This is a genomic window from [Clostridium] cellulosi, assembly GCF_036762875.1.
Taxonomy (GTDB): domain Bacteria; phylum Bacillota; class Clostridia; order Oscillospirales; family Ethanoligenentaceae; genus Ruminiclostridium_D; species Ruminiclostridium_D cellulosi.
Genome location: NZ_JBAIZF010000006.1, coordinates 1 through 57,671, shown reverse-complemented (window position 1 = coordinate 57,671; position 57,671 = coordinate 1). Strand labels below are relative to the sequence as shown.

Below are 57,671 nucleotides of genomic sequence, written 5' to 3'. Positions count from 1 at the left end.
CCGCAGAAAACCAGTTCCTTGCACCCAGACACGTTTTTTAATATATCCTGAACCGTTTCGTCGACAGTCGGCTCGCGGTCAAGCCACAAATCTCCGGACCCGCCTATGCCGTCGCCGTAGTTCCGTATGCAGAAATCGCAGCGGTTGCTGCATCTATTCGTCATATTTACATAAAGGCTGTCGCCAAGCCTATAGGTTATAGTCATACAGTCAGCTCCCTCATATCACTTAATTCAAATTAAAGAGCCGTCTTGCGTTTTCCGCCGTTATATGCGCCATTTCCTCCGTGGTAACCCCTTTTATGCGTGCAATGAATGCCAAAGTGTGTTCTATCATTGTAGAATCGCTCCTGCGCCCGCGCAAAGGCTCAGGGGCCATATAGGGGCAGTCTGTCTCAACAAGTATGCGGTCAATCGGTACTACCTCTATCACTTTAGGCGCTTTCTTGTTGTTTTTGAACGTCACCGCTCCGGTAAAACCGATATAAAGCCCTAATCTTACAAATTCCATAGCAGTCTCGGCGCTGCCGGAAAAGCAGTGGAGCGTCCCGCGGGGCTTATACTTCTTGACGAGTTCGAGCGTATCTGCATGCGCTTCCCTGTCGTGGATTATAACGGGTTTGTTGAGTTCATTCGCAAGAATAAGCTGTTCCTCGAAGAAACGCTTCTGAGTCGGCTTATCAATCTTCCAGTGGTAATCGAGCCCAATCTCGCCAACCGCGACCGCCTTATCGCTGCTTTTAATTATTTCTGCAATCTCTTCAAGGTAACCGTCACCGGTTTTTTCCGTTTCCTCTGGCTGTATGCCCGCCGCAAAATAGACATAATCGTATTTCTGGGCAAGAGACGCATTAAAGCGGGACGACTCTACCGTCGTACCCGCTGAAATAACGCCGACTACGCCCGCTTCCGGCAGGGTTTTACCCAGCAGTATGCTGCGGTCATCGTCAAATGAGGAATCATCGTAATGTGCGTGTGTATCAAAAATCTCCATTGGCGCGTATCCCTTTTTGCCTGACAGTTGATTTAAAGCAAAGATTTCTCAACATCCGGAATACATCAATTCCGCGGTAAAACGGGCCATTTTGCCGCCTTTATTCAGCGCAGCTTGGAACCGTCTTCTACACTGTCATCTACAAATATGACCTTTGCAGCTCCGTCGCTTGTGTCCGCCGCCAGAATCATGCCCTGGCTCTCGACACCGCGAAGCTTTGCGGGTTTTAAGTTGTAGACGAGAATAATCTTTTTGCCGATTAGGTCTTCGGGCTTATACCATTTAGCGATGCCAGAAACGACCTGGCGGTTCTCGCTGCCGACTTTTAACTGCAATTTCAGCAGCTTATCGGATTTCTCTACCTTTTCGCAAGCCGTAACTTTTGCGACCCTCAAATCCACCTTTGCGAAATCATCAATGGTAATCTGAGCGACGCCTTCAGGCTCTTCTTTCTTTTTCTCCTCTGCATTTGACTTTTCCTTAAGCGCCTCAAGAGCGTCAAGCTCTTTTTCAAGGTCAAGGCGCGGGAAAAGCGGCTTGCCGTTTGTCACTTTGAAGCCCTTGGGCAGAGCATGGAAATTCTTTGATTCGCTCCATGACATGACAGGATTGGCGCCGATACGCTTCCTGATTTCCACAGCGGTATCAGGCATGAACGGCTCTATATAAATTGATATGATACGGATAGATTCACTGAGGTTGCGCAGCACTGTAGCGAGTCTTGCCTGTTTACTCGGGTCTTTGGCGAGCACCCAGGGCATATTTTCGTCGATATATTTGTTGGTACGGGAAACAAATTTCCAAATCTCTGCAAGCGCCTGAGAAATCTGGAGGTTATCCATATTGGTTTCTACAAGGGAACCGGTTTGGACAGCCATTTCAGCGAGTTCATCGTCAATGTCATGGTGCTCAAAGATATCCGGCAGAGTACCGCCGAAATATTTCTCTATCATCGCAACGGTGCGGGATACCAGATTGCCGAGGTCGTTCGCAAGGTCAGAATTTGTGCGGTTGATGAGCGCTTCTGTTGAGAAGTTGCCGTCCGAGCCAAAAGGTATCTCACGAAGCAGGAAGTATCTGACCGCGTCCACGCCGTAGCGGTTGCGCAATATAACCGGGTCGATTATATTGCCCTTGGATTTTGACATCTTGTCGCCGCCGAGCAGCAGCCATCCATGCCCGAAAACCTTCTTAGGCAGCGGTATATCAAGGGCCATCAGCAGCGCCGGCCAGATGATTGTGTGGAAACGGACAATCTCCTTGCCGACCAAGTGAATATCGGCAGGCCAATATTTCTTGAAATCTGACTCGTCGTCAGAGCCGTAGCCGAGTGCGGTAATATAGTTTGACAGCGCGTCTATCCAGACATAAACGACATGCTTCGGGTCAAAATCAACCGGAACGCCCCATGTGAATGAGGTTCTGGAAACGCAGGTATCCTCAAGGCCCGGTTTAATGAAATTGTTTATCATTTCATTCATGCGGGACTGGGGTTGAATGAAATCCGGGTGCTTTTCATAATAGTCCAGCAAGCGGTCAGCGTATTTTGAAATACGGAAGAAATACGCTTCCTCCTGTGCCCATTCGACTTTTCTGCCGCAGTCGGGGCATACGCCGTCCTTTACCTGCGTGTCAGTCCAGAATGCTTCACATGGCTTGCAATACCAACCTTCGTATTTGCCCTTGTAGATATCGCCCTTGTCATACAGCTTTTTAAAAATCTTCTGAACGGCACGCTCGTGATAATCGTCAGTCGTGCGGATAAAGCGGTCGTTTGAAATATTATATAGCGACCACAATTTCTTTATGTCAGCGACCATACGGTCGACATATTCCTTTGGAGTCAAACCGGCCTCTTTCGCTTTGCCCTCTATCTTCTGACCGTGCTCGTCAGTACCGGTTAAAAACATTACATCATATCCCTGCATTCGCTTGAATCTCGCAAGTGCATCTGCCACAACGGTAGTATATGTGTTTCCAATGTGCAACTTGCCTGAAGCGTAATAAATAGGGGTTGTGATATAATATTTTTTGCTCTCCATACTCTTGCCTTCCATCCAGTTAATTTTCCGCGGAAATATCCGCTAATTTCAAAGCCAATATTTATATTATACCAATAAACGCGATTAATAGCAATCAAGACTGAAAATCTCAATGCTGAAAATTACATCCTAAACATAATTTTTAGCATTAAACCTGTAAAATGTCAAAGCCCAGTGCGTAAGGAAGTATAATAGGCGCAAAAAGAGCGTGCAAATAAATTGCACGCTCTTTGCTTGTCAATCTTTTAGTTTAAAACGTAAATCAAAACTGTCCTCGCGCCAAACTTTCTGCACGCCTCACGAGAGGGCATGAAAAGGTCCGCTATTATTCCGCTCCCGTTGTGGACAAAAGCCCCTGTATCGGCAGCGATCGCGTATCCGTAAACATAAGAGCCGTCCGGAGTCATAATATACAATTTTGATCCGTACGGAATCTTACTCGGGTCAACCGCTACATAGCCGACTTTTACTGTGCGGCCGGTGCTCGTTTTGGTTCCGGGCTTGGCGTAATAGGCCGTTGCCTTGCCCTTATAGCAATGGGAATAGTGAAGCGGAACACCTTTTTTATCAAGCTTCAGGCTTGACGGTGAAACTACATTTGAAACCGGAGTAGAAGACGCGGTGCCTATGAGGATCTTTTTATTTACAGGCTGCGTTACTACACTTTCACCGATTATCTCCTCTTGGACAGCTTTTCCGTTAACCAACTTAATCCTTTTTGTTATGGCGTTCTGCCCTTCCTTGCCTTCCTGAATTACTTTCTGGACACCTTTTTTTAAGTTTATGGTAGTCTGGGTCTCCGTCTTAAACGGGACGGAAACATAAGACACTTTTGTCTCATAAGTCACCCGGCTGACAACAATATTGTCGTTGGGCTTCACTTTAGCATCCTTCGGCATATTCAGAATATCCTCAGGGCCAAGTTTAATATTCGCTTGTTTTAAAATGTCTGCAACCGTTCCGTCCGCCGTCATCAGCGTTTTGATTTGATTGTCAGCGGTAACGGTAACTTTAAACGCTGGCAGTACTTTTATCGTCACGTTGTTGTCATCATTTACGCTGAGCAAAATCTTATCGTTTTCCGATGGGATTATTCCCGCGCTGTTTAGTATATCCGATACACTGGCTTTAAACGTAATTAGGTTCGCCGTTTTATCAGGTGTTACGATCTTGACATGCTTCATATTGAGCATTACAGCACCGGCGGCTAACGCCGCGCCGAACGGGCAGAGCATAACAGCTGTTTTTTTGATATCAATCTTCGGCATTGCTTCGCATATGGCTGAGAAAACGGCTGGCAAACTTCGTCGGACTTTTATATTCCCGGCGACATTATCCATCGTATCTCTCCTTTTGCTCTGATTTCGTTGGTATAATAAATTGCCAAATATTCGAATTATCGCTGTTGTTACCATAAAATGAAATTGTCTTAGTGCTGTAGCTTGCATTTATTCTATTACCGTTTTGTAACCGTTTTGTTTATTATATTAAAGAGCATTTCAAATGTCAACCAGCATAGTGCACAAATTTTCCTCTTTTGTTAGTCATTGTGCATAAATTATAATATTGGATTTGTGGATTTTTGTCATATATTTAGAATTTTTCAAGAATATACGTAACAATTTGTAACTTATAGTGAAATTAATTTGTAACATCAAATTCGCTCTTTTCCCCTCGAAAAAGGTCAAAAAAGCAAATTTAAATGGCTTTCCGGAAAAAATGGAAAGCCATTTAGTTTTTTTAATTATTAAAATTATTTTTTGTTACAAAATTTTTTCGCTGATACGCCTTGTCACACAACATTGATGATTGCAGCATCCCAGAATTCTGCCGTCGGATGTCATCTATAAACCTCAATAAATCTTTATGTTGTTTCGTCAGGATGTATGGCAACATTCAATCTTCCGAATTCGATGTGCATACATGGTTTTGCCCTATAAATTCTGACTTTCGGCAGTAGAGTCGATTAAAATGGCAAAAAACAAGGCTCCGAAACAAGTGTTTCGGAGCCTTGTGATAATATTTGAAATAATTATCTCTTTGAGAACTGGGGAGCGCGGCGTGCGGCTTTGAGACCGTACTTTTTCCTCTCCTTCATTCTCGGGTCACGGGTCAAGAATCCGGCTTTCTTCAGGATAGGACGGAATGAATCGTCTGCCTGAAGCAGCGCACGTGAAAGGCCGTGGCGGATTGCTCCAGCCTGACCGGAAACGCCGCCGCCTTTTACATTGGCAACTATATCAAAGCGGCCGAGTGTGTTGGTTATTACGAGGGGCTGACGAACGATGAGCTTGAGTGTTTCAAGGCCAAAATAATCGTCAATATCCCTTCCATTTATGGTTATTGAACCAGTGCCCGGATAAAGTCTTACGCGGGCAACCGAGTTTTTCCTGCGTCCGGTGCCGTAAAGATAAGGTCTATCGTTATACATAAAGCGTTAATCTCCTTTCTTATATTTTCCACTCTTCGGGCTTCTGTGCAGCGTGAACATGCTCAGCACCGCGATATACACGAAGACGTTTCAATGCGGAACGACCGATAACTGTTGAGGGAATCATGCCCTTAACCGCAAGCTCGATTACCTTTTCAGGCTTTTCGTTCATCAGTGTGCGGTATTTAATCTCTTTAAGGCCCCCGACGTAGCCGGTGTGATAGCGATAGAATTTCTTATCGAGTTTGCTGCCAGTAAGAACAGCTTTCTCAGCGTTAATAACAATAACATGATCACCGCAATCAAGATGTGGGACAAAAGTTGTTTTATGCTTACCGCGCAGGATAGCTGCGGCAGTTGCTGCAACACGGCCGACTGGCTTGCCGGCAGCGTCAATAATGTACCATTTGCGGTTAATGCTTTCCGCTGTTGGCATATAAGTTGACATTTTGGTCTCCTCCCGATTTTTCATTACTCAATAATAAAGGCGATAAACCTTGATTTTCGCGCTGTTTATTCCGCGTAATGCGGCAATTAATAAACCGTCTCTATACGCGCACCATAAATTATATATTACACACGTGTGAAATGTCAAGGGTAAATTTGCGATATTTTAATCTGTTTCTTAAAAGCTTCGTTATTCTTGCGTTTTCGCCCGTTTTATAGCTGTAGCTCCGCTGCTGTCCCATTTTTTATGTATGAAACTGAGCACAAAAAAGGGCTGCCCCCAATTGAGGGCAGCCCTTTTTGCGCACGCATCACGTGCAGACTGGATTAATATTTATCGGGATATCCGTAGTCATCCTTTTTATCAAATTTATCCTTGAAGAAATCCTTCTTATCAAACTCGTCTTTGCAGAAATCTTTCCTATCATACTCGTCCTTGTAATAATCTTTTTCATCATAGCCGAATTTATCGAACTTATCTTTCTTATCGTAATCGTCGTAAAAATCCTTTTTGTCATACTCGTCAAATTTATCAAAGTCATCTTTCTTGTCATAGTCATCCTTGAAGAAATCTTTCTTTTCAAACTCGTCTTTGAAGAAGTCTTTCTTTATAGGATAGGCGTCAACAAGCAATTCTTTTTCGCGGACAACCTTGAATTTAAGCTTGATAACGGTCTTCTCAACAAGCTTGGTGAAGACTTTAACACCCTGCTTGAAGCATTCGCCTTTCCAATCGTCTCTTTCGCCTTCAATCTTGGCTTCGAGCAGTTCTGCCTTATCGCCGGGTTTGGCGTCGCCGCAAACCTCAATAAAGCCGCCGAAGCCAATCTTTGTAGTGTAGTGGAATACCGGTCCGCAGACTGAAGACTCACACGCGCAGACCTTATCGGCAGTCTTGTAGTTGATGTCTTTCCACAGGAAAGCATTAAAGAGTATCTTTCCGTGGATAACTTTGACATCATAGACGTCGATCCACTTCTTTATCTCTTTAACCATATAGACAGGTGGGCAAGGCGGGCTAATGCGAATCTCTTTTTCGACAAAGAACTGGTCTTCGCCTACCCCAACTACTACAGGAACCTGAATCAATTTCTTTTCGAACTTCTTCTCAGGCTTCTTATCGGGTTTCTTCTCACACATTGTGATTCTCCTCGTATAGAAAATTGCCGCCATAAGCGGGTTCAATACATTATACGCGTGATGTTGGACAAGTGACATAACTTTGTGTGGAAATTAATTTGTCGACAATGTCATCAAAAAAATTACTTCATAATATAATTAAGGGACAGATTTTTGCAGCGGAGGGTATAATCAATGGAAATAGTCAGCAGAGGCGGAAAACCTGTAATATACAAGAACAATATTCAGCTTCGATTTTTTTCTTCGGCCATAGAGGACAGCGAAATCAAGGTAAACAGCATATTTGCAAAAATCATTGACATCGGTACGGTCATTGTTTACGGCGAATATACTGTCTACCTCCTTTACAGTTATGTCAACGCCGAAAAACAGAAAGTATATGTCACCCAGACTCAGAGCATAAATTTCAGTGAAATGGTTTCGTGCAATATCCCGCCGGACAGCGACCCTGAAAGCTACAGAGCAGAGGCGACATTTAACCCGATAATCACTTTTTCACAGGCAGCAAACACTATATGGAACTTTGAAATACAAGGTCAAATAGATGTTGTTATCTATGCCAGCAATAACAAGGAGCATGAGATGTCCAAAAGCGGCATAATGCACGTCGAAAACGCAACAGCAGTGCGTATCGGCGATGCAAATCTGCCCATTAAAGATCTGCTTGAAATGGATACAGCAGCGGTAGAAAAGATGTTATCGGCCAGCACTGACGCGCGGGACGCTAAAAAGGTATCGGATGATAACAAAAAAGAAGATGGGGACACTGAAGAGATAAAGTAAACGTATAAACACCGCCATTAAAAGCAAAATAAGTTAAGTAGAACTGAATTTCTCATATGGCGGTGATTTAAATTGACTCAGACGGTTGTTAATGCTCCATACTGGACTGAAACTGCTAAGATACCGAGCCAATATCCTTATTTGTCTGAAGATATAACCTGTGAAATCGCAGTTGTCGGCGGAGGAGTCACTGGCGCATTATGCGCCTATCAGCTCCAGAAGGCCGGAATAGACACCGTACTTGTGGACGCCGAACTTTTCGGTTACGGCAGTACCGGCTCGTCCTCGTCAATCCTGCAATATGACTTCGATTATGAACTCAAGGGGCTCAAGGAACTAATCGGAATTGAAAAAGCGGTAAGAACCTACCAAGCATGTATCCGCGGCCTTGACGAGATTGAACAGATTACAAAAGAACTCGGAGCCAATGTAGGTTTTTCGCGGCGGGACAGTTTTTATTACACCCCATGCGAATACGGTGCCGAGCGTATGCGGCAGGAATATCTCCTGCGGCGCCATCACGATTTCCCGGTTGAATTCCTCGACAGTGAAAAAGCCGCGGAACGCTTTTCGTTCCGCGTCGAGGCGGGTATTTACACCTCCGGCATGGCAGGCGAAATAAACCCATACCGGTTCACGCAGGCGCTTATTGGGGAAGCGGTAGAGCTCGGCATGCGCGCATATGAAAATACGCCGGTTGAAGTTGTCACCCCTGACTTTGACGGCATTACCCTTGAAACCAAACGCCATCATAAAATCAGAGCGAAAAAAATGGTCAATGCAACAGGTATCGCCGCCGCCAGAGAGGCCGCCCGGCATCTTGTTCAGCTCAAAACTACGTTTTGTGTTGTAACAGCTCCGGTTGAGGACTTTTCGGGATGGTACAACCGCTGTATTATCCGCGATGACGGTGACCCGTATATTTACCTGCGCACCCTGCCCGACAACCGCATTTTAATCGGCGGCCTTGACAGTTGCCATATAGATGAGAACGGCAAATTGGCACGGTTAATAAAAGCGCCGCTGTCAGTACAGTGCAAATATACCGAGCTTGAACATCGGTTGTTCTCGATGATGACTGGAATCAGCAATATAAGAGCGGAATATCATTTCTCTGGCACATCGGTAGATACCGGCGACGGGCTGCCGTATGTCGGCACGCTGCCGGGTTACCCGAATGTCTATTATGATATCTGCACAGGTTCAAACGGCATAGTCTTCGGACAGCTTGCCGCAGATTTAATCCGCGACCTTTACCTCGGCGGCGACGCCACCGACATGGACCTGATGGTCTTCGACAGGCTTAAATTTTAACCGCAGATTTCCTGCACAAAAAGGGCTGTATCACGCTGATAGTTTCAGCACGATACAGCCCTTTATTTATTAAGTGCCCGGCTTATTGCGCGGCGCGGAATCCGATACCCGCGCGGTCATTTTTCTTCATGGTATTCCTTTTCGGTGTTGACATTCCACACCCTTGACTTATCCTTTGAGCCTGTGCGGATACACTCAACCGCTTCCATAGCAGTAAGCATTGAATGGTCCATATTGTTGTACCTATGCTGGCCGTTCCGGCCTATGCAGTATAGGTTATCGATGGTGTCAAGATATTCTCTAACCCGCCCTATGTCCTTGTAAGAATCAAAGTAAGCCGGATATGCCTTTTTCACCTTTATCCTCGTCGCATCCAGCACATCATCTTTATCTATTATATCCATCTTGCACAGTTCGCCAACGGCAAAATCAATAAATTCGCTGTCGGACATATTCCACATGCTGTCGCCCTCGTTGCAGAAATACTCAAGGCCAATCCAAACGGTATTCTCAAGGTCTTTCACCATATAAGGCGACCAGTTGTTGAATATCTGGATACGTCCAATTTTGACGTCGCGTTCCTGAACATAGATCCAGCAATCGGGCACGATATTTGAAACGGTTTTCAGATTGGTTTCATTCTTCAGTTTAAGTTTCTTTAAAAGCAGCCCGACCGTTATAAAATCACGATAAGGCAAGTTCTCGGCAATTTGCTGGACATCCTGCGGGACTCCGCTGCCAAGAGCCCGAACAAGATCCTTTATCGGCATTGAGGATAAGAATATATCACCCTCAATGGTCTCCTTGACGCCGTCCTTTTCAGCAGTAACGGATTCTATAACCCCGTTTTTGACGTTAAAGCCGACGGCCTTTGTGTTCAAATGGATTTCCCCGCCGAGCTTCTCTATCTCTTTCGCCAGCGTTTCCCAAAGCTGGCCGGGGCCTTTCTTGGGATAATAAAATGTCTTGATAAGCGAAGTTTCCACATTTTTAGTGTTGTTTTTGTTTACAAAAGGTTTTTTGAGGACTGACAGCACAGCTTTTGACAGCGACAGCCCTTTAATGCGCTGCTCGCCCCATGAGGCGTCAATCACACCCGGATTCCTGCCCCATACTTTTTCAGTATAATCCTCAAAAAACATCTCATAAAGAGGCTCCCCGAAACGGTTGATCATAAAGTCCTTGAGTGAGTGTTCATCGCGCTTTGAAATGGCTGAACGGATGTAGCCAAGCCCCGCTTTGACTGTTCTTTTAAACCCCATATTTATAAAAGTTGCGGGCTTTATTGAAAGCGGATAGTCAAAGAATTTTCTGAGGTATAAAATCCGCGAAACCCTGTTTCTTATGAGCATTACCCTGTCGGTTTTTTCTGGGTCAGGGCCGCCCTTTTTCAGCGGGACACTGCGCCCGAGCATTCTATCGTCTTTTGCCGGTTCGCCCTGCAAGGGCATAAGCTCGGTCCACATATCGACTACCTGCTGGTTCTTGGAAAAGAACCGGTGCCCGCCGATGTCCATGCGGTTGCCTTTATAGTCTATTGTTTTTGAAATGCCGCCGATACTGTCTGTTTCTTCAATTATTACAGGATGGATGTCAGTTGTCTTGAGGAGCTTGTATGCTGCGGTAAGCCCCGCAGGCCCCGCTCCTATTATTATGGCTTTTGTTTTTCTGCTCATTTAGTTCTCCTGAATTTAAAATATCGGTTAATTGGTATTATATGCTAATAAAATTATTTTAAACTAACTATATACCCATTTCAAGTTGATTATTGGAATTCCACTGGATTTAAAACATAGTTTTCAAAAAAGTTACATAATTAATCGCCGGCCAATAAACAGAAAGGATGGATACCGTTTGGTATCCATCCTTTTATCATTCGGCAGCTCACGCTCTCCATGCCTCACGGCCTTCTTTAAAAATATTCCCGCCCTTTGAGTCTATTGCAACAAACAGCGGAAAATCGCGGAAAGTTAATTTTTTTACCGATTCGCAGCCGAGGTCCTCAAAGGCGATTACCTCACATGAGGTGATACAGCGGCACGCCAAAGCCCCGGCTCCGCCGAGAGCACAGAAATAAACAGCGCCGTTGCGCTTTATCGCTTCGCAGACTTCCTCGCTTCTTTCGCCTTTCCCAATCATTGCGGAAAGGCCGGCATCCAGCATTGCAGGTGTATAAACATCCATGCGCGATGAAGTGGTCGGTCCGCATGAACCAATCGCCAGACCCTCCGGTGTTCCTGTCGGCCCGGCATAATATATTACTGCACCGTCAAGGGGAAAGGGCAGCTTTTCCCGTTTTTTCATCAGTTCCGCAATACGTTTATGTGCTGCGTCGCGGGCTGTATAAACTGTACCGGAAAGCAAAACACGTGTTCCGGCCCGGAGCGAACCGGCACAGTCTTTTAACTGTGACGTATCTATTTTCAAAGGTTCAGCTGACATCAATTTTCCCCCTGTATCTGATATGTAGATTCAATCATCTGTACTGAAATCAAACTTTACAGTCTGGGCTTCATCCGCCGATTCATCTTCATCCTTTGTATTCTCCGGCATATCAAAATCGCTTTGGAAATTGCTTTGGAAATTATTAATTATATCCTCCGAATCGTTTTGCATAGATTCAAAAACCGAATCTATAGTGCTGAAAAAGTTTGCTGCATTAGTACGGGCCTCCATTATGCGCTCGTTACATTCCTTTACGCTGTTAAGGAGAAAATTGAGCTTTCCCCTGACCTGATTTTCTATTTCCTCAGCTTTGATTTGAGCCTCGTCAATCAGTTTTTGGGCCTCGTTCTTTGCGTTTTCCTTAATAGACTCGGCCTCTTCATTTGCTGAATTTATGATATTGTCGGCGGTCTGCTGCGCCTCAAGCAGGGCACGGCCGATCTGGTCCTTCGTTTTATCTATTAAAGCAAGTTTGTCCTTAAGTTCCTCAGCATATGCAACTGCTTTTTCCGCTTTTTCTTCTGCTTCCCTTTTGGCATTGTATAGCTCTGCAGCTTCCTCTTTTAACTTTTGTATTTCGGCGTCACGGCTTTCCATGTCAGCTTTATAAGCTTCGTTTGCCTTTTGGGCCTCAATGCCCATCGTATTCAGCTTTTCCAAAACTTCAGCGTTTTTTTCTCTTTCAGCGTTCAGCTCTTCTGTAAGCTTTTCTACTTGTTTTGCAAGCTCCTCACTGCGCAGGGTTTCGCTTTTTAATTCGGCATTAAGGCTATCAATTTTCGCTAAAAGTTCTTTTTCTCTTTCTCTGAACTGCTCGTCCTGTTTGTCGATAAAAGCCAATACTTCGCTTTTATTAAATCCGCCCATAACGGTGGTCTTAAAGACCGCTTCCTCCATACCGTCCACCCTCCTGAATAATTGCCGCCGGCCGGCACTCCGATCTTAATACTATTACATCATATTATACCAATACACGACATCAAATACAATACCAGCAGATGCCATTACCTCCACAATCTTATAATGCCGCTGTCATATAAATGTTTTAAAATCAGTATGCCTATCGGGAAAAAGATCATGCCGGCAAAACCTAAAGCTTTCAGTCCAATTACCATCGCGAGCAGCGTCACAAGCGGATGCAGCCCGATATGGTTTCCCACAAGGCGCGGCTCAATAATATTTCTCACTACAGATATTATCGCATAAACTATCGCAAGCCCCGCTCCCAAATAGAATTTCCCCGCAAGAAATTCTATAATGGCCCACGGTATCATGACCGTCCCTGTCCCGAGGACAGGCATTATATCGACGAGGGCTATGACGGCGGATATAACAATGGCGTTCGGTATTCCAAGCAGCATAAGCCCGATTGACAGTTCAACAAATGTTATGACCATAAGCTTTAAGTAGGCTTTGACAAGCTTCGTTACAGTATTAAGGAAAAAGTTTTTTAATTCACGGGCTGTTTCACGATACCTCTCCGGCAAAGAGCGGAACAGCGTCTGCTTAACCCTCTGGTAGTCAGCAGCGATAAAGCACCCCGCCACAATGGTTATAATAAGGTCGAAAATGAATATCGGCAGTGAGGAGACAAAATCATGCAGAACGCCCGCCGCCCAGTCGGGCAACTGGGACAGCCGCAGCAGCTGCTGTGATATTCCGCTCAGCGAGGTGTCAAATTTCATGCCTGTGCTTTTCTGCAGGCGGGTCATTAGGGGGGAAATGTTTTCTGAAATGCTTTTGAGCAAACTTGTAAGGCTGTCGATAATCGCAGGAAGGCTCTGGGCCCCGTCGCTTGTCCAGCGGAAAAGCTTGAAAAGGCAGAACCCCATTATCACAATCAGCAGCGCAGTCAGCAGCAAAACGCCAACTACCGAACAGGCCTTCATATTGGCGTGTTTTTTCTCATGCAGGTATCTTGCCGGCCGCTGAACAACCGCGGCGAGAATAAATCCGATTATAAACGGCATTACCCAACCCAATACGTACTTTACTGCAAAATATATGATAACTACAAGAATAGCAAAGAATGCGCAGTTTATCAGAAAGTTTACTTTTCTTTTGCTGTTGTCAGACAAGGATTGACCTCCCTTCCCCCTGCCTATGCAGTTTCCCGCTTGCCTTATTGTGCGTTTCTGCGTGGGAAAAATCTTAAATCAACCCTTTCTATTTTTCCTATTTTTGCCTGTTTATATGTAAAATTTATCGATATTATTCTCCGCATTTGGCCATTTTGTTAGAAAACAGCGATGAGTGAACACTAAAGCCATTATAGATATGACAAATTGCTATATATCGAGATAAAGGTGTAAATCGAAGAAAAATGGAGCACCCTGAAGAAAAATCGAGCTTTACTCGCATATTTTGAATCTAACAGAGGTTGAAACGGCAATTTATAAAATGTTATAGTGTACACACGAGCAATACATGCGTTCTTGTAGGGTGGACTGGCTGCTTAAAATCGCATTGAAAACATCCGGTACAAGTTCCGCTTTACACATAATTAACATTGCGTTTTGAATCGTACTTAAAAATCACTTTAAGTAATGCTTATTCGGACACAACATTCATAATGACAAAAAACCAAGCACATTCCCACGCGGCCATTACTGGAGGGATTTTAAATGAATTCAATGCCACATTATCTGTTGGTTGAAAGTCAGGTGCTTCCTGAGGTGTTTCTGAAGGTTGTCGAGGCAAAGCGACTGCTTTTGTCCGGTCAGGTCCATTCAGTCAACGAGGCGGCGCGTGCAGCAGGCATATCAAGAAGTGCCTTTTATAAGTATAAGGACAGCGTCCATCCATTTAACGAGGAAGCAGGAGGATATATTGTTACATTGCACGCAATGCTGCGGGATGAAGCCGGCATGCTTTCAAAACTCACCAGCCTTTTGTATCACGAAGGTGCAAATATAATGACAATAAATCAGAACATACCTGTCGGCGGGTATGCTCCTGTCACTGTGACAGCGCGGGCGGACGGCATGAAGATTTCCTTGACCGACCTGCTTGACCGTATCCGTGAAATTGATGGAATCAACAACGTAGAAGTAGTTTCAGGGTTTTGACAGCAAATAGGCTTTATTTGAGCTTTCATTCAGCCGCATGAAAGTCTTTGCAAAATTTACGGCGGCAGCTAAGGAGGCACAGGCAAAATGGTTTATATCGCTGTAATGGGACATGGCGTTGTCGGTTCCGGCGTCGTCGAAGTCTTTTATAAAAACAACAAAAGCATCATTTCCAAAGCCGGAATCGATATGGACATAAAATACATACTTGATATAAGGGATTTCCCCGGATTACCCTATTCGGACAAATTCATCAAGTCATTCGACCCGATAATAAACGACCCTGATATAAAGATTGTTGTCGAAGTCATGGGCGGTCTCGAACCATCATACACATATGTGAAACGCTGCCTTATGGCCGGCAAAAGCGTTGTTACTTCCAACAAAGCCCTTGTCGCCGCTTATGGCTGGGAGCTTTTAGAGATTGCAAAAAACCATAACGCCAACTTTCTCTTTGAAGCGAGTGTAGGAGGCGGCATCCCGATTCTGCGCCCGATAAGCCAATGCCTTGCCGCCAATGAAATAAAAGAGATTGCGGGTATTTTGAACGGCACGACAAACTTTATTCTGACAAAGATGATCTCTGACGGCATGGACTTTAAATCCGCCCTTGAGCTTGCACAGAAACTCGGCTATGCCGAAAGGGACCCGGCGGCCGACGTCGAGGGCATGGATGCCTGCCGCAAAATCTGCATCCTCGCTTCGCTCGCTTTCGGCAAGCATGTCTATCCCGAGGACGTACATACAGAGGGCATTACTAATTTGACCCTTGAGGACGTCAAATACGCTGAGGCATGGGGCGGAGTAATAAAGCTTATCGGCCGTGTAAAAAAGATTGAAGGCGGCAGGATCTCAGCTATTGTCTGCCCCGCTTTTGTCAAGAAAGAAAGCCAGCTTGCCAATGTTGACGACGTGTTCAACGGCATTATGGTGCGCGGCGACGCCATAGGCGACGTCGTGTTCTACGGGCGCGGAGCCGGCAAGCTTCCGACCGCAAGCGCCGTCGTTGCCGACATAATCGACGAGGCAAAACACCTCGGAGCCCGCAAATACATATACTGGGCCCCTGCCGAAAAGGGATATGTATGTGATTATAAAGACATGGCATCTTCATTCTTTGTCAGGGTAAAATCCCATGACAAGGCCATGACACTCAAAGCCGCAGAACCGCTTTTCGGCAAGATAACAGAAGCTGTCTGTCCTGACAGTCCGAAAGACGAAGCCGCATTTATCACACAGCCTATGCCTGAAGGGCAATTTGAGAGGGCGCTCGCTTCCCTGTCCTCACTCGATATAAACGTGATTTCAAAGATAAGGGTTATGGCCGATATCTGACCACCTTGTTTGATTTTATATATAAAAAGGTATTTGCTATATCGAAAAACCGCAATTAAGGCGGCTCTGATATGCAAAAAATTTTGTTTTCAGACATCATCGATTATTATTGATTAAACACAAATAAAGGCGTATCCTATAGAATGTAGTAGGAGCGCCTGAGGTTGTTAAAGGAGTTTTCCGTCATGATAAAAATAAGGGTTCCCGCCACAAGCGCGAATCTCGGTTCCGGGTTCGATTCCCTGGGGCTTGCGCTGAAAATGTATAATCAGGTGATGATGGAGGAAACCGACGGAATTGACATAACTACAAGCGATGGGTCTTGCGTACCCGTTGACGATACAAACCTCATATACAGCAGCGCTAAATTTCTATATGAGCTCTGCGGGCACAAATTCCGCGGGTTGAAGCTTATTCAGGAAAACAATATCCCGATGACGCGCGGCCTCGGCAGTAGTTCGGCCTGTATCGTAGCCGGCCTTGTCGGCGCTAACGCACTGCTGGGCGACCCGCTCTCAAAGGACGATTTGGTGAACCTTGCCGCAAGGCTTGAGGGGCACCCTGACAACTCTACGCCGGCAATACTCGGCGGCCTCGTTGCCTCCGTTTTCGACGGCAACAGGGTTTACAGCGTCAAGGTCCCGATTTCCGGCAGGCTGAGGTTTGCCGCCTTTATCCCGAATTTTGAGCTCAAAACAGAAGTGGCGCGCGCAGCGCTTCCTGAAATGGTTCCGCACAAAGACGCTATTTATAATCTTTCACGCGCCGCCCTTATGACTGCGTCGCTGTTCTCCGGCAGGCTCGACAATCTTAAAATTGCCGCCGGCGACAGGCTTCACCAGCCATACCGGCTTAAATTCATAAAAGGTGCGGAAGAAATCTTCGACTTGGCCTTGAAATCCGGAGCATATGCAACATTTATCAGCGGGGCGGGTCCGACGCTTATGGCGATGGTCAATGTGACTGACCTCGGTTTTGCCGACCGCGTAAGCGAGGTACTGAAAAACAAAATGCCCGACTGGAAGCTTGTAATGCTCGACTGTGACGAAGAAGGCGCAACTGTCGAAAACGTGTAAAATTGAATTTTGCCGCCTCGGAACAGCAACATCTAATCTATATGGCGGTTATTATATAGGAAGGAGCATTTTATGAGTCTTATTGTACAAAAATTCGGCGGCACGTCCGTTGCGGACGCGGACAGGATTCGCAATGTGGCGAAAATCATAACAGATACTTATAAGGCCGGCAACAATGTTGTAGCCGTAGTCTCCGCTCAGGGCGATACAACCGACGACCTGATTGCAAAGTCCGCGGAGATAAACCCGGCAGCCTCAAAGCGTGAATTGGACGTTCTGCTTTCCTGCGGCGAACAGATTTCAATGTCATTGCTCGCGATGGCTATACAGAAACTCGGATTTCCGGTTATTTCTCTTACCGGCTGGCAGGCCGGCTTGAAAACCGACTCAGCCTATGGAAACGCAAGAATCAAACAAATCGATACCGATAGGCTGAACGCTGAACTCGACAAAGGAAAAATCGTAATAATTGCCGGTTTCCAAGGTATCAACAAGTACGATGACATAACAACTTTGGGCCGCGGCGGTTCTGATACAACCGCAGTAGCTTTTGCCGCAGCGCTTAAAGCCGACCTGTGCCAAATCTTTACTGATGTTGACGGTGTATATACTGCCGACCCGAGGATAGTAAGTGACGCCGTCAAGCTCGATGAGATATCCTATGATGAAATGCTCGAACTTGCTTCCCTCGGAGCGCAGGTTCTTCATAACCGTTCAGTTGAGCTGGCGAAAAAATACCATGTAAATCTCGAGGTCCTTTCAAGTTTTAAAAATGTTCCCGGAACTAAAGTCAAGGAGGTCGTCAACGTGGAAAAAATGCTGGTCAGAGGAGTAACCCGCGACAATGACATTGCGCGCATATCAATAATAGGGCTGCCAGACGAGCCGGGTATCGCCTTTAAGATATTCTCGCTTCTGGCTCAGAAGCGCATTAATGTCGATATCATCCTTCAGTCGATAGGACGCTGCAACACGAAAGACTTAAGTTTTACCGTTGCAAAGCCCAACCTTGACGCAGCTCTCAGCATCTTAAACGACAACATAAATTCCTTCAAAGGAAAAAGCATTACTTATGATGACCATATTTCCAAGGTTTCTATCGTCGGCGCTGGCATGGAGTCAAACCCCGGTGTAGCGGCAAAGATGTTTGAGGCGCTTTATGACGCAAATATAAACATCCAAATGATTTCAACAAGCGAAATCAAAATATCCGTCCTTATTGACAGAGACGATTCTGAAAAGGCCGTTAAAGCTATCCACGAACGTTTTAAACCAGCAGATTAAGTCAATAATAAATACCCCTGCTTTATTAATAAGCAGGGGTATAATGTTAATTGGTTTCATAAGGTCATGGAGGACTTATGTCAAAAGTAAGAAATCAAAACATATTCCCTATTGTTTTTCTTGTAGCGCTGTCCTTAATCGCCGAGATTTTTATATTCAACTTTAGATATTTTCAGGAAATATTCTCGTATGCTGCACATAAAACCATTGGGACAGCGGAATTTTCCAATCTCAATAACTGCAGGATAGGGCAAACAGGTATTACAATACAAGACGGTTCCGAATTTTATATAGACAATCCTGAAACTTCAGTAAAATCAATAAAGCTCATTACTGACGGCTCAGGGTCCTTTAATGTCTCAGTAAGCTATACCGACGAAAACTTCTCACAATCAGAACAGGACGCTGGAATTTGGTCATATTATCCGCATATTGAGAGTTCAAAATATATACGCCTTAACACCTTCGGAAACTGCAAAAGCTTAAAATTCACATTTTCAAGTACAATCGGCAGGCCGGTGATAAAATCAGTTGAGTTAAACTCTCCGTATTTTCATTTTAGCATATCGCGTTTTGTAATATTTCTGTCCATATTGTTTTTAATATACGCCGCCCGTCATACACAGTTGTGGAACTATAGTGTCGGCAGCAAAAAATATCTGGCGGGAACTTCGCTTTGCATTATTTATTTCGCCGCAGCCATAATCTGTGCGAAGCTTCACGTAAACTATGGACAACTGCCGTTTAACAGAAATATAAGCATGTCCAGCGATATATACCAACTGCTGACGCAGGCGTTCAGCAATGGGCAGGCCAGCCTAATGGTTTTTCCTCCGGAAAAACTGCTTAATCTTACCAATCCATATGACCCCAGCCTTAGGGATTTCGATTATCTTTTTGACAGTTCGTTTTATAACGGGAAATACTATTGCTATTTCGGCATAACACCGGTTATAACCCTTATGCTGCCGATAAAATTGTTGACCGGGGTCTATATCTCATCCTCATTTGCATGTTTTCTTTATATTCTCCTAATGCTGTTCGCAGGCCTGTTTTTATATTACAACATTGTCATGAAGTGGTTCCCCGATACTGGGTTTATGCCGTTTTTGGCGGGTGCAATCGCCCTTGTGTTCGGTTCGGGGTTCTTCTGGCTCATCGCCCGGCCCATGTTCTATGAGCTGGCTGAAACCTGTGCGATCACCTATCTGTTTCTGGGGCTTGCGTTTGCTGTATTATGTTCCCGGGAAAATGCCTACAAATCTTTGACCCTTTTCGCTTCCGGCCTTTCATTTGCCTTGATGGTCGCTTCCCGTCCGACATTCGTTTTCTATATAGCGGCATCTATCCCGTTGATACTCCCTCAGATTATCAAAAAGGCCGGAAAACTGGATTTAAAACGGATGGTATGCTTCCTGACACCGCTCGCCGTATTTGCGATAATCCTGATGGTTTATAACTACGTGAGATTCGGTTCGCCTTTCGACTTCGGCCAAAAATACCAGCTCACGGTCAGTGACATACGTCTTAACAAGCCGACGAACCTCGCCATACTGCCAACCGGTATCTACCATTACTTTTTCGCGCCGCTGGATATCGATATGACTTTTCCGTTCTTCCATGTTGTCCAAAGGACTCCCGACGTCTCCTCCGGGTATTACTTTAACTTTCCCTGCGCCGGGCTGTTCAATTATCCTATTATGCTCATACTCTTCGCTTCAGTATATATAATCAAGCGCATGGGCAAGGAAAGGCGCTGCCTTAAGCATTTCACCGCCCTGCTGATTATTATTGCGCTAATTATAACCTATCTCGACATTACGCTCGCCGGCGTGCTTGAGCGCTATATGCTGGATATTACCCCCGTCTTTATGATTGCGTCTCTTATCCTGTGGTTTGAGACGCTTACTTATTTCGAAAGGAAAGGGGCAAAGCGCCCTACCCAGCGGCTGTTTTTTATCATATGTGTAGCAACCGCCGTAATATCGACCCTTGCGACGTGCCTCGGTGAAAATGATGTTCAAGCTGCTTTAAACCCAGTGCATTTCCAGAGGCTTTCCTCGCTGATAGAGTTTTGGAGATAATAAACGGCAAGCTCAGGCTTCCGCTCAGCCGCCATAGGCGGCTGAGCTAATTTATTGCTAAACTATCAGACGGCAATGGTGTTCCAAAAATGCTGTCCGGACGAAACAGGGCCTTAAAAAACTGGGACTGTTTAAAAACAGTCCCAGTTTTTTTATTCAAGCGTATCTATTTCCATGTTCGCGCAGGCATTGAGCTCAGGCCCTGCCGTGTTGCCAGCTAAAAACTCGTAATAGCCTTGACTGCCGACCATAGCGCCGTTGTCTCCGCACAGTGACAGCGGCGGCATATACAGGCTGCAGCCCCGCTTTTTGCACTCAGCTTCCAGCCGCTCCCTTAGCCCCGAATTGGCTGCCACACCGCCGGCGACGGCGATTTTTTTATATCCGAATTTATCCGCCGCCATCATAAGCCGCTTCGACAGCATATCGACGACTGCCTGTTGGAATGAAGCGGCCACGTCGTTTTTATTTATCTCAATGCCCTTTTGCTGAGCGTTGTGGACACAATTTATAACCGCTGTTTTAAGCCCGGAAAAGCTAAAATCATACGGCGAGCCTTCCACCTTCGGCCTTGGAAAATGTATCGCTTCGGCATTGCCTTTATGCGCTGCCTCGTCCATAAACTTGCCGCCGGGATAAGGGAATCCGAGGGAACGTGCGGCCTTGTCAAAGGCCTCGCCCGCGGCGTCGTCCCGCGTCCGGCCGAGCACTTTGAAACTGGTATAGGATTTGACCTCCACTATATGGCTGTGGCCTCCCGACGCCACAAGGCATAAAAAGGGCGGCTCAAGCTCCGGGTGCGCAATATAATTCGCCGCGATATGGGAACGCAGGTGATGAACGGGAATCAGCGGCACGCCGAGCGACAATGCAAGCCCCTTGGCGAAATTTACCCCGACAAGCAGCGCGCCAATAAGGCCCGGGGCATAAGTAACCGCTATGGCATCAATATCCGAAAACTCACAGCCGGCGGTTCTTAATGCCTCCTTTGTTATTTGGGCAATAACCTCCGTGTGCTTGCGGGAGGCTATCTCCGGCACCACCCCGCCGTATATCCGGTGTATCTCTATCTGTGACGAAACAATGTTTGAAAGCACATGCCTGCCGTCCTCAACTACCGAGGCGGCTGTCTCGTCGCATGATGATTCGAAAGCAAGGATTTTCAAAAAAACACTTCCTGTAATTTGAGTTTACGTCGCAAGTCTTAATAATACTTTGTCATTATCAAGGCGTCCTCTTTGGGCTCATCATAAAACCCCTTGCGTATTCCAGCCTCATCAAAGCCCGCGCGCCTGTAAATGTCGATCGCCACCACATTTGAGCAGCGGACTTCAAGCGTTAGCAGAGCAAGACCTTTTTTTCTCGCGTAATTGTCAAGCTCATTTATAAGAGCGGTCGCAATGCCCCTCCTGCGGTAGTCGGGGTGAACCGCGATGTTAGTGATGTACCCTTCATCAATTATGTGGTGCATTCCGGCGTATCCAACAGTTTTGCCGTCAATGACCGCTACAAGAAAAACTGCAAGCGGGTTTGAAAGTTCCTCGGCAAGTGCCTCAAAAGACCAGGGTTTCGAAAAACTGAGCTTTTCGATTTCTGCAATCTCCTCGATATGCCTTGCCTGCATTTTGACAATCTGCGGGCGTCGCAAGTGGTCGTCCATAAAACAAAGCCATTCCTTTCAACGCTTTATTATATCATTTAAAGCGGCAAGAATCTGGTCCCTGCACGCTCTGTAAACATTTATATCCCCGCCGAACGGGTCCTCAATGCCCCCGCCCAGTACCCTTATCTTATCCTCGGCTTCGGGGAACAGGCCGATAAGCGCCTTCGCGTGAGAATCCGACATGCAATAGATTTCGTCGCTCTCTTCAATCAGCCTGCGGGTGACAAGACGCGCTTTGTGCTGGCTTAAATCGGCGCCGAGTTCTTTTACGGCTGCCATCGCATTGTCAGAGGCGGGCGAACCGGTATACGCCGCTATACCCGCGCTGGAGGCGGATATATCGGTGATATTGCGTTCTTTTAGCATTTTATTAAACAAAACCTCGGCCATAGGGCTTCGGCAGGTATTACCTGTGCAGACAAATAAAATCTTTTTCATAGCCACTCCATTTTGCAAAAAGCAATAATTGAAATTCAGCCTTTAGCAGCGTACCATGAATCGCCGCAGTGAACATCTGCTTCAAGCTTTACGGACAGCTTCATCGCGGCTTCCATTTCCTCGCGGAGTATCTTCCCTGCGCGCTCCGCTTCCTCTTTCGGCGCCTCGACTATAAGCTCGTCATGAACCTGAAGAATCAGCCTTGACTTCATATGCTCCGCCAACAGCCGGTCGTGCACCCTTATCATCGCGATTTTGATAATGTCCGCTGCGGTGCCTTGAATCGGGGTATTGCGCGCAACCCGTTCCCCGAAAGACCTTATGTTGCGGTTTGAAGATGCAAGCTCCGGCAGATTGCGGCGGCGTCCGAGCAGCGTCTCCACATAGCCTTTTTCATATGCGCTCTTGATGACATGCTCCATATAACTGCGGACACCGGAAAACTTATTTAGATAGCCTTTAATGTAGCTGTCGGCCTCTTTAACCGAAACGCCGATATCCTGAGACAAGGAGAAGGCACTAATGCCGTAAACTATGCCGAAATTGACCGCCTTCGCGCGGGAACGCATAAGAGGTGTCACCATACTAAGCGGCATATTAAACACCTGAGAAGCTGTGAGCGTGTGTATATCAACCTTGTTGTTAAAGGCGTCAATCATGGCCTTGTCGTTTGCGACATGGGCGAGTATCCGCAGCTCAATCTGCGAATAGTCCGCGTCGACCAATACGCAGCCCTTTTCCGGAATGAAGAAGCGGCGCAGTTCCCGCCCTACTTCGCTCCGGACCGGTATATTCTGCAGATTCGGCTCGGTGGAGCTTATCCTTCCTGTGCGGGTTTCAACTTGGTTAAAGTTTGTGTGTATGCGCCCGTCGCTGGCTATTACCTTTACAAGCCCGTCAGTATAGGTTGACTTGAGCTTCGACAGCTGGCGGTACTCCAGCAGAAGGTCAATTACCGGGTGATAGCCGCGCAGGCCTTCGAGAACCTCCGCGTTGGTGGAATAGCCCGTCTTTGTCTTTTTCTTTGCCGGCAGCCCCAACTTTTCAAAAAGGGCCATTCCGAGCTGCTTCGGTGAATTTATATTAAACTCATATCCCGTATATTCATAAATTTGCTTTTCTATCTCTTTTAGCTTTGATTCCAGCGCCTCGCCGTAATTCTTTATACCCTCGGCATCAACCTTGAAGCCGACTGTCTCCATCTGGGCAAGGACACCGGCAAGCGGCAGCTCGACGTCATAATAAAGCCGTTCCTGCCCGTTTTCCTCTATCTTTTTTGACATTACAGGATAAAGGGCACGCACTGCAACAGCGGTTTTTGTGGCCTCAACAACGTCCTCAATGAGGCCGAAGGGGCAGTCGGCCGCCGGTGGGGTTACCCCTAATTTTGCGCAGAGTCTTGACGGCTCATATGAATTTGAGAGAGGGTCAAGCACATACCCCGCCAGCATTGTATCGAACGCGGCACCGCGAAAATCATATTCCGATTTAAGGCACTTCGCGTGTATCGGCTTTATGTCATGGGTGCGCTTTTTTATATTTTCATCTTCGAAAAATCCCTTTAAAAATTTATCATAACCTTTTGTTTTTTCCGGCAAAGCCACTTGGACATCTTTGTCGAACGCAAAGCAAAGAGCGGCAATCTCGCCGCCTATTACGGCTGAAAAGTCGGCCTCTCCCGCCTTTTTCAGGCGCGCGAGCAGCTTTTCTCCGTCCTCGGCGACCTTAACCGGCACGGTTTCGGCCGACAATACGGCCTCTATGACCTCCGGCTCCTGCTGAAGCCCCAATTTTTCAATCAGCTTGTAAAACTCAAGGCGCCGCAGCAGTTTATATAGTCCTGCGTTATCAGGTTTTGCCATCTTCAGCTTGTTTATATCCGTTTCAACCGGTGCATTAGTGCGGATTTCGGCAAGGTCGCGGCTCATAAAAGCGCTGTCGCGCCCCGCCTCAAGCTTTTTCCTTAGTGAATCGCGGATTTCAAGCTCCGGCAGATGGTCATAAATATACTGTACTGTCCTATAGTCTTGAATAAGCTTCAATGCGGTCTTTTCGCCGACCCCGGGAACGCCTGGAATACGGTCGGAGGTATCGCCCATCAGCGCCTTTACTTCGATAAGCTCCCGCGGCTCGACACCATAGACTTCATGAATTTTCGCCACATCGTAAATAGTTGTTTCCGGCCTGCCGCCCTTTGTGCCCGCAAGCATAACTATGGTTTTATCGCTGACGAGCTGCAGGCTGTCCCGGTCTCCTGTAGCAAGGACGCACTCGTCCCCGCGCTTTTGGCAGGCAGCAGCCTCGGTGCCTAATATATCGTCCGCCTCAAAGCCCTCGGCCTCAAGCCTTACAATGCCCATTTTGTCAAGAAGCTCCTTTAAAATCGGCACCTGCATCTGGAGCTCATCCGGCATCGGCTTTCGCCCGGCTTTATATCCGTCGTATTCATTATGGCGGAAGGTGGGAGCGGCAAGGTCGAACGCCACCGCCACTGCGTCGGGCTTCGTTTCGTCGAGCAGCTTGTTCAATATGTTTACAAAACCGTAAATGCCGTTAGTAAAGAGACCGTCCCTCGTTGAGAGCAGTTTAATGCCGTAGAATGCGCGGCTGAGTATGCTGTTTCCGTCAATTACAAGAAGCTTCATCAATTTCTCCTTTTTTCACTTTAATTAAAATCCGCTGTCTGGGCAGCAACGGGCATAGTGGAAAAGAAACTGCTGTGCTATGCCGCCGTACTTCGCGAATTCCTCCGGAAAACCGTTGGGATAGAATCTGGCAAGAACACGCTTGACCCAAACGTCTATAGGAAATGCGTCAAGACGCCCGCAGCCGAAAAGAAGCACGCAGTCCGCAACCTTCGGCCCGACGCCTTTTATCTTCATCAGTATCTTTCGCGCGTCGGCAAGCGGTATGTAAGTAAGTGCGTCAAAATCAATTTCACCGCTCACGACGCGCCTTGCCGCGTCAAGGATATACCTTGCCCGAAAACCGCTTCTAAGCGGCGCAAGGTCCTCCTCATTAAGTGGGGCCAGACGCGACGCTTCAGGGAAAGAATACTCGTTTTCCCCTATTTTGTCTCCAAAATTTTCGCAAAGCCGGGACACAATACCTTTTATGCGGGGAATGTTGTTGTTCTGGGATATTATAAACGAACACAGCGTTTCCCACGGTTCCTGCCTTAAAATACGAATCCCCGGGGCAAACTTTATCGCCTTTTTCAGCACCGGGTCGGCAGACAGGGCTTCCAGAACCGGTTTATAGTCCCGGTCGAGGTCAAAATATTTCCTAAGCTTCGGCTCCATAGCCTTCTCGGCGCCCGATATACACAGCCAGTCCCCGTCCTTTTTTACTTCCAGGCTTCTGCCCAGCGCAATACCTTTCCATATGCCTTCGTCAATTTTATCCCAGCGGAAACACTGTCCGCAGTCAAACGTCACATCAGGGTCAAAGGCGTTTATATCAATCTTCATTATATATCTATCTGAGTCCATTTTAAGTTAACCTTTCGGGGCCAATTTTGCCTATACAGATATATAATATAATTTTAAACTCAAATAGTCAATTGCAAGATGAACCTCCCACAAGGGCTGACGCTTTTTCGAGAATTGTTTTCACCGCGCTGTATTCTTTCTCGGGGTATATTACAGCTTGTATATTTTTCTTTATTGATAATGTACGCTTTCGCCCGATATCCTCTTCTGCGCTCCCGACTATCGCGTAATGGGTTATACCGGGGTTTAGCATTCTATCGAAAACGTCCATTGTTCTGTCCTGTTCGAGGCTGCACCCCAAAAATAGGACGCTTTTCTTTGAAAAGACCGCTTCCAGCTCTCTGACAAGGGCTCCCCCTTCCCGATAGCAGAAGTCATACCGTTCCCCTGTCAAAACAAGGCGGTCAGGGCTTTCTATGTCGCCGTGCAGTTTAAACAGGCAAGGGCAGTTTATCCCTTTTAGGGCGTCGCTGAGCAGCCCGCCCTGTGGAGGATGGCCCACCGCTTTAAACCGCTTGCCCCTCAGCTCATATACGTGCTCCAGTGTCCTGTCAAAATTGGTAGTCAGCACAAGGCCTTCAAAAAGCTCCGGCAGTATATACACCGCCTGATTCTTTAAAGCTCCTATTGCCTCAGGAGACTTGAGTTTCTGCTCCCCGAAGGCCTCGATGATATCCTGACGGAACTTGTCCCCGCGGCTTTTCTCGATTATCCCCGCCGCTTCCTCGTAATTTCCGTTATCTAATAGCGACTGCACCTTCGATTTTTCGGCGGGGTTAAGATTTTGCGCCGACTGGTTCAAAAAATCTTTCCAGCATGGGTATAGAAACGCCGAAAGGCCCGCGCCGACAAAGGGCACAATCCTGCTGATATCATCGCAAAGGCGGTCAAAAGCGCTCCTGTTTTCCGCCGAATAAGCCATTATTTCCTCAAAATCTAACGCCGCCGATTCCTCCTTATGCCGGTTACTATTTTACAATATAACACGCCTGTCTAAAATTATTCCGTCGAAACTTCCGGCATGGAGTGAAACAACTTGTGCATATATATGCCTATGTGGGGGTGCTGTTTATGCCGAGTGATTTTGATTATAACCCGACCTTGGGAAAGATGTATGCGCAGACATTTGCACTTAATTATAATGTCCCGCCGGAACAGCGGCTGTTTTATTACGCGGACGGACAAGACTGCACAAACTTTATCAGCCAGTGCGTCTGGGCGGCTTACGGCGGATGGATACCCGGCTTTACTGAAAATATAGTAAAGAAAAATGCGGATCGCATATTAAACGATGTGCGGCAGGTAAGGGGCATATGGTACGGCTCAAAAAGCAATATAGGCTCGAACCGCTGGTGCAGAGTCGAGGAGTTCTTCAGTTATGTCACCGACACAGGAAAGCGGCTCGGCCCTATGGCGCAGCAGATTGCTGAGGGCGACTGGTCGAGCATTGACCCCGGGATAATACTTGAAGGTGATGTTATTCAGCTCGTAGTAACTACTTATATTCCCGACAGGTACGGGCACGGGCTTTATGTCACCAAAAGCGGCCCGACATGGGACGATGTGCTCATCTGCTGCCACACCGACGATAAGCTCGACGAGCCCCTCGGCTGGTTTGCGCAGTTCCCTGACGAATACAAGAAGTTAAGGATTTTGAGATTTACAAAGGGCAGATTCTTAAATTAAAAATTTTACAGAAATAATAATCTCATCGCAGATAATACTAATCTTGCGCCGTTATTGCGGCGTTTTCATGGACATTCACCATGATAAAAGGAGGTCTTGCCCTATGGGTAGGCGTTCAATTATGAGCGATAAGCTTAAATTTGAAATTGCCAAAGAACTGGGCGTCGATGATAAAGTCAGAAGAGAAGGCTGGGGTTCCGTTTCAAGCCGTGACTGTGGTAACATGGTCAAAAAGGCGATTGAAATAGCGGAACGCAACATCGGACAATAGACCTCGGAATTCTCCGCACCAATAGGTGCGGAGAATTTTATTGACAGCATAGATTAACGTGTTAATATATTTGTAATAAGTAATTTCCAAATATATAAAAAGCGAAGTGAACTGTATGGAAAAAGACATCAAAAAACTCATATCTCAGATGACGCTTGAAGAAAAAGCCGCAATGCTTTCCGGAAGCGACAGCTGGCATACGGCAGCGGTTGACAGGCTCGGCATACCGTCGGTTATGATGGCGGACGGCCCTCACGGATTGAGAAGGGAAACCGGAGTCCGGGGCGAAAGTTACCCTGCTACATGCTTTCCCACTGGAAGCGCGCTGGCCTGCTCATGGGACAGGGCGCTTATAACCCGCCTTGGCTCGGCACTGGCGGATGAGTGCCGCTCTCAGGGCATTTCTATTATTTTAGGCCCTGCTGTAAACATAAAGCGCTCGCCGTTGTGCGGACGCAATTTTGAGTATTATTCAGAAGACCCCTATCTTTCCTCACAGACCGCCTCTGCGTACATTAAAGGCGTTCAGTCGAAAGGCGTTGGAACGTCACTAAAGCATTTTGCTGCCAACAATAAAGAAACCGACCGGATGACCACCGACACCGTAGTAGATGAACGGACTCTCAGGGAAATCTATTTTGCGAGCTTTGAAACCGCCGTAAAAGAAGCAAAGCCTTGGACGGTTATGTGCGCCTATAACAAATTAAACGGCGAATTCTGTTCAGAAAACCGGTACCTCCTTACAGATATTCTTCGTAAGGAGTGGGGCTTTGAGGGAATGGTGGTATCCGACTGGGGCGCAGTAAACGAGCGCGACGACGGTGTCCTCGCCGGCCTTGACCTTGAAATGCCGACAAGCTTTGGCGTCAACACACAGAAAATAATCGACGCCGTAAAAAGCGGCAAAATTCCGGCTGAAGCGCTCGACAGGGCGGTCGGGCATGTCCTGAGCCTGGTTTTGAAATGCATTGAGGCGAAAAAGTCTTTCCCGCATACAAAGACATTCACAGACAGCGAACATCACGCACTTGCCCGTGAAATCGCTTCGCAGTGCATGGTTCTGCTCAAAAATGACGGAACACTGCCGCTCAAAAAAACAGGACGCCTTGCGGTCATCGGGCAGTTTGCCAAAAAACCGCGCTATCAGGGCGGCGGAAGCTCACACATTCACCCCACCATGCTGGATATCCCTCTCGATGAGATAAAGAAGTCCGCCCCCGGGCTGACCGTTCTATATTCCGACGGCTATGACTTAAGCGACGAAACCGGTGCTCCCGACCCTGCGCTCATAGATGAAGCGGTAAAAACGGCTGAATCGGCGGACGCCGCCGTTATATTTGCAGGGCTGCCGGATTCCTTTGAATCCGAGGGCTATGACCGCCGCCATATGAAGATGCCCGACAGCCACAACGCACTTATCGAGGCCGTTTCAAATGTGCAGAAAAACACTGTTGTCGTGCTTTTTAACGGCTCACCGGTCGAAATGCCGTGGATAGGCTCGGTGTCGGCGGTACTGGAGGGCTATCTCTGCGGTCAGGCCTCTGGAGGCGCCGCGGCTGATATCCTGTTCGGCGATGTCAATCCCAGCGGCAAGCTCGCTGAAACCTTCCCGAAAAAGCTCAGCGACAACCCGTCCTACCTCAACTTCCCCGGAGAGAAGCCTAACTATGTGGAATACCGCGAGGGCATCTTTGTCGGCTACCGCTACTATGAAAAGAAGCAGATTGCTCCCCTATTCCCGTTCGGGCACGGCCTTTCTTACACAACATTCGAATACAGAGGGATAAAGACCGATAAAACTGAAATCGGCGACGGCGATACGCTCACCGTTCAAGTGACAGTGGCTAACACGGGCAAAAGGGCGGGCAAAGAAACCGTCCAGCTCTATGTTCGGGACGTCGAAAGCAGCATAATGAGACCCTTCAAGGAGCTGCGCGGCTTTGAAAAAGTTGAACTTGAACCGGGAGAAGAAAAAACCGTCAGTTTCACCCTTTCAAAACGCGATTTCGCTTATTATGACACCGAGCTCAACAGTTTTGAAGTCGAGAGCGGTACTTTTGAAATCCTCGCCGGCGGTTCTTCCGCGGATACGCCTCTTTGTCAGACAGTAGTTTACCACAGCGGCGCTGTCAGAAAGCCAAAGTACAACAAATTGACGCAGATAGGAGAAATTGCGAAAAATCCTGCTGCTACCGCACTTTTACAGGAGTTTTTGGCTAAATTCGGATTGAATATAGACATAAAAGCGCTTAGCCAATGGATTTACGAAATGCCGCTCAGGAATATTTACTTGACCGGAATAAATATCCCTCAGGAGGAATTCGACAACCTTATAAAAAAACTCAACCGCTTATAAAAAAAGTCCCGCCAAAAGGCGGGACTTTTTGGGTGGTCGGTAAAAACTAAATGCCTGATTTATAAGAACCCCCTGCAACCCTAAAGTTACAAGGGATTCTCTTATAATATAAGATCAGGATCCCATTGACCATTGATGAATTATAGTCAATACACTGTTTTATTTTCTCAACATTCTAAATCATCTTGGGGTTAAATTACATTATTCTTTCCAATATTTCGTGCAGTCATTGCTCCGCTTCATAAAACCGTAATCAATAAGTTCACGTCTTAAAGTCGCATAGTCAAATTCATAAATTGACTTTAATATAGCGTTAATTTCTTTTTCAGTATAAACATGATCTGCAATTTTTTGCAGCACTATTATCTTCTTTTTCGCTTTTGCGGGATATTTGGACAATTTTAAAAAAGTCCCGCTTAATAAGCGGGACTTTTAATTTTAATTTAGTGTATTCAATTTTGCGGCTTCGCTGAGGCTTTCGAATCCGGCCAGTAACGTAGTCATTCCGAGATACCAGTAGATATTCTGGACACCGTATCCCGGAATTCCTGCGAATATCAAGATAGCCGACAACATTTCAACAATACCCAGAATAACCATAAGCGGGATATTTACAATATCGAGCATGCGGGCATATGCGATTATCCGCGAAACCCCAGACAAAAACAGCGCTGCACAAAGCCCCAGCCGAAAAGTTTCGATTGAGCTTATCGTTGAGCCCATGGTGAAACAAACATAAGCATATAATGTACCTGAGAAAATCGCCATTACGACGTCAGCAACGCCGCGGCTATAGAATAGCGGGCGCAGAATTCCAAGCGAAAATACCGCTACTAAAACCCATCCTTCAAGCAATATAAACAAGCCGTTTAATAATGACAGCGGAATAAGCATAAAAAGTATCCCGGACAAAAACAATATAACGGCATAGGCAATATAATATTTTTTCTCCTTTGCTGAAAACGCGCGTGACCGCTCAACAATAAAAGATGAAGCTCTTAGCATAACACCCTCCTTGCGGCAGTTGCTGCATTAATATTATGTATACTCCGCAGGAAAGTTATGCAGTTTTATCGAATAAAAGGCAAATAAAACGATACTTGCAGTTTCGTCTGATAAATTTTAAAATTATTGTAGATTATCCCGCGGCATGTTGCCACAGCCGTTCGACATTAAGAAAGTACAGAGGCGAAATATTGTAATGAAATGGCTCTCACATCTTAAAACTATAAATCACCATAAAAGGCTCGTAATGCGTTATTGCTTCCGCGTCGGTTTGTATAAACAGGGGCTTTTGCACGATATGTCAAAATATTCACCCACAGAATTCTTCGTCGGCGCAAAGTATTATCAGGGAAATCAGAGCCCCAACAATATCGAGCGGAAAGTAAAGGGGTACAGCAGCGCGTGGCTTCACCATAAAGGGCGCAACAAGCACCATCTCGAATACTGGATTGACTATGCAGTGGACGGCGACAGGCAATTGACCGGTATGGAAATGCCCGTGAAGTACGTCGTCGAGATGTTCTGTGACAGGGTCGCGGCAAGCAAAACCTACCGCAAAGAGCTTTACAAGGATAGTGACCCCTACGACTATTACATGAAATCAAAAAGCCACTATTTACTCCATCCTAACACGAAGGCGCTGCTCGAAAAAATGCTTATTTCTCTCAAAGACAACGGCGAAGACGCCACCTTTTCGATGATAAAAAAAGAGATACTGCACAAATAATAAACGGGGCTGTGAAATTCTCAGCCCCGTTTAGATTTTATCAGAAACGGAAATCGCGTTTGCCGCTGACAGCAATATCTTCGATATGCCGTCTCGCTATCTCCCGTATCTTTTCGTTCGGAATTGTCATCAGTTCTCTCTTTATGACCTCATCACCCAGCGCTTTTGTCTCGGGCGTAGCATAGTCCTCAAGATATTCTTTCAATGTCATGAGGGCGTTTGGATGGCAGCAATACTGAATCTTGCCTGTCTTTGCAAGGCTCATAAAGCGGTCGCCTGTCCGCCCTTCACGATAGCAGGCAGTGCAAAAACTCGGAATATAGCCCAGCTTTAACAGCCAATTGATTACCTCGTCCAAAGTACGGGTGTCGCTGCGCTCGAACTGGGCGGTGTTTTCCTCCGGTGACTCTTTTTCAGCATATCCGCCGACACTTGTGCTGGACGCGCCGCTTATCTGCGAAACGCCAAGGCTGAGTGCGCGCTCACGCGATTTCGGGGACTCTCGGGTGGAGATAATCATGCCGGTGTACGGAACTGCAATGCGGATAACGGCGACTATTTTTGCAAAGATGTCGTCGGAAATCGCATTTTTGAAACTCTTCGGGTCGATGTCATCCGCCGGGCAGATACGCGGTACGCTGATTGTATGGGGCCCGACGCCGAACGTCGCCTCAAGGTGTTCTGCGTGCATCAAAAGGCCGACAAAGTCATAGCGGTACATATTAAGGCCGAACAGCACGCCTAACCCTACGTCGTCTATGCCGCCTTCCATCGCGCGGTCCATCGCCTCGGTATGGTAGGCATAATCATGTTTCGGGCCGACCGGATGGAGCTTCTCATAGTTGGCTTTATTGTAGGTCTCCTGGAACAGGACATATGTACCGATTCCTGCTTCCTTAAGTTTGCGGTAATTTTCGACGGTTGTTGCGGCAATATTGACGTTTACACGCCTGATGGCGCCGTTTTTGTGCTTTATGCTGTAGATAGTCTTTATGCTTTCCAGCACATACTCAATTGGGTTGTTGACCGGGTCTTCACCTGTCTCCAGGGCAAGGCGCTTGTGACCCATGTCCTGCAGCGCGGTTACCTCGCGGACTATTTCTTCCTGAGTCAGCTTTTTGCGCCTTATGTGGTGATTATTGTGATGATAAGGGCAGTAAACGCAGCCGTTCACGCAATAGTTTGATAGATATAGCGGGGCAAACAAGACAATGCGGTTGCCGTATATCTTCTGCTTTATCTCCATAGCCAGCTTATACATCTTCTCGTTTTCTTCCGGAAGGTCACAATCAAGAAGAACTGCCGCCTCCCGGTGATTAAGCCCTTTGCATTTGCTCGCTTTCTCGAGCAGGCTATTAATGAGGGCCTTGTTTCTCTTATTTTTCTCCGCGTATTCCAGTGTTTCAAGGATTTCTGCGTCGTCTATAAACTCTGTAGCCACTCTTGATTTTACATTATACATACATATTCCCCCCTGTTATTAGGCCTTTGTCAGAGCGGATTTGACTGAAACATTCCTTATCCTTCCGATTTTTCCTGTCAGCGCACTTATATCGTCGTTGCTCCCATCTACAATAAGTGAGATGACGGATACGCCCCTTTCTCTGTACGGGATACCCATTCTTCCGACTATAATATGAGCATATTCGTGAAGAACAGCATTAAGCTTTTCCACAGACCCTAAGTCTTCAACAACTATGCCTATTACGCCGAGCCTTTTCTCCAAAGCAGCCGCCTCCTTAAAATAAAAAACGCCTTTTCCGAAAAGAAAAGACGTTGATACTGCACATAAAGTTATGAGCCACGCCTTCCCGTTCGGAAATTTCTTCACGGTCAGATGCTGACATTTTAATCGGGAGGTTTGTTTAATCAAAACAGCTTAAACAAACGTCTGTAACATTAATTATACAACGGTCAATTATAATATTCAATACATTTGACGAATAAATGTTAATTGTTTAACAGAATTAATTTTCCCGTAATAGCACAAAAAGCCACGCTGAGCGTGGCTTTTTAAACTTACTTTATTATTCCGCCGTTTTTCAGCAGTGCTTTTAGCATCTTGACGGAGTTTTTATATGAGTCACTTGCGTCCTCCCTGTCGAGGGACGTTCCGTTAAAGGCCCGTATTGACAGATTGAGGTCGTAAAAGCCTGTCGGCATATCCTGTATCTTGAAGTCAGGCAGTTTTGAGAGCTTTACCCCGTATTGACCCGACAAACCGACATCCTTCAGATCCAGAAACATCCCTTGCTCTTGAAATCTCTTTAAAAACGTGTCATCCGTAATAAAGAGCGCCGTATCGGAACCTGCAATCTCAGCCATCAGCTTTGTCTGAAGTGCATACAAGACCTGCGCGTCTTGTTTTTGATTCATATTTATATAATCGCACCTGACAAACTTACGGCCATCCCTATTGAGATCGTCGGTGTATTTCGACAGCATATTTTCTATATCTGTCACTTTATCTTCCGAAAGAGTCACGCTGTCTGTAACCATTATGATTTCCATGTCGGGTTCAATGCGTTCTGCGCACTGCTTGACCATAAACGCGACACAGATAATCGCAAACACTGCAACTATTGTATGGATTTTATAATAGTACCAGAAATTAGACAGTTTCTTTTTAAACTGTTCCTTTGTCACCTTGTACCTCCCGCACATTAGTCCTTCGGTTTCATGGTCGGGAACAGCAAAACATCTCTTATTGACGGGCTGCCGGTAAGGAGCATTACAAGTCGGTCAATACCTATGCCTTCTCCGCCTGTAGGTGGCATGCCGTATTCAAGTGCAGTCAGGAAATCTTCGTCGAGCATTTCCGCTTCAACGTCACCGGCTTCGCGCTTTTTCATCTGTTCTATAAAACGCTCACGCTGGTCAATCGGGTCATTCAGCTCAGAATAGGCATTGCCCATCTCACAGCCGTTGATGAAAAATTCAAAGCGTTCAGTAAGTTCCGGACGGTCCGGCTTGCGCTTTGTAAGCGGTGAAACCTCAACCGGATAATCAAGAATAAACGTCGGCTCAATAAGTTTTTTCTCGACAAGCTCGTCGAATGTGGCATAGAGTGCCTCACCCCAAGTCTTGCCGTCCTCTATTTCAACACCGAGCGATTTGGCTACTTCAACGGCCTTTTTAGCGTCACCGCGGAACGAATCAAAGTCAACACCGCAGTATTCTTTAACGGCTTCAATCATCGTAAGCCTGCGCCACGGCGCTGCAAGGCTTATTTCCCTATCGCCGCAGGTGACTTTATCTGTTCCATTTACTTCTTTTGCAATATATGAAATCATTTCCTCTGTAAGGCGCATCATTCCGTGGTAATCTGTGTACGCCTCATAGAGTTCGATTGTAGTAAATTCCGGGTTGTGTCTGACATCAATGCCCTCGTTGCGGAATATACGGCCTATTTCAAAGACCTTCTCCATTCCGCCGACGATGAGCCTTTTAAGGTTAAGCTCTGTCGCGATACGGAGGTACATGTCGAGATTAAGGGCATTGTGATGGGTTATGAACGGACGTGCCGCAGCGCCACCCTGAATTGTACTCAAAACCGGTGTCTCGACCTCAATATACCCGCGCTCTTCAAGGAAACTGCGCATAAGGCTTATGATCTTGCTGCGCTTTACAAATGTATCTTTTACCTCAGGGTTAACAATGAGGTCAAGATAACGCTGGCGATAGCGCGTCTCGGTATCCCTAAGCCCATGCCATTTTTCCGGCAGCGGGAGAAGCGATTTTGAAAGCAGCTTCAATTCATGTGCATGAATAGAAATCTCGCCGCGGCGTGTTTTGAATACCTCACCTTTTACGCCGATAATATCGCCTATATCCCACTTTTTGAATTCAGCAAAGTTCTCTTCCCCGATATCGTTAATTCTGACATAGACCTGCATTCTGCCTGTCGAGTCATGCACATCGATAAAATTCGCTTTGCCCATATCGCGGCGGCTCATGAGCCTGCCGGCGATACTGACTTCCTTGCCTTCATATTCCTCGAACTTTTCGCGGATATTGCCGTTTAATGTATCGCGGTCATAATAAGTTACCTTATATGGGTCTTTTCCAGCTTCCTGCAGTTCCTTCAGCTTTTCGCGCCTTATCCTTATAAGTTCACTTAAGTCCTGCTCGTTTTCTTCCATTGTATTGTTGTTGCTATTGTCCGCCGCCATTTGTACCTCCAACACCGTTCCAAAAAGCTTTATTACTTCGCTATTTCTAATATCTTAAGTTCAATGATTCCGCCAGGAGTTTCAACCGAAACAGTCTCGCCTACTCCATGGCCAAGCAGTGCCTTGCCCACCGGCGATTCGTCTGAAATACGGTTTGCATCTGGGTCTGCTTCCGTTGAACCAACTATGGTATAAACTGTTTCCTCGTTAAATTCCACGTCGAGTACCTTTACCTTCGAGCCCAGCGCAACCTTATCTGTAGTTATCTCATCATCGTCAATAATCTTTACGTTTTTGAGCATAGACTCGATCTGCATGATACGGGCTTCCACCATTGCCTGCTCGTTTTTCGCTTCGTCATACTCGCTGTTCTCTGATAAGTCGCCGAAAGACAGCGCTACTTTTATCTTATCTGCAATTTCTTTGCGCTTTTCTGTTTTCAGCATTTCGAGCTCTTGCTCAAGCTTTTTGAGACCTTCGTCAGTCAGAACAACCTGTTTCGACATGTCTATTCTCCCCTTCGGCTATTTAATCAACTGCATTTTTTTAATCTAAGCATCAGCAATTCATTAAAGACTGGAAACCTCGCAGAAATGTTATATTTAAATCGGCTTTTCAGTATTTTGTGCAGCAAATATTTAATTAAAGCGCCTGCTGCTCTCAGCGGCGCCTTAATTCAGATAATGGTATTATATTAAAATTGATTGTTACTGTCAAGTCCGTTTTCACGGTAGATGCCTTTTGACAGGCCGCTGTATATACAAGCCTGTCACACTAATTATTTATGCCGCCTAATACTATTTTATTATAGGGTTTAGGAATTTGCGCGGTGATTCAAACAATTTTCTGATTACATTTGCAGCAGCGCCTTTTATCGCAGCTTCATCGCCTAACTGTGAAAAAGCAATCTTCACATCGCTGCCTGAATATTTAATGCTGCGATTCTTTATTTCTTCCTCTAAAACCGGCATAAACATTTTTGCAAGCCGCGTTATTCTCCCATTTAAAACAATGAGCTTTGGTGAAAGCGTATTTATGATATTCCCAACTTCTATGCCGATATACCGAATACTTTGTAAAATTTCTTCCTTTGCGTCGCTGTCGCCAGCTTGAACTGACTGCAAAAGCTCTTCAAAGTTATTTACATGCTGCGTAATGCGCTGGTCTGCTTTGCGCTTTTTATAACGCTTCAGCACTGCCTTCTCCGACGCCAACGCTTGGAGACATCCTCGGTTGCCGCATGAACAAAGCGGACCGTCCGGTTCGATTGTTACATGCCCGAATTCACCGGCAAATAGCCCAGGTCCTTTGAAGACTTGATTATTATTTACTATGCTGCCGCCGATGCCGGGGCCGATATAAAGATAAACAAAATCGCTTACCCCGCAGGCAAGGCCGCACCAGCTTTCGGCAAGTGCCATAGACCTGACATCGTTTTCAACAAAAACGGGCAGTCCAGTGGACTTGTTTAGCATTTCTCCGATTTTAACATTCGACCAGCCGAGGTTCGGGGCGAAAACCATAACGCCCTCGTCACTGTTGACCAGTCCGTGAGTGGATACACCTATGCCGACAAGGTTTTTGACATTTGCTTTCTCCTTTGCCTGCATAAGCAGTTTAACAGCGAGGCTGACAACTTCTTCAGGGCTTGCTCCGTTAATTGGCGCCTTGAATACGCTGAGCGTTTCAGCCTCAATATTAGAAACAGCTGCCGTGACTGTGTCAGAATTGAGACATATCCCGCCGAAATAGCAAGTATCCTTTTTTATTGAAATCAGGACAGGCTTGCGGCCGCCGTTTGATTCGCCACGCTCAGTTTCCTCAATTAGTCCCAGGTCGATAAGCTCCGAAGTTATATTGGAAACAGTTGCAGGCGTAAGCCCTGTTCCGCGCGCTATTTCAGCACGGGAGATTGCTTTTTCAACTCTGATTTTATTCAATATGCAAGCTGTATTAAGGTTTTTTATCAGTTCAAAACTGCCTGTAAGCAGCTGTTCCATAAAGCTCCTCCGTTCCGCACACAGCGGCTTTATTTTATCTGCATTTCAACGTAGCTGATAGCCGCCTGTAGCTGGTCATCGTCGCTCTCATCGAGTGAGTAGAAATTACGCTGTTTTTCTTCACTCAGCTCAACCTTAATGTCCGGCGCTACGCCTTTGCCTTCAAAATTATCGCTCTTAGGCGGATAAAAATATGCCACCGATATGTCGAGAGCAGTGCCGTCGGACAAATCGCAGATTTCTTGCATTGTGCCTTTGCCATACGTCCTTGTGCCAACCAGTTTAGCCTTGTTATAATCCTTCAGCGCGGCAGCAAAAAGCTCCGCTGCACTGGCTGTATTCTGATTCGTAATAACAGCCATAGGCAAGTTGATTTCTTTAGCGTCCGACTTATACAGTACCTTTTTGGGGCCGTCCTTATATTTCGCACTGACAACAGGCCCGGCAGGAACTATTTTATCTATTATAGGTTCAACAGATTCCAGCAGCCCGCCAGGATTATTCCTGACGTCAAAAACAAGGCCTTTTGCTCCATCTGCAATCAATTTGTCGACTTGCGAAGAGAACTCAGTCGGGGTCTTTTTATCAAATTCCATTATTTTAACATATCCGAGATTGCCTATAAGCCTTGAGGAAACCGAAGATACCTCGTACTTTTTACGGGTAATGGTAAACGGTATAGAAGTTCCGTCCCTCAACACCTTAAAAGTTACTGTGGTTCCCTCACTGCCTTTGAGCAAATTCAGTGCATTTGCATATCCTGTTGCCTTTACGTCTTCATTACCTATTGTAGTTATTACATCGTTGACCTTTACGCCGGCAGCCTGAGCCGGAGACCCGTCTATAACGGAAACGACCTTCATATAACCGTCATCTGTTTTGACAACATTAACACCGATGCCAATACTCCGCCCTTCGTTGCTGAGAGCTATGCTTTTGTAGTCGTTTGCATCGAGATAAACACCATATTTATCACCGAGCCCGTTTACATAGCCCGCAATCGTGCTGTCCTCAAGAATATCTTCATTAATTGTCCCTATATATTTTGCACGTACCGTCGCGTCTACATCCGCCAGCTTTTTAAACAGAGCAGTTCGCTGTGTAAAATTACTTATACTGACGTTCAGCGACTTCATCATAAATATAGCTGTCATTGAAACAGCGACCGCCGCTGTCAAAGCCATAAGGCTTATTGCCGCTCCGAGACTTATCTTTTTTTTCATCTCTACCTCACAATTATTTGTATATTTGAAAAATCACGACGATAATATTGTACCACAAATTGCCTTGCAGTTTTAATATTTCAAGCGGAGTATTGCTGCTTACTTATATATCAGAGGTAATTTCTGGGGTTAACTGCATGGTTGTTAACAATTATCTCAAAGTGCAGATGCGCACCGCTGACAAGGTCGGTTATCGCTGGCGATACGCCGTGGCTTCTGACATTTCCGGAGTTTCCTAATATTCCGATAATCTCTCCCTGGCTGACGTGCTGCCCAACATGTACGCGAATTGTATTATCATACATGTGTGCATACAAAGTGCGAATGCTGTTGCCATTCTTGTCTTGACCGTTGTCTATAACAACATAGTTACCGTATCCTGCTGATCTTCTGGGCACGCTCTTATTCCATGTACCTACTTTAATTACAGTTCCGGAAGCAGCGGCTCTAACCGGAGTGACGCCAGACGTTCCGAGAATATCTATGCCCGTATGACCGGAATATCCGTGGAATTCACAGGATACCGCTCCACGAACAGGCCATATGAACTGACCTCCGAATGAGCCTGTACTTTTTTGCGAGCTCAAGAAACGCATGAGTTCTTCATGTGCTTCACGAAGGTCATCCTCGACCTCTGCTTTTTTGTCGTCAAGTGCTTCATTACTATTTTTAAGCTGCTCATTTATATTATGTAATTGCTCAAGATATTTTGCACTCTGAACTGACTGGTTGTTCAAATCAGCTTGTTTTGCTTGTGCTTCCTCAAGCTTTTTCTGAAGTTTTGCCTTCTCCGTTTCGAGTTTCGCTTTATCCTGCTCAATCTGCTGCTTTTCCTGTCTCAGCTCATTTATAAGATTAGTGTCATGCTCAGATATCTTCTTTATAATCTCGAAACGTGATAAAAACTCGCTTGCGCTCTTCGATGACAAAAGCAACTGCAGCCTCGACACATTGCCAGCCTCATATAAAGCGCAAACCCTTTCGCGGTACAGTTTAGTATTCTGATCAATCTTTTCCTGAGTCTCAGCTATCCTATAGTTAAGATTATTTATGTTATTCTGATTCTCATTTATCTGATCTCTAATTACCGCCAGCTGCTGCTTGGTGATTTCGATCTTCTTGTTAATTACCGCCAACTGCTTCTTGATGTCCTCTTCTTTCTTGTTGTTGGCGTTAATCTTTGCCTCATTTTGCTTTATCTGTTTTTCAATCTCACTAAGTTGCTTCTGCAAACTTTTATATTTGGCATCAAGACTGCTCTGGGAAGCAGCATTTGCCCCAAGAACTGGAGTCAACATGCCGAAAAGCATCATCATTGCAACTGCAGCAGCAATTGCAGATAATATAATCTTTCTTCTTTTCCGGCTCAAAGTGGATTCCTCCTATACCTTAAGGTACTTCCTAACAGACAATACACTTCCCAAAACGCCAACAAGCACGCCGCCAACAAGGAAACCTGGCACAATAAACCATAAAAAGTCCGAATAGCTGATCGCGCTCATGGAATTAACCACGCCTATTACGCCGCAAATCAGTTTATCATATATGTAATATTGCGCAATCAAGCCGATGCCTCCGGCGATTAGACCGATAAGTAAGCCCTCGATTATGAAAGGCCACCTTATGAACCAGTCAGTAGCGCCTACAAATTTCATTATGTTTATTTCACGCTTGCGGTTGAACATCGCAAGCTTTATTGTATTCGAAATAATAAACAGTGAAATTACCGCAAGAATACCGAACAAAATTTCGCCCGAAATCCCGACAGCTTTTTTGATGTTGACAAGCTTGTTTGCCAAGCCCTCGTCCTGCCGAACGTACTTTACGCCCTCAATTTTTTCCAAGGCATCAGTTGTCTGCGTATATTTGCTCGTATCTACAAGCGTAACCTGATAAGCGCAGTCAAAAACGCTGGCGTCGATCCCTGAAAGCAAAACCTTTTGCTTATCAAGGGTTTTTTTCGCCTCTGCATAAATATCTTCTTTCGAAAAAAACTTAGTTTCCTTGACATTAGCCATAGAATTTATCTCATTGCCGATTCTGCTAATGTCCTCTGAGGTCGCGTCGTTCTTAAGATAAACCATTATTTGGTTTTTATCTTCAAGCTGTGAGATTATATCGTTGATATTAAGTGTCACAGTAATTGACGTTCCAAGCATTACAAGACAAACACACAAAACTAATATGGACGCGAAAGACATCATACGATTTCTCCAGATGCTTCGCAGCCCTTCTTTCACAAAATATCTTATTCTCTCTATCATTCGTTGCTCCCCGGTAAATCTTCCGCTACATTCCCGCTTTCAATAGTAATTACGCGGTGGTAATTATATTTTTCGACAAGCGTTGCATCGTGCGTAACCATAACAATAGTGGTTCCGCGTCTGTTTATTTCGTCCAGAAGTTCCATTATTTCTATCGACATTTCAGGGTCGATGTTGCCTGTCGGCTCATCCGCAATAATGAGCGAAGGATTGTTGACCAGTGCGCGTGCAAGGGATACCCTTTGCTGCTCGCCGCCCGAAAGCTCGCTCGGATAGCATTTTGCCTTCCTTGCCAGGCCGACAAGCCCCAATATGTAAGGAACTCTGCGCCTTATATCATGCATTCTCGCGCCTGTGACTCTCATCGCAAAAGCGACATTGTCATAGACCGTCATGTTGGGTATAAGCCTGAAATCCTGAAACACTACGCCCATGGTTCGCCTTAGTTTTGGAACCTGATTGTGCTTCATCTCTGATATTTTAAACCCGTTGACGATGACCTCACCCGATGAGGGCGTTTCCTCGTGCAATAGGAGTTTTATCAGTGTACTTTTTCCGGCACCGGAAGCGCCCCTTATGAAAACAAATTCACCGTCATTTATTGTCAAATTCACATTTTTCAATGCACTGGTGCCATTTTCATAGACTTTATATACATCTATGAATTGAATCACAACTACACCACCCTCGGGATACTATCAGAGCCTATCAGGATTTGATACCAAGTACTTCTTAACCATGAGCGCAACCTTGAACACTATGGCATGGTCAAACTGTCTTAAATCAAGGCCGGTCAGCTTCTTGATTTTCTCAAGACGATATACCAGTGTATTGCGGTGTACGAAAAGTTTGCGCGATGTTTCAGAAACATTCAGGTTGTTTTCAAAGAATCTCTGTATTGTAAAGAGAGTCTCCTGATCAAGTGACTCGATAGAACCTTTTTTGAAAACTTCTTTTAAGAACATTTCGCAAAGCGTTGTCGGAAGCTGATAGATAAGCCTTGCGATACCAAGATTGTCGTAAGAGACAATAGTCTTTTCAGTGTCAAACACCTTGCCTACTTCAAGGGCAACCTGAGCTTCCTTAAAGGATTTGGCGAGGTCCTTGACGCCTGTTACAATTGTGCCAATACCGACGACACAATGGGTATAAAACTCACCGCTCAACGTATCAACTATCGAAAGGGCAAGCTTCTCAAGGTCGGCTGTAGTTATACCGGGCTTAACCTCCTTGACAAGCGCAATATCGGTTTCGTTTACATTGATAACAAAATCTTTCTGCTTGTCCGGGAAAAGATTCTGAATAACATCAAATACAGAAATATCGTTCTTTTCGGTAATCCTTATTAACAAAACAGCACGGACGACATCAGAATTTAAATGTAGTTCCCTCGCTTTAAGGTAAATATCGCCCGGCAGTATATTATCGAGAATAACATTTTTTATAAAGTTGCCCTTGTCGTATCTTTCATCATAATACTGCTTTATGCTGGAAAGCGAAACAGCAATTATATTCGCATATTTTGTTGCAAGCTGGTCGCTGCCCTCAACAAAAACAGCATAGTCAGGCCTTGGTTTTGAGCCGAACGGTTTATATGTCCATCCCCCGCGCAAAAGGAGGGGTACACCTGTCAGTTCACCAATTATACCTTCATGAATTTCACCGATACGTCCAAGTTCACTGCACGCGATTACGGCACCGTTTTCATCAACTACACCGACAACCCTGTCGAGTGTATCTTTCATCTGCTGAATAACGCTTTGAAAAAGTCTGGTTGACATGTAATTGCCTCCATTCAGCTGCTTATTTTGAAAAATTTAATCCGCCCGTCTTTGAGGATTTAAAACCAAATATTTTTTAACAGTTATGATGCCAAATTTCAATTTTTGATAAATAGATATTACATAACAATTATATTTTACTACAAAACGGATTTTTTTCAACTGTATTGAAGCTTTTTTTCTCATTATGCTGCGGCAGACGCCAAGTAATTTATGCCATTTTGTGATATTTCCTTAACATTTTACAATTTGTTATTAAATTTCCAATATTCTCAGTAAATTATTAAGGCTGGTTTATACTGCCAATTTAAAGCCCTTATACTGATTTATGGAAATAAAAAAACCCGGTCCTGTGCAGAACCGGGTTTTGAAATAAATGTTATCAGTTGAGGATAACCTTTTCGGTCTCTTTGTCAAACAGGTGAATCTTGTTGACATCAAAGGCAACCTTAATTTCATCGCCCTGCTTAGCTGTTGTGCGCGGATCGACGCGGGCAGTAACCTGTGTGCCTTCAAGATCGAGGTACAGATAGGTCTCAGCACCCATAAGCTCTGTAACTTGAACTTTGACATCAATAATACCTGTATCAGCCAGAGAAATGAATCTCTCATCGTCATGGATGTTCTCCGGACGAATACCAAGGATAACATCCTTGCCAATGAATGACTTAACGTTTTCGTCCTTAACCTTGCCTTCCGGAAGCTTAATGCTGTATTTGGGCCTACCGTCGACAAATGCGAAATCAACCCAGATAGCGCCATCGTGGCTTGAAAGCTTAGCGTCGATGAAGTTCATTTGCGGTGAACCCATGAATCCAGCGACGAACACATTGCACGGTTTATCATAGAGGTTTTGCGGGGTATCAACCTGCTGGATGACACCGTCTTTCATAACAACAATGCGGTCGCCCATTGTCATAGCTTCCGTCTGGTCATGTGTAACATATATGAATGTTGTGCCCAATCTGTTGTGGAGCAACTGAAGCTCTGTTCTCATCTGAGCACGAAGCTTTGCATCAAGGTTTGACAGAGGCTCGTCGAGGAGGAATACCTGCGGCTCACGAACGATAGCACGGCCGAGAGCAACACGCTGTCTCTGACCACCTGACAATGCCTTTGGCTTACGATCAAGAAGATGTGCAATATCAAGGGTCTTTGCAGCTGCTTCAACACGGCGTTTGATTTCATCCTTCGGTGTCTTGCGGAGTTTAAGACCGAATGCCATGTTATCGAAAACAGTCATGTGCGGATACAACGCATAGTTCTGGAAAACCATCGCTATATCCCTGTCTTTAGGAGCGACATCATTTACGAGTCTGTCGCCGATGTACAGTTCACCTTCACTAATCTCTTCAAGACCAGCAATCATACGCAGTGTTGTTGATTTACCGCAGCCTGAAGGACCGACGAGAACGATGAATTCTTTGTCTTTAATTTCGAGATTGAAATCTGAAACAGCAGTTACGTTTTCGTTATACCTTTTGTAAACATGCTTGAGTGTTAAACTTGCCATGGTGTAATCCTCCTGTAAGGTCGTAATTAACTAACTGTATATATGATATCAGAAAGCAGCAAGAAATGTAAGATTACGATTGCCCAAAGATTTTTTTGCACATTTATTTAAATTGTCTAATAAAAAGATAATTTAAATAAATAATCAGCGATAAAACTGTATCTTTTGTTCAAGTGTATTAATTTACTTATTTTGCCCGTATATTCCATACGCTCATGATTTTACTATTAGTTCTTTCTCTTCATCAGTTAATTCACGGGCTTCTCCAGGCTTAAGGCTGTCATCGAGATGCAGGCCTCCCATGGCGGTACGTTTCAGATAAATAACCTCATGTCCGAGTGCCTTGAACATGCGTTTTATTTGATGATATTTCCCCTCATGGATTGTGACCATCACTCTGGCCCCGCCGCTGCTGACGCCGCCCTCCAGAACCCTCAGTTTTGCCGGAAGGCAGGTGATTCCTCCGTCGATAACCAATCCGTTTTCAAAGCGCTCAATTTCCTCGGGGGTGAGGGGGCTGTCAATAACGACATAGTACTGCTTGCTGACGTGTTTTCTGGGAGACAGTATGTTGTGCGCAAAGGTGCCGTCATCGGTTATAAGCAAAAAGCCCTCTGTGTCCCGGTCAAGCCTGCCCGCCGGAAAAAGCCCCGGCCGTTTGAGCTTGGGCGGCAAAAGGTCGATAACGGTTTTCTCCCGCGGGTCGTCAGACGCGGAAATTACTCCTGCAGGCTTGTTCATCATTATATAAACATGTTCCCGATATTTCACCGGAACGCCGTTTACGCAGACGGTATCCCTGTCCGTATCTATTTTAAGCGATGGATTCCTCACATGGCCGCCGTTTACTGTAACGAGCCCTTTCGATATTAACTCTTTTATTTCCTTACGCGCTGCTATACCCTGACTGGATAACATACGGTCAAGTCTTAACACTGGCATAAAAAAACCCCTTATAATAAGTATTGCCAAATCAATGCTACTTACTGCTCGATTTAAATGTTTCGGCCACAATATCGGCGTTAGACGTGGAAATGCCGGTTTTTACGTTCCCTATACGAAGCCCATGCATAAACCCGTTAGATTCAACGCTTGATATGTCTCCGCCGATAAGCGTGCCGTTATATACGATAAGATTTGCCCTGACGCCCTCTTTTACATTTGGATAATTGGTGATGTTATATGTCCAGCGTTTTGCGCGAACTCCCCGGTATTTGGTAAGGTCAAAGCCCTGGGATTTTTGGAGGGTATTATAGTTGTTATAAACCTCGTTGAAAGTTTGCGGTATTATTATCTCAACTACCTCGGCAGGCTCTGATGTCACTTCCCAGCCAAGGCTTTTCAGGAACGCCACCCGGTTTTCGTTGTTCGAGAAATCAATGCCTTTTCCCAATGTGCTTGCCGCAGTCACTTCACTTGCGCTGTCTGTTGCGTTCTTGGCCACTCTGCCTTCCCATATGGCGGCGCTGACAATAACGGCAAGCGCGATAATTATCGCCGCGGCTTTCATTGTCGGCGCCCTAAAAGATATTACAAACACTGTTCTTCCGCCCCCGCCTTTAAAAATTACACAGCAAATATAAACATATTTGCCGCGAGATTTTATTTAAATGAATTGGTATAATTTTATGCAGGGACAGATGAAGACAGAACGTCCGGTTCTGAGTTTGAAGTTATTTCAGGGACAAATACAAAGTACTATATATTATACCATTTTCTTTAGCTTCTGTGGATAAAGCGATTTAACAATGCTTGACAATTATTTGTCGTTATATTACAATATGATACACAGTTATACATAATTAGTTTAAAGGGAGATGGATTTCATAAAAATTTCCACAAGGAGCAAATGTTTAAACGCATTAGGCGTTGCAGTATTAGCCGTAACTTTTTCTGTTAGTATATTATCATTTCACGCTAATGCTGCTTCAAGCAGTTTCTATTATGCTGGCACATCAATTGATGGCAGACGCAATGGAGTGTATCATACATTAGACAAAGGCACAGTGTATTTGGATGTCGATTTTTGTCGCGGGGACTACGCAACTATAGTGTTGAAAAGGAATACTAGTTGGTTCTCTAGTTGGGATAGAAACTATGGAAAGGTATATGTCAAGGATACAGGAAGATATAAATTCCCATCTAAAGCAGATGCTAAAAGCGACAAATACTATCTAGTATGCGGTGGTTATTCTTTTACTGAAGGTTCTGGTACTTTGCATAATTAAATTGATCGCAGGTGAAACGATGGATTACCGCGGATATAAAGTATATTTCCAGACATTTGCGATTTTAATTTGCTTTATCTATTTGGCCGTCAGGATAATAAAGGCAATAAAGGCGCGGAAAATAAACTGGTTCTTTGAAGTCACGAGATTATGTTTTCTGATATATCTCCTTACGCTTATTGACGTCACTTTATTCCCGATTTTAATATTTTTCGGCAGCAAGCCGAGCATTTTTCCGATATCATACGAAAAAAGACCCTGGCCTGTTTACGTCAATTTAAACCCATTTTATTTTAGATTTGATCATGCCTCATTTCGGACCATCTTTAGAAATATCTTTGGCAACGCATTTCTAATGTTCCCTTATACCATTCTCCTTGCCTTCAATTTCAAGAAGATGAGAAAATGGTATACAGCGATTGGTACTGCCCTTTTGACTTCGATAAGTATTGAACTTCTCCAGCTTGTATGGCAGATAACAATGCTTGATGAAATGAGAAAAACGGATATTACCGATGTTTATCTGAATGTAGCTGGGGCAGCAATCGGATTTTTGCTTTATCATTTCTTATTGCGCAAAGTACCGATTTTTAAACCATTTATTATTAATGCGGAAGAAAAGCGGAAGCAGCAGGATTTAGCACAAAGTTCGTGAGTTACATAAAGCTCATAAAAACACCCTGAGAATCCTCACTTTTCGGATTCTCAGGGTAATTTATACTACAGTTTTAACTTATTAACTGCCAATGAAATTAGAGTAGCTATGAAACCTAACGCTATGGCAATAATTTTAAATCTCTTATTTTTTATATCCGGGTGACTTAACATAATTAATAGACAAAACAAGAACCCAACCGGTACATAATCTATATAAACAGCACTGCCTATAAAATAGAGAAACATTTGCAAGTAAAAATACTTCTCAATTTCTGTTTTCTTCTTTACGCGAATCAAAATAAGCAGCAAAATCAATATAACTAATGCGATAATAAAATATATCAAGCTGTCCCACCTCCTTTATCTAATAATACCATATTAATGATAATTTTGCTATGTAGCAATTTAAGTACTGGCAGCTGCACACATCTCTTGAGCAAACAAATTTCATAGTCAGCCCAAATTGGCAAACACTCCTTTTGCTTACTATTTACGGACATGATATAATAAAGGAGATGTTATAACAAATAAATTCGGTGCGGCCGGTTTCTGACTGTTTAGTAAATTGAAATCTGCTGCGCCATAAAATACGAAGACCCGGCACTTACGGGCATGAAGGAAGCTGATAATATGGATACAACACCACTTTCCAACCGCACAGCCATCTCTATTTTCGGAAAACGCAACGCCGGAAAATCTTCATTAATTAATGCTATCACCGGTCAGCCTGTATCAGTGACATCCGACGTCGCGGGAACAACAACCGACCCGGTTCATAAAACCATGGAACTGCTGCCCCTCGGCCCGGTTGTCTTTATAGACACACCCGGACTTGACGACGTGGGCGACCTCGGGCTTGCCCGAGTTGAAAAGGCCTATGAGGTACTCCGCCACACAAATATGGCTATTATCGTCGCGGCCGCCGACGCCGGCATTACGGATTTTGAGAGAAAATTCATCGAAGAGATTCACGCCCGCAAGCTGCCGCAGCTATTAGTGCTCAACAAAAGCGACGTAAAGGATATCCCGGACAGCGAAATTAAGAAACTGCAAAAAGAGCTGGGCTTACCGGTAATCAAAGTCTGCGCCCGCACCGGCGAAGGCATACAGGAGCTTAAACACCTCATTATTAAAATTGCACCCACTGACGACGCGGAGTTATCACTTGTCAGCGGGCTTGTAAATCCAGGCGGAATCGCCGTCCTTGTCACGCCTATCGACAAGGGCGCTCCCAAGGGCAGGCTAATACTGCCCCAGCAGCAGGTAATCAGGGACGTCATTGATCAAAACGCCATTGCCGTTGTGACAAAAGAGAATACACTGGCAGAAACGCTAAAAAGCCTTAGCAGAAAGCCGGATATTGTTATTACTGACTCGCAGGCGTTTAAAAAGGTTTCCGCCGACACTCCAGTTGATATCCCGCTCACATCGTTTTCCATACTGTTCGCCCGTCAGAAGGGTGACCTTGTCGAAATGGTCCGGGGGCTTGGCAGCATAGCAGCTCTCAAAAGCGGCGACCGTGTACTTATTGCCGAAGCCTGCACCCACCACAGGCAGTCTGACGATATCGGCACAGTCAAGATCCCCCGCTGGATAAGGCAGATGGCAGGAGATAGTATAGAATTTGAATGGACGTCCGGAAACGCATTCCCACGCGACCTTAAGAAATATGCGGCCATCGTCCACTGCGGCGGCTGCATGGTAAACCGCCGCGAAATGGCTTACCGCATAGAAACCGCAAAGCAAAACGGCGTAGGCATTACAAACTACGGCCTGCTCATAGCCTATGTGCTCGGCATATTGCCGCGGGCGCTCGCGCCGTTCCCTGATGCAAAACTCGCACTCGAAGAGATAATGAAAAAATAATCATAAACGGCAGGAATGGAATCCATTCCTGCCGTTTGTATATGCAGTATTTAATTTGTACAATGGGTTATCACCTTCCCCGTTTGAGGCCTCCCAATGCCGGCATAATGAGGAGCGCTACACAGCCGCCGATAACGCCTGTGACAAACTGGGAAATCGAAACCGCCCCTACAAGTACCTTCTCAAGGCTTTCATTTATATGCAAAACGGGAACAACAATCTTTTCAACCGCCGCCCACATAGTCACCATTTTCAAGAAAGCACCGGCAACGACGCCGACTATCATAAGCACCGTGGCGCTGCCCTTTCCGAGCCCGTTTGAAGCCCTGAAGCACAGCCATGTTATAAACACAATCACAAGATTGCCCATCATAACTACCGGCACCATCTGCGGCAGCTTGCCCGGGATAATGCCGAGGAACGCGGCCAGGATAGGTGAAATTATGGCGGCTGTGCCCGCAGACGCAAAACCAGCAGCATACGCGCCGACGACGAGCACAAGGTTTACAAGTGAGCCTGTTACAAGCTGGTTGAGATTGAACTGCCCGACCGGAATTGTGGGAATAACCCTCGAAAGCAGTTGTGATAATACGATAAGCGCTATCAGCATTGCGGTCTGGGTGACCCAGATAGCTTTTTTATTTCTCATTTAAAATCCCCCTGTATATTCCTATGTAATTACTCTGATTCCAGCTCATCAATGGTGAGGCTGAACGCAGGCAAAAATTCCGTCATAAAGCAGTCTACTTCCGGCATATTCATCTCTTTAAGCGTTTTTTCCTGCGCGGCGGCAGCTTTTTTGAATTCCCTGCTGCCCGCCTTTTCTTCCTCAATGCACTTGATAAGCGCTGAAAGCTTGTCCGCGGCTTTGACTATCCGCAAAAGCTCTTTGTCCTCGGGTTTAGGCACCATTACGTCTTCATAATCTCCTCTAAGGTCGTCTGGCAAATATGAAAGGAGCTTTAAAAGCGACGCTTTTTCAACTTGCTTATACTCGTTCCTGATGCTTGGATTAAAATACTTGACCGGCGTCGGCATATCGCCCGTAAAAATCTCCGGGGCGTCATGGTATAGCGCCAGCATGACGACTCTCCCCGCGTCGACATTGCCGCCAAAGCGTTTATTCTTTATAACAGCCAGCGCATGAGCCAATAAAGCCGTATCAAAACTGTGTTCAGCTATATTTTCAGGCATGGAGTTGCGCATAAGCCCCCACCGGCTTATCAGCTTCATGCGTGAAAGCATGGCAAAAAAACTGTTTTTCATTTAAACTACCTTCTTATGAGCCCACATAAGACTTTACTCCATCGGACGAGTAAATTATAACAAACAGCCGGCCTTTTGTCTATGAGCGCAAAGTGAAGTTATTTTATTACGCGATTGCATAATTAACAAATCAATTGTTTTTTTGACGGCAAATTAATGCTATAATATAAACATTACCAATAATTTCAGAAAATATTGTATCAACACCTGCATTTTCCGGTCTGATATATCGGACATGCGCTCAGAAGGTCAATGCTAAATTAAATGAGGTGTAAAAATGCAGATTGAAACAATACTTAACAAGCCGGTGAAGATTGGAAAAATAAAAAGCCCTTATGTTAAGGTATTCTTAACCGCTTTTTTAACAGCGCTTTCTTTCCTGCTCCCCTACATCATACTGGATAAAGGGCTGTTCCTGTTCTTCGGTGATTACTGTGTCCAACAGGTCCCGTTTTACCAGCTTGCCCACGACGCAATCAAAAGCGGGAACATCTGGTGGAACTGGAATACCGACCTCGGTGCAAATTTTATCGGCTCATATGCGTTCTATCTGCTTGGAAGCCCGTTTTTCTGGCTGACAATACCTCTGCCTTCCGCCGCAGTCCCTTACACCCTCGGACCGCTCCTTGTATTAAAAATTGCTGTAGCTGCGCTGACATCCTACGGATTTATCGAAAGGTTTGTCAAAAATAAAGATTACGCAATCATTGGCGCCCTTCTTTATGCTTTCTCAAGCTATTCCATTTATAATATATTCTTCAATCATTTCCACGAGCCTATGGCGTTTTTCCCGCTTATGCTCATCGGGCTTGAGGAGTTTATGAAGAATGACCGCAAAGGCGTTTTCGCCGTCACTGTTTTTGTGAATGCGGTGGTCAACTACAACTTCTTCGTGGGTGAAGTTGTTTTTGTCGTTATCTACTGGTGTATCCGCATGCTGTCGGGTGATTGGCAGATAACAGCAAAAAAGTATCTGAACCTGGTGTTCGAAGCCGTTATTGGGTTCTTTATGGGCAGCGCTTTGATTATACCGGCAGTGCTGGCCATAACAGGCAATCCGAGAACGTCTTCATTGCTCAAAGGCTGGAACCTGCTTGTTTACGGCTGGCCCCAGCGCTATTTCGATATAATACATACTGTATTCTTCCCTCAGGACCTGCCTTCTGCGCCGAACTTTTTCCCGGATTCAAATGCAAAATGGTCGTCAGTCGCAGCCTGGCTACCCATGTTTTCAATGACGGGAGTTATATCCTACCTCATGGCAAAACGCAAGAGCTGGCTGCGCAGAATTATAATTACCTGCTTTGTTTTTGCCCTCATACCGGTTTTGAATTCAAGCTTCGTGCTTTTCAACGATGCATATTACGGCCGTTGGTACTATATGGCGGTGCTGATGCTGGCGCTCGCCACTGCCTGCGCCTATGAAGACCCCGAAATCGACATCATGTCCGGTTTCAGGTGGACTGTTTTTATCACCGCTGCCTTTGCCCTCAGCATAGGGCTTATACCCAAATTCAGTGATAACCAGTTCATTCAAATAGGCCTTGAAGAGGACCCTGCCCGCTTCTGGGCATATGTTGCCATCGTTGCACTTGGGCTTACGCTTCTTTATGTGGTTATCCACTATTATGAAAGGGGTACAACAACCTTCGCAACATATGCAACTGTTTCACTTCTCGTTGTCACAAGCCTTTATGGCAACCTTTTTATCTCAACAGGAAAAGCCTATGGCTGGGATGGTGACTGGTTTAAGAAAACAGCGGTGGAAGGTGCTTCAAATATAAAAGTAGATAAATCAGAGTTTTTCCGCATTGATGTGCTCAACGGCATCGACAATCAAGGAATGTTCTGGCGTATACCTACAATCAACGCCTTCCAAAGCGTAGTCCCGCCGTCCATAATGAATTTCTACAACACCATCGGCGTGACAAGGGATGTGGGCTCGCGGCCTGACACTTCAGTACCTGGAATACGGCCCTTGTTGTCCGTCAAGTATCTATTCGACCAAGGCAACCTTTCAAGTATCGGCATGCCCGGGTGGAAATACGTCGGCTCACAGCTCGGTTTTAAACAATGGGAGAATACAAATTATATCCCGATGGGATTTACCTATGATAAATATATAACAAAACAGCAGTTCGTTGTCTCTTCAAGCAAAGACAGGGTGCTGCTGAAAGCCATGGTGCTTGAGAACGACCAGATAAAACGGTATAAAGACATTTTGTCGCCCTATAATCCCGATGAAGACAATGATTTCAGCGACACTGCCCTTGCCGCCGACTGCGCTGAACGGAGAAAATATACCTGCTCTTCATTTAAATATGATAATAAGGGCTTCTCTGCCTCAATAACACTCCCAAAAAAGAATCTCGTATTTTTCAGCGTACCGTATGACAGCGGATGGACAGCCACCGTCAACGGAAAACCCGCAAAGATTGAACAGGTCAATATCGGTTTCATGGCAGTAGAATGTGATGCCGGAACAAGCGAAATCCGGTTTAACTATACAACGCCCGGCCTTTATCCTGGAATCGCAGTCTCCGCTGCTTCTATTGTTGTCTTTGCCGTTTATCTGATTGTTATTAAAAAACGGAACGGTAAACATGCTGAAGTAAAAGCTGAACAAGAAAACAATTAAATTGTTTATACAATACGGCATATAAAAAGCGATTTTCTGTCAAAAATCAGTATGGCTCTAATCAAGGTATTCTGCGAAAGTTAAAAACTTGTTTACAGAATGTACTTATGATTATTAATATCCTGGTGTTTAAATAAAAGAAGTTTAAAAATGGAGGAAAATATGCATACCATATACTTCGTAATACCTTGCTACAATGAGGAAGAGGTCATTACTGAAACCGTAAGACAGCTCGGAGAAAAAATACGCGAATTGGAGGACAGCGGCGCGATATCCAAGGACAGCCGCATTCTGCTGGTTGATGACGGCAGCCGTGACCGCACTTGGGAACTTATATCGGATTTTTCTCACAACATTCCGTATGTTTGCGGCGTTAAGCTTTCGAGAAACTGCGGGCATCAGAATGCCCTGCTTGCCGGATTGATGACCGCAAAGGATTATTGTGACGCTGCCATCTCTATGGACGCGGATTTACAGGACGACATCAGCGTCATACCGGAATTTATAGAGCGATTTGAAGAGGGCAATGAGATTGTTTACGGGATTCGGAAAAGCCGCGCGTCAGATACGGCTTTTAAGCGCGGCACTGCCCACGGCTTCTACCGCATTATGAAAGCGATGGGGGTTGAACTCATAAGCGATCATGCCGATTACCGGCTTATGAGCAAACGCGCCATTGAGGCACTTTCCCAGTTCAAAGAAGTAAACCTATTCCTGCGGGGGATTATGCCTTTGATAGGCTTTAAAACAGCTAATGTTTATTATGAACGGCATGAGCGTTTTGCCGGAAAGTCAAAATATCCTCTTAAAAAGATGATCTCCTTTGCGCTCGACGGCATAACCTCGTTCAGCACCGTACCTTTAAAACTTATCGGCGGCATAGGTTTTGTGGTCTGCATTATAAGTTTGTGTGCGCTTATATATGCACTGGTTTCAAAACTGACTGGCAACGCTCACGCGGGCTGGGCAAGTATTGTAGGCTCGATATGGTTTATCGGCGGAATCCAGCTATTGAGCGCCGGCGTCTGCGGTGAATATATAGGAAAGATCTATAAAGAAGTAAAAGCCCGCCCCCATTATATTATTGATACAACAATACTTAAATAAGTAAGAAATTTAACAGAAAACAAACAGAGCATATTCGTTTCTCTTTAGGAGCAACGAATATGCTCTTATTTATTATGGCTATTGATAGAATTTAATACCTACTCTTCGTTACTTTATTTATCCCAAATTTTGTTGACTTTCTTTTTATCGAAATTTTTGGCTATGTAACGCGTATCATCAATCATTAGCACTTTCCCGTCACTTACGTCAAACACCAACGCATTTCTTCCTTTTTGATAAAGAAATACACATAATCCAATACCTGTTAGCTTTCTTTGGTCAAAACTTTTGCGGGCTTTGGCGTCTTTAAAGGCGTCAACACATTCTTTTATCGCATTTTTGTCTTCGAGCTTTATGGCCTGACCATTCCAGCCAGCACCTAAAGTTACCATATCAACTTTTGAAAAATCAGTGCCTGTCACTTTTTCAATTGGCCTGTAAATGAGATACGACCACAGAAATATCCCCGCTGCAATAAGCACTACGGCAACTACCGCAATTACAGCTATAAGTTTTTTCCTTATTACAATGTCCTCCCATGCTGTCTTATCAGCTTATTGCAGCGTTTAATACTTAATGTGCAGTCTAATCTTCTCTGGTCCAGTTGTATGAAGTATCGATTTTATCGAGCTTATCCTCATCAAAGTTTTTGCCTGAATAGTACTTGCCACGCATATAAAATCCGCCTGGTCCTAAAACAGTAAATCCTTCTACCTCTTTACCATTCTCAAAAAGCATTACGGAGTAAGAAAAGCCGGTTCTCGAACGTTGGTCAAAATTCTTGCGCACTTTGACGTCTTTGAACAAGGATAAAAACTCATCAATCTCATCCTTGTCTGTCAAAGTACAGACGTTGCCATTCCACCCTGCGCCGATTACTACTTTATCAACTTTTGAAAAATCAGTGCCTGTCACTTTTTCAATTGGTTTGTAAACTAAATGAGGAATCAGATAAATCCCTGCTGCAACAAGAACTATGGCGATTATTACAATAACGGCGATACGTTTCTTATTCATTTTTACCACCTATAATACCATACTTCATTTACATTCGACCAAATGTATTTATAATAGTGATCAACTGAATAGTCCCATTCATCACACACTCTTATAAACTGACCCTCAGTGGTATTGCAATAACCTACAGCAAGGAAAGCATGCCCCCCGTTGCCGGATTTATAAGTTGAGCAATCGGCACAAAATGCTAGTGCATTATTATTATTTATATTCGTTTTAATAAAAGACCAATCGACTTTAGATCTAGACCTATAATCATGCCCTTTCGAATCCGTGATATCTTTTCGAGCAATATATGAGCCCATACCTTTATAACCGATATAATCATATGTGCCATTGTGGTATTTCATATATGAGAGTAATTCCTTAAATGTACGTTCAGCTTTGCCATTTATAAATAAACCATGAACGCCTCTACACCGATTCCAATATAATAGCATATTAGTCGCACAAGCTTCTTCGCATGTCCCAGAATTCGTTGGTAAACCTGCTGATTTATTAAGATAATCCATAGGATATGGCTTAAATCCACCTAATTTAACATTTGGTATATTTACCGGTTTTCCAATTACTTTACCTTGCAGTTCATCACTGCGTTTAACTTTTGAAGAATTACTTTTTTGTGATTTGATCGAGTTATTAACTATGTCTTTCTCCTTTTTATAGTAATTTCTGATTCGTTGCTTGTCTATTTCAATTTTACTGTCTTCCCACAAGTCATACATTTTATTACCGCTTTTTTTAAAAAAGCATCTATTCCCTGCATAGTATAGTTTCTCTTTCCCACATCTTGAAGCTTTTTCACCAGATGGTATTATATATTCTCCTGTAAACCCAAATTCAGATATATTCGGTTCTTCTTCTGTATATACTTCAGCTAAAATGTATCCGCTTTTTCTGCCATCTGTCTGCAGATTTATTATGTACGCATTAACATTTCCGTCAATGTCGTAGGTTTTTATTATATTAGCCGGTTTCGTATTTCCATTCCACTTAGTAGTTCCTCCACTGTCTACCATATTTTTTATAAAGATTTTACTATACTCCACAACCGTATTTTCATCGAAATTTGGTTTTCCGGTAGCTGTCTCTTGTGCGTAAACTGTCGTAGCACTTAAACAAACTGCAATTACAAGTAAAGGTGCAACTAATAAATGAATAAATCGTTTCATTTTCATCTGTCCTTCCTCTTATTGCTATATCCTATTATATTATTTTATGTTTGTATTGTCAATTATTTTCATTTTCTTCTTTTTCTTAATCATTTCTACTCGATATGTATTACTCAATGCATATTTACAGCACAAATGGATTTACGCAGGCATAAAAAAAGAACCGCCGCGCTATTGCGCGTCGGCTCCGTGGCTCCTCAAGTAGGACTCGAACCTACGACCCTGCGGTTAACAGCCGCATGCTCTACCAGCTGAGCTATTGAGGAATATCTCAAGGTTATCGAGAGATAACCTTGTACCGGCATCGACCTATTTTCCCAGGCGGTCGCCCGCCAAGTATCTTCGGCACTGATGAGCTTAACTTCCGTGTTCGGAATGGGAACGGGTGGGTCCTCATCGTTATTGACACCGATTTTTTCAACGCAGAAAATTATATCATAAATATGACTCAATGTCAATACTTATTGATATAATTTTATACTGCATTTACTTATTGAAAGCACTTTAAGGGCCTTCAAAACTGAACAAAGTTTAATTTACTCTACTGCTTTCGTAGAACTCTTTGAGGTCAAGCCCTCGACATATTAGTATCGGTCAGCTTAACACCTCACGGTGCTTACACCTCCGACCTATCAACCTTGTAGTCTTCAAGGTGTCTTACCATCTTAACGATGTGGGATATCTTATC

At 45.0% G+C, this 57,671-nt stretch carries 54 protein-coding genes, 1 tRNA gene and 2 rRNA genes (1 of these 57 running past the window's edge); 16 read left to right on the top strand and 41 right to left on the bottom strand.

The genetic code is table 11. From position 1 onward, the window contains the following. From V6C21_RS02545 to V6C21_RS02515, 7 genes are all read right to left on the bottom strand, one after another. Positions 1–206, bottom strand: the start of a protein-coding gene (locus V6C21_RS02545; RefSeq protein WP_034841128.1) for a TIGR04100 family radical SAM protein. Its footprint begins 391 nt before the window's first position; only the first 206 of its 597 coding nucleotides appear in the window; it begins with the start codon at positions 204–206; the stop codon falls past the left edge of the window. A gap of 22 nt (positions 207–228) precedes the next feature. Continuing rightward, on the bottom strand, positions 229–993 hold the full coding sequence (locus V6C21_RS02540; RefSeq protein ID WP_479268255.1) for a TatD family hydrolase: 765 nt from the start codon (positions 991–993) through the stop codon (positions 229–231). Between the two features lie 104 nt (positions 994–1,097). Beyond that, positions 1,098–3,035, bottom strand: a complete 1,938-nt coding sequence (gene metG / locus V6C21_RS02535; protein WP_034841124.1) for a methionine--tRNA ligase — start codon at positions 3,033–3,035, stop codon at positions 1,098–1,100. Between the two features lie 245 nt (positions 3,036–3,280). Beyond that, a complete protein-coding gene (locus V6C21_RS02530) occupies positions 3,281–4,375 on the bottom strand; it encodes a 3D domain-containing protein (protein WP_034841120.1) in 1,095 nt (364 codons plus the stop codon). A 692-nt stretch (positions 4,376–5,067) separates the two neighbouring features. Further along, positions 5,068–5,466, bottom strand: a complete 399-nt coding sequence (gene rpsI / locus V6C21_RS02525) for a 30S ribosomal protein S9 (RefSeq protein ID WP_034841117.1) — start codon at positions 5,464–5,466, stop codon at positions 5,068–5,070. 19 nt (positions 5,467–5,485) lie between these two features. Next, positions 5,486–5,914 (bottom strand): 50S ribosomal protein L13, encoded by a 429-nt coding sequence (gene rplM / locus V6C21_RS02520; protein ID WP_034841114.1) that lies wholly within the window; start codon positions 5,912–5,914, stop codon positions 5,486–5,488. A gap of 326 nt (positions 5,915–6,240) precedes the next feature. Next, a complete protein-coding gene (locus tag V6C21_RS02515) occupies positions 6,241–7,053 on the bottom strand; it encodes an SPOCS domain-containing protein (RefSeq protein ID WP_051492500.1) in 813 nt (270 codons plus the stop codon). 174 nt (positions 7,054–7,227) lie between these two features. On the opposite strand from V6C21_RS02515, the gene V6C21_RS02510 reads away from it, so the two are divergent. Beyond that, complete coding sequence (locus V6C21_RS02510) at positions 7,228–7,836, top strand: hypothetical protein (protein ID WP_479268254.1); 609 nt, start codon at positions 7,228–7,230, stop codon at positions 7,834–7,836. A gap of 72 nt (positions 7,837–7,908) precedes the next feature. Further along, the gene (locus V6C21_RS02505; RefSeq protein ID WP_479268253.1) at positions 7,909–9,150 is read left to right on the top strand and encodes an NAD(P)/FAD-dependent oxidoreductase; all 1,242 of its coding nucleotides are present in this window, start codon (positions 7,909–7,911) and stop codon (positions 9,148–9,150) included. Between the two features lie 116 nt (positions 9,151–9,266). On the opposite strand, the gene V6C21_RS02500 is transcribed toward V6C21_RS02505, so the two are convergent. The 4 genes from V6C21_RS02500 to ytvI all read right to left on the bottom strand — a co-directional run bounded on the left by V6C21_RS02500 (position 9,267) and on the right by ytvI (position 13,673). After that, entirely contained in the window at positions 9,267–10,826 is a 1,560-nt protein-coding gene (locus V6C21_RS02500; protein WP_479268252.1) for an NAD(P)/FAD-dependent oxidoreductase, read from the bottom strand. 208 nt (positions 10,827–11,034) lie between these two features. Next, positions 11,035–11,592, bottom strand: coding sequence for a FumA C-terminus/TtdB family hydratase beta subunit (locus tag V6C21_RS02495; protein WP_034841104.1), 558 nt, complete (start codon positions 11,590–11,592; stop codon positions 11,035–11,037). A 30-nt stretch (positions 11,593–11,622) separates the two neighbouring features. Beyond that, on the bottom strand, positions 11,623–12,492 hold the full coding sequence (locus V6C21_RS02490; RefSeq protein ID WP_479268251.1) for a hypothetical protein: 870 nt from the start codon (positions 12,490–12,492) through the stop codon (positions 11,623–11,625). A gap of 107 nt (positions 12,493–12,599) precedes the next feature. After that, on the bottom strand, positions 12,600–13,673 hold the full coding sequence (gene ytvI, locus V6C21_RS02485) for a sporulation integral membrane protein YtvI (protein WP_034841099.1): 1,074 nt from the start codon (positions 13,671–13,673) through the stop codon (positions 12,600–12,602). Positions 13,674–14,219: 546 nt separating this feature from the next. Here ytvI and V6C21_RS02480 point away from each other — a divergent pair. The 5 genes from V6C21_RS02480 (at position 14,220) to V6C21_RS02460 (ending at position 20,442) form a co-directional block, all read left to right on the top strand. Beyond that, positions 14,220–14,663, top strand: coding sequence for an ACT domain-containing protein (locus V6C21_RS02480; protein WP_034841096.1), 444 nt, complete (start codon positions 14,220–14,222; stop codon positions 14,661–14,663). 87 nt (positions 14,664–14,750) lie between these two features. Further along, on the top strand, positions 14,751–15,998 hold the full coding sequence (locus tag V6C21_RS02475) for a homoserine dehydrogenase (RefSeq protein ID WP_479268250.1): 1,248 nt from the start codon (positions 14,751–14,753) through the stop codon (positions 15,996–15,998). 185 nt (positions 15,999–16,183) lie between these two features. Continuing rightward, positions 16,184–17,074 (top strand): homoserine kinase, encoded by an 891-nt coding sequence (thrB, locus tag V6C21_RS02470; protein ID WP_034841091.1) that lies wholly within the window; start codon positions 16,184–16,186, stop codon positions 17,072–17,074. Between the two features lie 72 nt (positions 17,075–17,146). Further along, positions 17,147–18,358, top strand: coding sequence for an aspartate kinase (locus V6C21_RS02465; RefSeq protein ID WP_479268249.1), 1,212 nt, complete (start codon positions 17,147–17,149; stop codon positions 18,356–18,358). 77 nt (positions 18,359–18,435) lie between these two features. Next, positions 18,436–20,442: a hypothetical protein gene (locus V6C21_RS02460; RefSeq protein ID WP_479268248.1), complete on the top strand. Its 2,007-nt coding sequence runs from the start codon at positions 18,436–18,438 to the stop codon at positions 20,440–20,442. Between the two features lie 152 nt (positions 20,443–20,594). Here the strand turns inward: V6C21_RS02460 and tsaD are convergent, their stop codons facing one another. From tsaD to V6C21_RS02430, 6 genes are all read right to left on the bottom strand, one after another. Beyond that, on the bottom strand, positions 20,595–21,608 hold the full coding sequence (tsaD, locus tag V6C21_RS02455; protein ID WP_479268247.1) for a tRNA (adenosine(37)-N6)-threonylcarbamoyltransferase complex transferase subunit TsaD: 1,014 nt from the start codon (positions 21,606–21,608) through the stop codon (positions 20,595–20,597). Between the two features lie 38 nt (positions 21,609–21,646). Next, positions 21,647–22,102 (bottom strand): ribosomal protein S18-alanine N-acetyltransferase, encoded by a 456-nt coding sequence (rimI, locus tag V6C21_RS02450; protein ID WP_045085118.1) that lies wholly within the window; start codon positions 22,100–22,102, stop codon positions 21,647–21,649. 18 nt (positions 22,103–22,120) lie between these two features. Next, positions 22,121–22,543, bottom strand: coding sequence for a low molecular weight protein arginine phosphatase (locus V6C21_RS02445; protein WP_034841080.1), 423 nt, complete (start codon positions 22,541–22,543; stop codon positions 22,121–22,123). 35 nt (positions 22,544–22,578) lie between these two features. Beyond that, a complete protein-coding gene (gene polA / locus V6C21_RS02440) occupies positions 22,579–25,188 on the bottom strand; it encodes a DNA polymerase I (RefSeq protein ID WP_479268246.1) in 2,610 nt (869 codons plus the stop codon). 24 nt (positions 25,189–25,212) lie between these two features. Then, entirely contained in the window at positions 25,213–26,034 is an 822-nt protein-coding gene (locus V6C21_RS02435; RefSeq protein ID WP_479268245.1) for a DNA-3-methyladenine glycosylase family protein, read from the bottom strand. A 67-nt stretch (positions 26,035–26,101) separates the two neighbouring features. Continuing rightward, positions 26,102–26,956 (bottom strand): SIR2 family protein, encoded by an 855-nt coding sequence (locus V6C21_RS02430; RefSeq protein WP_045085116.1) that lies wholly within the window; start codon positions 26,954–26,956, stop codon positions 26,102–26,104. A 149-nt stretch (positions 26,957–27,105) separates the two neighbouring features. Between V6C21_RS02430 and V6C21_RS02425 the strand changes: the two genes are divergently transcribed. The 3 genes from V6C21_RS02425 to V6C21_RS02415 all read left to right on the top strand — a co-directional run bounded on the left by V6C21_RS02425 (position 27,106) and on the right by V6C21_RS02415 (position 30,347). After that, positions 27,106–27,720, top strand: coding sequence for an amidase domain-containing protein (locus tag V6C21_RS02425; RefSeq protein ID WP_034841074.1), 615 nt, complete (start codon positions 27,106–27,108; stop codon positions 27,718–27,720). A 103-nt stretch (positions 27,721–27,823) separates the two neighbouring features. Further along, entirely contained in the window at positions 27,824–27,991 is a 168-nt protein-coding gene (locus V6C21_RS02420) for an alpha/beta-type small acid-soluble spore protein (RefSeq protein ID WP_034841073.1), read from the top strand. 115 nt (positions 27,992–28,106) lie between these two features. Beyond that, positions 28,107–30,347: a glycoside hydrolase family 3 C-terminal domain-containing protein gene (locus V6C21_RS02415; RefSeq protein WP_479268244.1), complete on the top strand. Its 2,241-nt coding sequence runs from the start codon at positions 28,107–28,109 to the stop codon at positions 30,345–30,347. Positions 30,348–30,548: 201 nt separating this feature from the next. Here the strand turns inward: V6C21_RS02415 and V6C21_RS02410 are convergent, their stop codons facing one another. Together V6C21_RS02410 and V6C21_RS02405 are read right to left on the bottom strand one after the other, a co-directional pair. Continuing rightward, positions 30,549–30,746 (bottom strand): DUF2087 domain-containing protein, encoded by a 198-nt coding sequence (locus tag V6C21_RS02410; protein ID WP_045085114.1) that lies wholly within the window; start codon positions 30,744–30,746, stop codon positions 30,549–30,551. 39 nt (positions 30,747–30,785) lie between these two features. Next, positions 30,786–31,352, bottom strand: coding sequence for a hypothetical protein (locus V6C21_RS02405; RefSeq protein WP_034841070.1), 567 nt, complete (start codon positions 31,350–31,352; stop codon positions 30,786–30,788). A 196-nt stretch (positions 31,353–31,548) separates the two neighbouring features. Here V6C21_RS02405 and V6C21_RS02400 point away from each other — a divergent pair, with 196 nt between their 5' ends. Continuing rightward, positions 31,549–32,079, top strand: coding sequence for a DUF5662 family protein (locus V6C21_RS02400; protein ID WP_479268243.1), 531 nt, complete (start codon positions 31,549–31,551; stop codon positions 32,077–32,079). 40 nt (positions 32,080–32,119) lie between these two features. Here V6C21_RS02400 and hydG read toward each other — a convergent pair whose 3' ends face one another. The 14 genes from hydG to V6C21_RS02330 form a co-directional block, all read right to left on the bottom strand. Beyond that, positions 32,120–33,541 carry a [FeFe] hydrogenase H-cluster radical SAM maturase HydG gene (gene hydG / locus V6C21_RS02395; RefSeq protein WP_034841067.1) on the bottom strand — a complete coding sequence of 474 codons (1,422 nt, stop codon included), beginning with the start codon at positions 33,539–33,541 and terminating at the stop codon, positions 32,120–32,122. 18 nt (positions 33,542–33,559) lie between these two features. Next, positions 33,560–33,805, bottom strand: a complete 246-nt coding sequence (locus V6C21_RS02390) for a TM1266 family iron-only hydrogenase system putative regulator (protein WP_479268242.1) — start codon at positions 33,803–33,805, stop codon at positions 33,560–33,562. A gap of 293 nt (positions 33,806–34,098) precedes the next feature. Beyond that, on the bottom strand, positions 34,099–34,725 hold the full coding sequence (locus tag V6C21_RS02385; RefSeq protein WP_034841064.1) for a hypothetical protein: 627 nt from the start codon (positions 34,723–34,725) through the stop codon (positions 34,099–34,101). A gap of 17 nt (positions 34,726–34,742) precedes the next feature. After that, the gene (lysS, locus tag V6C21_RS02380; protein WP_034841062.1) at positions 34,743–36,251 is read right to left on the bottom strand and encodes a lysine--tRNA ligase; all 1,509 of its coding nucleotides are present in this window, start codon (positions 36,249–36,251) and stop codon (positions 34,743–34,745) included. A gap of 32 nt (positions 36,252–36,283) precedes the next feature. After that, positions 36,284–36,763: a transcription elongation factor GreA gene (gene greA / locus V6C21_RS02375; RefSeq protein ID WP_479268298.1), complete on the bottom strand. Its 480-nt coding sequence runs from the start codon at positions 36,761–36,763 to the stop codon at positions 36,284–36,286. 285 nt (positions 36,764–37,048) lie between these two features. Then, positions 37,049–38,251 (bottom strand): ROK family protein, encoded by a 1,203-nt coding sequence (locus tag V6C21_RS02370; RefSeq protein ID WP_479268241.1) that lies wholly within the window; start codon positions 38,249–38,251, stop codon positions 37,049–37,051. Between the two features lie 29 nt (positions 38,252–38,280). After that, positions 38,281–39,474 carry a S41 family peptidase gene (locus V6C21_RS02365; protein ID WP_052659805.1) on the bottom strand — a complete coding sequence of 398 codons (1,194 nt, stop codon included), beginning with the start codon at positions 39,472–39,474 and terminating at the stop codon, positions 38,281–38,283. Positions 39,475–39,584: 110 nt separating this feature from the next. After that, positions 39,585–40,844 (bottom strand): murein hydrolase activator EnvC family protein, encoded by a 1,260-nt coding sequence (locus tag V6C21_RS02360; protein WP_045085111.1) that lies wholly within the window; start codon positions 40,842–40,844, stop codon positions 39,585–39,587. A 12-nt stretch (positions 40,845–40,856) separates the two neighbouring features. Continuing rightward, positions 40,857–41,738: a permease-like cell division protein FtsX gene (gene ftsX, locus V6C21_RS02355; protein WP_034841051.1), complete on the bottom strand. Its 882-nt coding sequence runs from the start codon at positions 41,736–41,738 to the stop codon at positions 40,857–40,859. Beyond that, a complete protein-coding gene (gene ftsE, locus V6C21_RS02350; RefSeq protein ID WP_034841049.1) occupies positions 41,735–42,412 on the bottom strand; it encodes a cell division ATP-binding protein FtsE in 678 nt (225 codons plus the stop codon). The genes ftsX and ftsE overlap by 4 nt, the downstream gene beginning before the upstream one ends. A 24-nt stretch (positions 42,413–42,436) precedes the next feature. Further along, entirely contained in the window at positions 42,437–43,519 is a 1,083-nt protein-coding gene (locus V6C21_RS02345) for a helix-turn-helix domain-containing protein (RefSeq protein ID WP_034841046.1), read from the bottom strand. A gap of 382 nt (positions 43,520–43,901) precedes the next feature. Continuing rightward, entirely contained in the window at positions 43,902–45,032 is a 1,131-nt protein-coding gene (locus V6C21_RS02340; RefSeq protein WP_479268240.1) for an ABC transporter ATP-binding protein, read from the bottom strand. 213 nt (positions 45,033–45,245) lie between these two features. Further along, positions 45,246–45,974, bottom strand: a complete 729-nt coding sequence (locus V6C21_RS02335; protein ID WP_034841041.1) for a pseudouridine synthase — start codon at positions 45,972–45,974, stop codon at positions 45,246–45,248. A gap of 37 nt (positions 45,975–46,011) precedes the next feature. Beyond that, positions 46,012–46,572 carry a DUF4830 domain-containing protein gene (locus V6C21_RS02330; RefSeq protein WP_479268239.1) on the bottom strand — a complete coding sequence of 187 codons (561 nt, stop codon included), beginning with the start codon at positions 46,570–46,572 and terminating at the stop codon, positions 46,012–46,014. A 277-nt stretch (positions 46,573–46,849) separates the two neighbouring features. Between V6C21_RS02330 and V6C21_RS02325 the strand changes: the two genes are divergently transcribed. The 3 genes from V6C21_RS02325 (at position 46,850) to hydF (ending at position 49,783) form a co-directional block, all read left to right on the top strand. After that, positions 46,850–47,260, top strand: a complete 411-nt coding sequence (locus tag V6C21_RS02325) for a hypothetical protein (protein WP_479268238.1) — start codon at positions 46,850–46,852, stop codon at positions 47,258–47,260. Between the two features lie 19 nt (positions 47,261–47,279). After that, positions 47,280–47,915 carry a VanZ family protein gene (locus V6C21_RS02320; protein WP_479268237.1) on the top strand — a complete coding sequence of 212 codons (636 nt, stop codon included), beginning with the start codon at positions 47,280–47,282 and terminating at the stop codon, positions 47,913–47,915. Positions 47,916–48,547: 632 nt separating this feature from the next. Further along, a complete protein-coding gene (gene hydF / locus V6C21_RS02315; RefSeq protein WP_479268236.1) occupies positions 48,548–49,783 on the top strand; it encodes a [FeFe] hydrogenase H-cluster maturation GTPase HydF in 1,236 nt (411 codons plus the stop codon). A gap of 70 nt (positions 49,784–49,853) precedes the next feature. Here the strand turns inward: hydF and V6C21_RS02310 are convergent, their stop codons facing one another. Further along, positions 49,854–50,432 carry an ECF transporter S component gene (locus tag V6C21_RS02310; protein WP_034841030.1) on the bottom strand — a complete coding sequence of 193 codons (579 nt, stop codon included), beginning with the start codon at positions 50,430–50,432 and terminating at the stop codon, positions 49,854–49,856. Between the two features lie 29 nt (positions 50,433–50,461). After that, the gene (gene yfbR / locus V6C21_RS02305; RefSeq protein WP_479268235.1) at positions 50,462–51,049 is read right to left on the bottom strand and encodes a 5'-deoxynucleotidase; all 588 of its coding nucleotides are present in this window, start codon (positions 51,047–51,049) and stop codon (positions 50,462–50,464) included. 277 nt (positions 51,050–51,326) lie between these two features. Between yfbR and V6C21_RS02300 the strand changes: the two genes are divergently transcribed. Continuing rightward, positions 51,327–53,687, top strand: a complete 2,361-nt coding sequence (locus V6C21_RS02300; protein WP_479268234.1) for a YfhO family protein — start codon at positions 51,327–51,329, stop codon at positions 53,685–53,687. 162 nt (positions 53,688–53,849) lie between these two features. Continuing rightward, on the top strand, positions 53,850–54,794 hold the full coding sequence (locus V6C21_RS02295; RefSeq protein ID WP_045085105.1) for a glycosyltransferase family 2 protein: 945 nt from the start codon (positions 53,850–53,852) through the stop codon (positions 54,792–54,794). 113 nt (positions 54,795–54,907) lie between these two features. On the opposite strand, the gene V6C21_RS02290 is transcribed toward V6C21_RS02295, so the two are convergent. From V6C21_RS02290 to V6C21_RS02265, 6 genes are all read right to left on the bottom strand, one after another. After that, positions 54,908–55,276, bottom strand: a complete 369-nt coding sequence (locus V6C21_RS02290; RefSeq protein WP_479268233.1) for a hypothetical protein — start codon at positions 55,274–55,276, stop codon at positions 54,908–54,910. Positions 55,277–55,379: 103 nt separating this feature from the next. Beyond that, positions 55,380–55,811, bottom strand: coding sequence for a hypothetical protein (locus V6C21_RS02285; RefSeq protein WP_034841020.1), 432 nt, complete (start codon positions 55,809–55,811; stop codon positions 55,380–55,382). Between the two features lie 2 nt (positions 55,812–55,813). Then, entirely contained in the window at positions 55,814–56,983 is a 1,170-nt protein-coding gene (locus V6C21_RS02280; RefSeq protein WP_479268232.1) for a hypothetical protein, read from the bottom strand. A gap of 190 nt (positions 56,984–57,173) precedes the next feature. Continuing rightward, a tRNA-Asn gene (locus tag V6C21_RS02275) sits at positions 57,174–57,249 on the bottom strand. Positions 57,250–57,279: 30 nt separating this feature from the next. After that, positions 57,280–57,396 (bottom strand): 5S ribosomal RNA (rrf, locus tag V6C21_RS02270). 151 nt (positions 57,397–57,547) lie between these two features. Beyond that, positions 57,548–57,671, bottom strand: a 23S ribosomal RNA gene (locus tag V6C21_RS02265); the annotation flags it as partial.

Excerpts from the sequence above, each read along its gene's own strand:
- V6C21_RS02415 (WP_479268244.1), top strand. The coding sequence starts at position 28,107 with ATGGAAAAAGACATCAAAAAACTCATATCTCAGATGACGCTTGAAGAA.
- V6C21_RS02345 (WP_034841046.1), bottom strand. The coding sequence starts at position 43,519 with ATGTCAACCAGACTTTTTCAAAGCGTTATTCAGCAGATGAAAGATACA.
- V6C21_RS02475 (WP_479268250.1), top strand. The coding sequence starts at position 14,751 with ATGGTTTATATCGCTGTAATGGGACATGGCGTTGTCGGTTCCGGCGTC.
- V6C21_RS02435 (WP_479268245.1), bottom strand. The coding sequence starts at position 26,034 with ATGGACTCAGATAGATATATAATGAAGATTGATATAAACGCCTTTGAC.
- V6C21_RS02495 (WP_034841104.1), bottom strand. The coding sequence starts at position 11,592 with ATGTCAGCTGAACCTTTGAAAATAGATACGTCACAGTTAAAAGACTGT.
- V6C21_RS02460 (WP_479268248.1), top strand. The coding sequence starts at position 18,436 with ATGTCAAAAGTAAGAAATCAAAACATATTCCCTATTGTTTTTCTTGTA.
- V6C21_RS02445 (WP_034841080.1), bottom strand. The coding sequence starts at position 22,543 with ATGAAAAAGATTTTATTTGTCTGCACAGGTAATACCTGCCGAAGCCCT.
- rimI (WP_045085118.1), bottom strand. The coding sequence starts at position 22,102 with ATGGACGACCACTTGCGACGCCCGCAGATTGTCAAAATGCAGGCAAGG.
- metG (WP_034841124.1), bottom strand. The coding sequence starts at position 3,035 with ATGGAGAGCAAAAAATATTATATCACAACCCCTATTTATTACGCTTCA.
- V6C21_RS02490 (WP_479268251.1), bottom strand. The coding sequence starts at position 12,492 with ATGGAGGAAGCGGTCTTTAAGACCACCGTTATGGGCGGATTTAATAAA.
- V6C21_RS02310 (WP_034841030.1), bottom strand. The coding sequence starts at position 50,432 with ATGAGAAATAAAAAAGCTATCTGGGTCACCCAGACCGCAATGCTGATA.
- V6C21_RS02285 (WP_034841020.1), bottom strand. The coding sequence starts at position 55,811 with ATGAATAAGAAACGTATCGCCGTTATTGTAATAATCGCCATAGTTCTT.
- rplM (WP_034841114.1), bottom strand. The coding sequence starts at position 5,914 with ATGTCAACTTATATGCCAACAGCGGAAAGCATTAACCGCAAATGGTAC.
- V6C21_RS02325 (WP_479268238.1), top strand. The coding sequence starts at position 46,850 with ATGGATTTCATAAAAATTTCCACAAGGAGCAAATGTTTAAACGCATTA.
- ftsX (WP_034841051.1), bottom strand. The coding sequence starts at position 41,738 with ATGATAGAGAGAATAAGATATTTTGTGAAAGAAGGGCTGCGAAGCATC.
- V6C21_RS02510 (WP_479268254.1), top strand. The coding sequence starts at position 7,228 with ATGGAAATAGTCAGCAGAGGCGGAAAACCTGTAATATACAAGAACAAT.
- V6C21_RS02420 (WP_034841073.1), top strand. The coding sequence starts at position 27,824 with ATGGGTAGGCGTTCAATTATGAGCGATAAGCTTAAATTTGAAATTGCC.
- V6C21_RS02515 (WP_051492500.1), bottom strand. The coding sequence starts at position 7,053 with ATGTGTGAGAAGAAACCCGATAAGAAGCCTGAGAAGAAGTTCGAAAAG.
- V6C21_RS02430 (WP_045085116.1), bottom strand. The coding sequence starts at position 26,956 with ATGGCTTATTCGGCGGAAAACAGGAGCGCTTTTGACCGCCTTTGCGAT.
- V6C21_RS02280 (WP_479268232.1), bottom strand. The coding sequence starts at position 56,983 with ATGAAACGATTTATTCATTTATTAGTTGCACCTTTACTTGTAATTGCA.
- V6C21_RS02405 (WP_034841070.1), bottom strand. The coding sequence starts at position 31,352 with ATGCTAAGAGCTTCATCTTTTATTGTTGAGCGGTCACGCGCGTTTTCA.
- V6C21_RS02300 (WP_479268234.1), top strand. The coding sequence starts at position 51,327 with ATGCAGATTGAAACAATACTTAACAAGCCGGTGAAGATTGGAAAAATA.
- V6C21_RS02340 (WP_479268240.1), bottom strand. The coding sequence starts at position 45,032 with ATGGCAAGTTTAACACTCAAGCATGTTTACAAAAGGTATAACGAAAAC.
- V6C21_RS02295 (WP_045085105.1), top strand. The coding sequence starts at position 53,850 with ATGCATACCATATACTTCGTAATACCTTGCTACAATGAGGAAGAGGTC.
- V6C21_RS02400 (WP_479268243.1), top strand. The coding sequence starts at position 31,549 with ATGAAATGGCTCTCACATCTTAAAACTATAAATCACCATAAAAGGCTC.
- V6C21_RS02480 (WP_034841096.1), top strand. The coding sequence starts at position 14,220 with ATGAATTCAATGCCACATTATCTGTTGGTTGAAAGTCAGGTGCTTCCT.
- V6C21_RS02335 (WP_034841041.1), bottom strand. The coding sequence starts at position 45,974 with ATGCCAGTGTTAAGACTTGACCGTATGTTATCCAGTCAGGGTATAGCA.
- V6C21_RS02530 (WP_034841120.1), bottom strand. The coding sequence starts at position 4,375 with ATGGATAATGTCGCCGGGAATATAAAAGTCCGACGAAGTTTGCCAGCC.
- polA (WP_479268246.1), bottom strand. The coding sequence starts at position 25,188 with ATGAAGCTTCTTGTAATTGACGGAAACAGCATACTCAGCCGCGCATTC.
- hydF (WP_479268236.1), top strand. The coding sequence starts at position 48,548 with ATGGATACAACACCACTTTCCAACCGCACAGCCATCTCTATTTTCGGA.
- yfbR (WP_479268235.1), bottom strand. The coding sequence starts at position 51,049 with ATGAAAAACAGTTTTTTTGCCATGCTTTCACGCATGAAGCTGATAAGC.
- lysS (WP_034841062.1), bottom strand. The coding sequence starts at position 36,251 with ATGGCGGCGGACAATAGCAACAACAATACAATGGAAGAAAACGAGCAG.
- rpsI (WP_034841117.1), bottom strand. The coding sequence starts at position 5,466 with ATGTATAACGATAGACCTTATCTTTACGGCACCGGACGCAGGAAAAAC.
- V6C21_RS02540 (WP_479268255.1), bottom strand. The coding sequence starts at position 993 with ATGGAGATTTTTGATACACACGCACATTACGATGATTCCTCATTTGAC.
- V6C21_RS02365 (WP_052659805.1), bottom strand. The coding sequence starts at position 39,474 with ATGAAAAAAAAGATAAGTCTCGGAGCGGCAATAAGCCTTATGGCTTTG.
- V6C21_RS02320 (WP_479268237.1), top strand. The coding sequence starts at position 47,280 with ATGGATTACCGCGGATATAAAGTATATTTCCAGACATTTGCGATTTTA.
- V6C21_RS02500 (WP_479268252.1), bottom strand. The coding sequence starts at position 10,826 with ATGAGCAGAAAAACAAAAGCCATAATAATAGGAGCGGGGCCTGCGGGG.
- V6C21_RS02425 (WP_034841074.1), top strand. The coding sequence starts at position 27,106 with ATGCCGAGTGATTTTGATTATAACCCGACCTTGGGAAAGATGTATGCG.
- V6C21_RS02370 (WP_479268241.1), bottom strand. The coding sequence starts at position 38,251 with ATGGAACAGCTGCTTACAGGCAGTTTTGAACTGATAAAAAACCTTAAT.
- thrB (WP_034841091.1), top strand. The coding sequence starts at position 16,184 with ATGATAAAAATAAGGGTTCCCGCCACAAGCGCGAATCTCGGTTCCGGG.
- hydG (WP_034841067.1), bottom strand. The coding sequence starts at position 33,541 with ATGTATAATGTAAAATCAAGAGTGGCTACAGAGTTTATAGACGACGCA.
- V6C21_RS02465 (WP_479268249.1), top strand. The coding sequence starts at position 17,147 with ATGAGTCTTATTGTACAAAAATTCGGCGGCACGTCCGTTGCGGACGCG.